A 57671-nucleotide genomic window follows, 5' to 3' on the forward strand; every position below is an offset into this window, starting at 1 on the left:
GCCTAAGATCAAGATCAAAAGCGACTCGCTTCGCATCGTGGATACGCGGTCTTGTAGGAGCCGGCTTGCCGGCGATTGCGGTGTGTCGGTGACGGGTGAGGTGTCTGACACGGCTCCATCGCCGGCAGCCGGCTCCTACAGGTGGGCATTTCAGGTTGGGGTTTGTGGGGCTAGGAGATGCTTGCTCGGGAAGGCCTTCGCGTAGGCGTGGCACACTCGCAACACCTGCTCGTCGGCAAATCGCGCGCCTACTACATGCAAGCCTACGGGTAAGCCATTTGCCGCCAACTCGCACGGCACCGATGCCGCCGGTTGCTGCGTCAGGTTGAAAGGGTAGGTAAATGGCGTCCACTGTGTCCATTCCTGCAAGCCGGAGCCGGGTGGTACGTCGTGTCCGGCCTCGAATGCCGTGATCGGCATCATCGGCGAAACCAGCACATCGTAATGCTCATGGAACGCCGCCATGCGTGCTACCAGGGCTGCGCGTGCCTCAAGGGCCGCGCTGAAGTCGTCCAGGCTCAAACGCTCGCCGCGTTGGGCGATGCGCAGCAGGCCGGGGTCCAGCAGTTGTTTTTGTGTCTCGCTCATGGCGCCGGTCAGGCGTGCCGCGCCGGCTGCCCACAAGGTGCTGAAGACTTCCAGTGGGTCACTGAAACCGGGGTCGATCTGCTCGACATGGGCGCCCAGTTGTTCCAGGCCTCGCACCGCGTCCGCGATCACCTTGGCCACTTGTGGGTCGACCTTCACGTAACCGAAGTTCGGACTGTAGGCCACGCGCAACCCTTTCAAATCCGTACCCGGCGTCAGCCATGGTGTGGTGCGTGGCGCACCGATCAAGCCATCCCGTGCGTCCGGCTGGGCGATGGTTTGCAGCATCAAGACGCTGTCTTCCACCGTACGGGTCATCGGCCCCAGGTGCGAGAGGATCGTCATGGAGCTGGCCGGCCATTGCGGCACATAACCGAAGGTCGGCTTGATCCCGAAAGTGCCGGTAAAGGCACAGGGGATCCGGATCGAACCGCCCGCATCGCTGCCTTGGTGCAGCACCCCCAGGTTCAGCGCTGCCGCTGCCCCCGCGCCGCCGGATGAACCGCCTGCCGTGGTGCGGGTATCCCAGGGGTTGCGGGTGATGCCATACAACGGGTTGTCGGTGACGCCTTTCCAGCCGAATTCCGGGGTGGTGGTTTTGCCCAGCAGCACCGCGCCGGCCTTGCGCATGAAGGCTGGGAAGGGCGCGTCGATGTCCCACGGCCCCTCTGCGGATGAAGTGCGCGAGCCCTTGCGGGTCGGCATGCCGATGGTCAGCGTCAGGTCCTTGATCGAAGAGGGTACGCCGTCCAACGGGCCGCAGGGCTGGCCGTTGAGCCAGCGTTGTTCCGAGGCGCGCGCGGCGTTCAGCGCGCCTTGCGGGTCCACGTGGCAATAGGCATTCACCACCGGATTGAAGCGTTCGATACGCAGCAGGGCATCCTCGGTGACTTCCACCGGCGACAAGGTCTTGTCGCGAAAATGCTGCAGCAGTTGCACCGCCGTCAGTTGGCCGATCTCACTCATGCGATTTCCCCCTGCGCCGCATTGACCATGGCGCGCAGCAATACCGCGCAGCCCGCCGCCAGGTCATCCGGCGCGGCGTTTTCGATTTCGTTATGGCTGATGCCGCCTTCGCACGGTACAAATATCATCCCGGCCGGGCCCAGTTCGGCGACGAAAATCGCGTCGTGGCCGGCACCGCTGACGATGTCCATATGGCTCAAGCCCAAGGCTTTGGCGCCCTCACGTACGGCGTTCACGCAGGCCGGGGCGAAGTCCAGCGGAGGGAAGTCGGCGGTCGGGGTCAGTTCATACGCCAACCCGTGCCTGGCGGCCGTGGCCTCGATCACGCTGCGCACTTCATCAACCATGGCTTGCAGCTTGTCCGCGTGCAGATGACGCAGGTCGAGGGTCATGTGTACCTGGCCGGGAATCACGTTGCGCGAACCGGGGTGCAGGCTCAGGCAGCCGACGGTGCCGCAGGCGTGGGGTTGCTGTTGATGGGCGATGCGGTTGACCGCGCTGACCACCTCGGCAGCGCCGACCAGGGCGTCCTTGCGCAGGTGCATCGGCGTCGGGCCGGCGTGGGCTTCGACGCCGGTGAAGGTCAGGTCGAACCACTTCTGGCCCAGGCAACCCATGACCACGCCGATGGTGGTAGCCCTGTCTTCCAGCACTGGACCTTGCTCGATGTGTGCCTCGAAATACGCACCCACTGGATGGCCGAGCACGGCGCGGGAGCCGGCGTATCCAATGCGCTGCAATTCGGCGCCGACTGACAGGCCCTGGTCATCGAGCTTGTCGAGGGTGTCCTGCAAATCGAACTTACCGGCAAACACCCCGGAACCCATCATGCACGGCGGAAAACGCGAGCCTTCTTCGTTGGTCCACACCACCACTTCGATCGGCGCTTCGGTTTCAATCTTCAAATCATTCAGGGTGCGGATGACTTCCAGTCCCGCCATTACCCCGTAGCACCCGTCGAACTTGCCGCCCGTGGGTTGGGTGTCGATATGGCTGCCGGTCATCACCGGGGGCAGGGCCGGATTGCGCCCGGCGCGGCGCGCAAAGATATTGCCGATAGCGTCGACCGTGACGCTGCACCCGGCGGCCTCGCACCATTGCACAAACAGGTCGCGGGCCTGGCGGTCCAGGTCGGTCAGCGCCAGGCGGCACACGCCACCTTTGACGGTGGCGCCGAGCTGGGCCAGGTCCATCAAGGATTGCCACAGGCGGTCGCGGTTGATCAGCGGGGCGTTGCTCTTGAGCGGTTGCGCAAAACTATTCATCAGCAGTCTCCGGTCAGGCACTCAGGGCCAGGTAACGGTTTTTGATGGTCGGGTCGGCGCGGAAGGCTTCGGCGCTGCCTTCGTAGACCACGCGGCCCTGTTCAAGCACGTAATGGCGGTCGGCGAGCTTGTCGCAGACCATCAGGTTCTGTTCCACCAGCAGCACCGGCAGGCCGTCGTCCTTGACCTTGCGCAGGATCTTCACCAACTCGTCGACGATCACCGGGGCCAGGCCTTCGGTGGGTTCATCGAGGATCAGTAGCTTGGGATCGTTGAGCAGGGCGCGGGCGATGGCGAGCATCTGTTGCTCGCCACCGGACAACGCGTGGCCAGCGTTTTTGCGGCGTTCCTTGAGGCGCGGGAACATGCCGTACACGTCTTCGAGCTGCCAGCGGCTGGTCTTGCGTGCGGCGATGCGCAGGTTTTCTTCGACGGTGAGCAGGCGGAAAATCCCGCGATTTTCCGGCACCAATGCCAGGCCCTGGCGGGCAATTTCGAAGATCTTCTGGCCCACCAATGCCTGGCCGTTGAAATGGATCTGGCCCTGGCGCGGGCAGATGATGCCGAGGATGCTGCGCAAGGTGGTGGTCTTGCCAGCGCCATTGCGCCCCAGCAGCGTCACCAATTCGCCAGGGTTGACGGTCAGCGACACGCCTTCCAGCACGTGGCTCTTGTCGTAGTAGGAATGGATATTCTCAACGATCAGCATCAGGCAGCCTCCCCAAGGTAAGCGGTGCGCACGCGTTCATCGGCGCGCACGAATTCCGGCGTGCCTTCCACCAGGATCTGCCCGTGGCTCATCACCGTGATGCGTTGGCTGATGGACATGACGATGCTCATGTTGTGTTCGATCAGCAGCACCGTGTGGTCGCGGCCGAGGTCGCTGATCAACTGGGTCATGATCGGGATGTCATCGATGCCCATGCCCGAGGTGGGCTCATCGAGCATCAGCAGTTTGGGCTTGGAGCAGATCGACATGCCCACCTCCAGCACCCGCTGCTGGCCGTGGGACAACTCGCCGGCCAGGGTGTCGGCGCGGGCGGTGAGTTGCAGGCGCTCCAGTACCTGGTCGGCCATTTCCAGGTGTTCGCGCTTGCTGTCGACGCGGCGCCAGAAATTCAACGCGCGTGCACCGTCGCGGCCCTGGGCGGCCAGGCGCAGGTTTTCGCGCACGCTGAGGTTCTGGAACAGGCTGGTGAGCTGGAACGAGCGCGCCATGCCCAGGCCAACGCGGCCGTGGGCGGGCTTGCGCATCAGGTTTTTGCCGTCGAAATGAATCGCCCCGGCGGTGGCCTGGCGTTCGCCGGTGAGGCAGTGGAACAGGCTGGTCTTGCCCGCGCCGTTGGGCCCGATGATGGTATGGATAGTGCCGGCCTCGACCTTGAGGTTCACGCCGTTCACCGCATGGAACGCGCCGTAGGCCAGTTCCAGGTCTTTGGTTTCCAGCAGGATGCTCATAGCCCTTCCTCCTTGGCGACAGCGGCCGTGTTGCGATGGCCGCGTACCTTTTCGAACAGCGACGCCAGGCCGCCCCACAAACCACCGCGCATGAAGATCACCACCAGGATCAGGATCACCCCCAGCAGCATCAGCCAGCGTGGCCACAGGTCGGAGAGAAAGTCCCCGAGCAGCACGATGGAACCGGCGCCGAGCAGCGAGCCGAACAACGAGCCGGTGCCGCCGACGATGGTCATGATCAGGATGTTCTCGGACATCGCCAGGTCGATATTCGACAGCGGCACAAAGTGCAGCAGCATGGCGTACAGCGCGCCGGCAATCCCGGTGACTGCGCCGGACAACACGAAGACCAGGATCTTGAAGTGCCGCGTGTCGTAGCCGATGGCCGAGGCGCGGGTTTCGTTTTCGCGGATCGCCATCAAGGTGCTACCGAACGGTGACGCGATCACCCGGCGGGCGCCGATGAAGATCAGCAGGAACAGCACTGCGACAAAACCGTAGAAGGCACGGGCGTCGGCCAGTGACAGCAGCACGGTTTCACCCACGCGGATCTCCGGGCGCGGCACGCTGAGCAGGCCGTTGTCGCCACCGGTCCAGTCGCTGAGGGTGTAGGCGACAAAGTAGGCCATCTGGCTGAACGCCAGGGTCAGCATCACGAAGTAGATGCCGGTGCGACGGATCGCCAGGGCACCCACCAGCAACGCCAGGAAGCCACCGGCCACGGCGGCGCCGAGCAACGCCGTGAACAGGCCCAGTTGCAGGTGGATCATCAGCAACGCCGCGCAATATGCGCCGGCCCCGAAGAAGATGCCTTGGCCGAACGACAGTAGGCCGGTGTAGCCCAGCAGCAGGTTGCAGGCCAGGGCCGCCATCGCAAAGATCAGGATCTCGGTGGCCAGGGTTGCCGAGGGCAATATCAACGGTAGGCCGATCAGCACCGCCAACACCCACACCAACATCGCGCGCGATTGCGTCTTGGCAAACGGCAGGGGATTTTTCTCGCTCATGTCAGGCTCTCCCAAACAGGCCGTAGGGACGGACCAGAATCACCACGGCCATGGCGCCGTAGATCATCAGGCTCGCGCCCTGGGGCCAGAGTGTGGTCATCAGGCTTTGCACCACGCCCACCAGCAAACCGCCGACCAGCGCACCGCTGAACGAGCCCATGCCGCCGATCACCACCACCACGAAGGCCACCCCGAGAATCTCCGGGCCGACAAAGGGCTGCGCGCCGCGCAACGGGGCGAACAGCACGCCCGCGACGCCGGCCAGGGCCACGCCGAGGGCGAAGGTCATGGAGAACAGGCGGAAAATATTGGTGCCCAGCAGCGATACGGTCTCGGTGCTTTCACTGCCGGCCCGCACCAGGGCGCCGAAGCGCGTGCGTTCCAGCAGCAGCCACAGGCCCAGGCCGACCAGCCCGGAAAACACGATGAGAAACAGGCGGTAGTAGGGGTAGACGAAGTCGCCTACCACCAGCACGCCGCGCAGCAGTTCCGGCACGGCGACGCTTTTGCCCACCGGGCCCCAGATCATCACGCTGGCCTCCTGGATGATCAGCGCGATCCCCAGGGTCACCAGAATCTGGAACATGTGTGGCAAGTGATAGATCCGCTGGATCAACAACCGCTCGATGGCCCAGGCCAATGCGGCCACCACCAGCGGCGCAATCAGCAGCGCCAGCCAGAAGTTGCCGGTGAGGCTCACGGCGGTGTAGCAGATGTAGGCACCCAGCAGGAAAAACGCGCCGTGGGCGAAGTTGACGAAGTTGAGCAGGCCGAAAATGATCGTCAGCCCGACCGCGATCAGGAAGTAGATCATTCCCAATCCGAGGCCGTTGAGGATCTGGAACAGGTAAAGATTAAGCATGCAGGAACCCTCTGCAGGAGGCCGCTTGCACGGCCCTGCGCTACCAAATTCAGGGGGATCAGCCGAGCGTGCAGCCCGTGGCTTCCACCGGCGGGAACGACTGGCCGGCGCTGAGCACTTTGGCCAGGTCATCCTTGTCGGCCATGTCGGCGGTGGCCTTGCCGATCAGCAGGTAGTAATCCTTGATCACCTGGTGGTCGCCGGCGCGGATCGACTCCTTGCCGGTGGGCCCTTCGTAGCTCAGGCCCTGCAGGGCCTTGGCCACGGTCGGCCCGTCGAAGCTGCCGGTAGAAATAATGGCTTCGAGCATGACCTTGGTGCTGATGTAGTCGGCGGCCAGCGGGTAGGTAGGGTTGATGCCGTATTTGGCCTGGGTGAGCTTGACCAGTTCACGGTTGAGCGGGGTGTCGACCTGGTGCCAGTACTGCGCGCCGAGGTACACGCCTTCCAGCACATCGCTGCCCAGCTCCTGGAATTGGTCGAGCCCGGCGGACCACACCAGCAGCACTTTCATGCGTTCCTTGATCCCGAAGTTCACCGCCTGGCGCAGGGTGTTGGACGACTGGCTGCCGAAGTTGAGCAGCACCAGCACATCGGGCTTGGCGGCGATGGCGTTGGTCAGGTAACCGGAAAATTCCTGCTCCTGCAACGAGTGGTAGCTGTTGCCGATGTGTTCCAGGCCGTTTTCCTTGAGCACATTCTTCGCACCTTCGAGCAGCGCTTCGCCGAACACGTATTGCGGGGTGATGGTGTACCAGCGCTTGGCGTCCGGCAGCAGCTTGATCAGCGGCCCCATGGTTTCGCGGATCGCGCCGTAGGTGGGCACCGACCAGCGGAAGGTTGCCTTGTTGCAGTCCTTGCCGGTGACTTCATCGGCGCCCACCGGGGTCATGAACACACCGCCGACCTTGTCCACCTCCTTGGCCACCGCCAGTGCCGACGACGACAGGGTGCAGCCCTGGAAGAACCGCGCGCCGTCCTGCTGAATGGCTTCCTGCACCTTGCGCACGGCTTTACCGGCGTTGCCTTCGGTGTCGATCACCTTGTAGTTCAGCGGGCGGCCGAGCAGCTCGGGGTGCTGTTCCACCGCCAGGCGTGAACCCATGTCGGCAAACTTGCCATAGCTGGCAAAGGCGCCAGACATGGACTTGAGGCCGTAAAAGGTAAAGGGCTCGGCGGCGAATGCAGACCGGATGCTCAGCGGGAGGCTGAGGGCGGCGGCTGCGGTAAGACTGGCTTTCAACAACGTACGACGCTGCATGGGGTGACTCCCTGGTTTAGTTATTGGCAGGAGTGGCAATGGCGATACGGAGGAGCAAGAGCCTGTGGGCAGGCCTGTTATTGGTTGGGGCAAACGCTATCTCTGTAGGAGCCGGCTTGCCGGCGATGCAGGCAACTCGGTGGGTCAGTTGAACTGAGTCGATGCCATCGCAGGCAAGCCAGCTCCTACATTGATTGGGGGTCCACAGTAGGTACCGTGGTGTGTCAGTGGTTGTGGTCGAACTCCAATAGGAAGTGCGGGCTGACTTGGCCTTCAAGGGCGGTCATGTGGTGTTCGGCATCGCACATGTGTTCATGCATCAAGCTGCGCACCGCGCTTTCATCCCCGGCACGAAAGGCGATCAGCAACTGCTTGTGATAGTCCAGGTTGGCGGCGTCGAACTGCTTGCGCTTGGGCTTGTAGGCTTTTTTCAGCACCACCAGGTCGCGCAGTAGATCGTTGAGGAACTGCGCCATGAAACTCAGCAACGGGTTGGGGCAGGCCTTGGCCAGCAGGTTGTGGAATTCCAGTTCCGCCAGGCGCTGTTCACGCTGGCCGGCTTCGCTGTCTTCGGGCGCGCTGCAAAAATCCACGTTGTCTTGCAGGGCCTGGTAGTCGTCTTCGCTCAAGCGCCCGAGCACCGATACCGCCAGTTCCACCTCGATGACTTTACGCAGTTGGTACACCTGTTCGCCGTCCAGGTGCTGGAAGTGCAGGTAGTTGCGCAACGCGCGGCTGGCCGGTTCGGTACCGGCCTGGTTCAGGTAGGCGCCTCCGCTGGGCCCGGTGCGAGTGCTCACCAGGCCTTCCACTTCCAGCGCCTTGAGCGCTTCGCGGGCCGAACCTTTAGAACACTGGAAGCTTTCCATCAGCTCGCGTTCGGTGGGCAGGCGGTCGCCGGGCTTCAAGGCGTCGGTGACGATGGAGCGCTTGACCGACTCGACAATCACATCGGACAGCTTCTGGCGTTTGCGTCGTAGCGGGCGGCTTAGCATAGGTTCGATTTATCGTATTAATGCGGATAAATAGCACTTAATAACGATCGGGCTGCAGCGTCAACGGCGAGTGTCGTTTTCGATGGCAACAGGTCGCAATCGGGTGGCTAGTCACCGTTGCCCGAATCCAGGCAACGCGTGGACCTCGGTGGCTGCTTGCCGAACACCAGAAAATCCCCCACCCAGCGATTGATGCAACTGTTGGTGTCTTGTTTGGCCGTATCTTTCAGGCGCAGTTGTTCAACGTGGGTCGCTGGCGATTCGAGCTGCTGCGCATTGACCAGTATCATGCGCGCCACCCGTTCGGGGAACAGGGCGGCGTAACGGCTGCCCAGGCGGGCGGCATCGGCATTGCCCAAGTAGAGCAGTTGGGCGTCGCCCAGTTGGGTGCGGACAAACTCCAGGTCCTGAGCGGACTGTTCGATTCCATTGTCGTTGCCGAGATCGCGAGGGCTGAGTTCGATCACGTCGTAGCGGTTGACCAGTGTGCGATATGCCGTGTTGGAGTAGGAGCCCCAGAGGCTGCTCAGCTGAATGACAAAGGTGCCGCCTCGATCGCGTTTAGGCGCGTCGCCGGGCAGGGCAAACACCACGCCTTCGCGGTTCAACGGGTCACGGGCGCCGACGCGGGTCAGGTAGAGGCGCAGGTTGCCTTGCCGGGGCGCAGCATAATTGCGCGGTACGCTCACGACCCCGCATTGGGTGCGTTCCAGCACTTCGGGGTCCAGGCGTTCAACTGTTGGGAAGGGGCAATCCAGCAGCCAGTCAATGGCGGTGGGGGGAATCAGTTCTTGGGCAGCGCTTGCCGTCACCCAGAGGCAGGCGCACGTCAGGTATTTTGCGACAATCATCAAGAGGTCCTGGGCAACCGTGTGAGTACGGTTTTTTTACCAAGGACCTTTGCTCGAAGAATGTAAGGCAATAAGACAGTTGGTGTACGAAAGCGGAGTTTTGTTTATCGGATCTGCGTCTGCCAGCCGCCACCCAGGGCTTTGTACAAGGCGATACTGGCCTGCAGGCGCGACAGTCGCAATTGCACGTTCTGGTCTTGGGCCGCGTACAGCGTGCGCTGGGTTTCCAGTACCGTGAGCAGGTCTTCGGCGCCTGCCTGGTAGCGGCTTTCAGCAATCTGGAAGGCGGTCTGTGCCTGTTGCAGTTCTTCGCTTTGCCATTCGCGCTGCTGGTCGAGACGGGTGATGCTGCTGAGGGATTTTTCCACGTCGGCAAAACCGTTGATGATTGCGCCGCGATAGGTTTGCAACAGCTCATCCTGGCGCGCGCGGGCCTTGTCGCGTTCAGCACTTAAACGGCCGTTGTTGAAGATCGGCGCCACCAGCCCAGCGGTCAGCGTGTAGTAAGGGCTGCGCAGGATATCCACGGCCTTGTAGGCGTCGGAACCCAGGGTCGCGCCGAGGGTGATGGCGGGCAGCATGGCCGCGCGGGCCACCGTGACGTCGGCTTGCGCCGCCGCCAGTTGCGCCTCGGCCTTGGCGATATCGGGACGGCGGCTGAGCAATTGACTGGGCATGCCAGCGCCGATGGCAGGCCAGATCAAGGCTTGAAACGGTTCGCTGCCAAGGTCCAGGGCTTGTACTGGTTGGCCGAGGAGGGCAGCCAGCGTGATCCGCGACTCTTCGGTCAACTGCTGGATCAGCGGCAGTTGGCGTTGCTGGCTGGCCACCAGGCTTTTTTGCTGGGCCAGTTCCAGGGCGGTGGCGGAGCCGGCGTCATAGCGGGTCTGCACCAGGTCGAGCACGTTACGCGCATTGGCCAGGTTCAGTTCTGCAATCTGCTGGCGCTGCTGCGCGGCAAGGGTCTGTGCGTAGCGGTCGGCCACGCTGCTGAGCAAGGTCAGCTCTACGGTGGCCTGGTCAAACTCGCTGGCGCGCAGCGTCTGCAGGGCGCTGTCGCGGGCGGCGGCGCGGCCGCCCCAGAAATCCACTTCGTAGCTGGCGGTGAGGTTGGCGCCAAAGTTGTCGACGGCGTCATTACTTTGTGACGCGTCAAGGTCCGGTCCACCCGGGCCCCGTAACAATTTCTGACGGCTGGTGGTGAGGTTGAGCTTCACTTCCGGCAACAGCGGCGCACCCGCGATCACTGCGCTGGCTTGGGCCTGACGCACGCGTGCGGTGGCGGCGGCGACGTCGAAACTGTCACGCCGTGCCTGGTCCACCAGGCGGTTGAGTTGCGGGCTGCCAAACTGTGTCCACCATTGCTGGTTGGTGGCTTGGGCAGCATCGCGTTCGGCAAATTGCCAGGCGGCAGGCGCTGCAATCCCGCTGTCGAGCGCGGGCGGGTTGCCGGTGCAGGCGCTGAGTAACACGCACAAGGCAGGCAGGTAGAAGGACTGTTTATTCACTGGTCAACGCCTTAACCGGATCGAGCCGGGCAGCTTTACGGGCCGGCATGAAGCCGAATACGACACCGGTGACGAGTGCGCAACCAAAGGCGCCAAACACCGCCAAAAGGGAGAACTGCACCGCCACCTTGGCCAGTACCAGCACGCCACCGACCAACAGCGCCAGGGCGATGCCGCACAGCCCGCCGACCACCGAGAGCATCACCGCTTCCGTGAGGAACTGACGCAGGATGTCGCGCTGGCGTGCGCCGGTGGCCATGCGGATGCCGATTTCACGGGTACGCTCGCGTACGGTCATCAGCATGATATTCATCACGCCGATCCCGCCCACCAGCAGGGAAATGGCCGCAATCGAACCGAGCATCAATGACAGCGTGTTCTGCGTGCGGGCCTCGGCCTGGATCATCGCCGCGTTATTGGTCAGCTCATAGTCGCGCTTGCCGTTGTGCAGCTTTTGCATCAATTGGTCGATGGCGACCTCGGCTTCGTGGACCTTGCGCGCATCCGCCGCCGCGATCACCACATACTCGGGGTTGTAGCTGCCGAACAGGCGCACGCTGGCGGCCGTGTATGGGATGGCGACGCGGTCGTCACTGTCCTTATTGCCGGACGCGGCGCCTTTTTCCGCCAGCACGCCGATCACTTGGAACGGTACGTTTTCAATCAGGATGTACTGGCCGAGTGGGTTGACCTCGCCCTTGAACAGCTTCTCGCGCACGCGATGACCGATCACCGCCACGGTGGCGGCGGCACGCTCGTCGGCGGCCGTGAAATAACTGCCCTCGACCACCGGCCAATTGAAGATCTCCGGGAAATTGGTGTCATTGCCGCCCACGTAGGCCATGTAGTCCACGTTGCCGTAACGCACCCCGACTTCGCTGCCGTTGACCGGCATGATGTGCTTCACCTGGGGCAGGGCCGCCAGCGCGTGGACGTCATTGAGGGTGACAATGCCCAGCGGTGTACGTGGGTTCGGCGACGAGCCACTGAGGTAAATGATGTTGGAGCCGAACGCGCCCATCTGTGCCATGACCTGGCGCTTGCTGCCTTCGCCCACCGCCAGCATCACCACCACCGACGCCACGCCGATGATGATCCCTAGCAGGGTCAGCGCGGTGCGGAAACGGTTGATCCACATCACCCGCCAGGCGGCTTGCACCGCGTCCACCAGTTCGGCTTTCCACGCGCCATTGTGTTCGGCACCGTCGGCCAGGCGTTGGCGCAGGTCCACGGCTTGCAGGGCGCCGTTCGCTAGTGCTGGTGCAACGTCGTTGCCGTCGGCCGAATCGCTGATGATCAAGCCATCGCGAATCTCGATGATGCGATTGGCCCGCGCCGCCACTTCGCGGTCGTGGGTAATCAGGATCACCACGTGGCCCTGGCTGGCGAGTTCATCGAGCAGGGTCATGACCTCGGCGCCGCTGTGGCTGTCGAGGGCGCCGGTGGGTTCGTCGGCGAGGATGATATGCCCGCCGTTCATCAACGCACGGGCAATGGACACCCGCTGTTGCTGGCCGCCGGAAAGCTGGTGCGGGCGATTGCCGGTGCGCTCGGCCAGGCCCAGGCGCGTGAGCAGAGCGTTGGCGCGGGCATGGCGCTCGGCGGCGCTGATACCGGCGTAGATCGCCGGCATCTCGACGTTTTCCTGGGCCGAGCCCGACGGGATCAGGTGGTAGCCCTGGAACACGAAGCCAAAGGCTTCGCGGCGCAGCCAGGCGAGTTCGTCGCTGTCCAGGTGGGCGACGTTTTCCCCGGCGAACAGGTAGTCGCCTGTGCTTGGACGGTCGAGGCAGCCGAGGATATTCATCAACGTGGATTTGCCGGAGCCCGAGGCACCGACGATGGCGACAAATTCCCCGGCATGGATCGACAGGTCGATGCCGCGCAACACGTCGACCTGCGGGCTGTCGCCGCCGCCGTAGGATTTGCGGATGTGCTTGAGTTCGATCAGGGGCGTGGTCAACTCAACCCCCGTTGCCGTCGGCCGGGCCGATCAGCAGGTGATCGCCTTCGCTCAAACCGTCCAGCACCTGAACGCGCAGGCGGTCGCTGATGCCCACCCGCACCTGGCGCTGCTCGATTCGGCCATTCTTGCCCACGACCTGGGCGATCTGCTCGTTGGGGTTCGCCGTGCCCGATAACGCGGCGACCGGCGCGGTGAGGGCGTCCTTGACCTGGCTGGCGACGAAGAATACCTGGGTGGTCATTTCGGCCATCAACGCGTTGTCGCTGTTGTCCACATCCAACAGCACGGTGTACAGCACCACGCGGCCGCTGCCGCTTTTGCTGGTGCTGTTGGGGCTGCCGCTGCCCTGGGTTTCATTCAATGGCTTGGGCGGGATCGGCAGGATTTGGCGCACGGTGCTGGTCCAGCGCCGGTTACCGCCGCTCAACGTAGTGAAATAGGCGGTCATGCCCGGTTTGACGTGGCCGATATCGGCTTCCGAGACCTCAGCCCACACCGTCATCGGTGACAATTTGGCGATGCGCAGGATCAGCGGCGTCTGCTGCTGGGCGTTGAGGGTCTGGCCGACCCGCGCGTCCACCGCGACCACGGTGCCGGTCATCGGCGCGTAGATGCGCGTGTAGCCCAATTCAGCTTCGTCACTGCGCAGGCTGGCCTGGGCTTGCTGGATTTGCGCCTGGAACATGTCGACCCGGGCCTGGGTGGCGCTCAGCTCGGCCTTGGCGGTTTGAACGTCTTCTTCACGGGTGGCGTTGCCGGCGGCCAGGCGTTGCTGGCGCTGGTACTTTTGGCGAGCCAGTTCGTGCTGGGCCTTTTGTTCCTGCAACTGGGCCTTGAGGTTTTCGATGGCGTAGCGGCTGGCGTCCAGCTTGGCTTTTTGCGTGGACGGGTCGATCTCCACCAGCAACTGACCTTCGTGGACCTGGTCGCCAGCCTCGACGTGGATCTTGCGGATTTGTCCGGAGGCCTGGGCGCCTACGTCCACATACCGGCGCGGCTGCAGGGTGCCGAGGGCGGTCACGCTGTTTTCGATACTGCCGCGGGTAACGGTGACGGTGGTGAGGGTGTCACGCCCCGGCGGCAGCACTTGCCAGGCCGCGATGGCGAAAATGGGGATCAGGCACGCGATAACAAGCAAGGCGCGTCGGGCAGGTCGAGGGCGTTTCATGCTTTGGTTCCAGCCAGGAAAGTTCGGACCGCAGTTGCGGGGAGCTGACAAGTAAACGAGAGAATTGCGCGGGGATTTAGGCGGTTACATAAGCAGTTACAGCTCCCTTGAAGAAAAAATATCATCCGTTGATGCAAGTCTGCTTTAAAAGTAGATGAGAATTACTATAAATTGCAGGCACTCAAACTGCCATCATCTGAAGGCTGTCTTTATTTGCACCCAGGGACCTAATGCCGCCACCCGGCGGTCGGGAGTCATGTTGGAAAACTACTATCGCGAGCTGGTGTGTTTCCTCAACGCCAAGCTGGGCAACCGTCAGGTGGCCGAGGATGTGGTGCATGACGCTTATGTCCGGGTGCTGGAGCGTTCCAGCGACACGCCCATCGAACAACCCCGTGCCTTTTTATACCGTACCGCGCTCAACCTGGTGATCGACGGCCATCGGCGCAATGCCTTGCGCCAAGTCGAACCCCTGGACGTGCTGGATGCCGAAGAACGCTTTGCCAGCAGTTCGCCACACACCAACCACGACCACGGCCAACGCCTGGAACTGCTCGAACGCGCCCTGGCCGAGCTGCCGGCGGCCTGTCGCGACAGCTTCCTGTTGCGCAAGCTCGAAGGCCTGACCCATCTGCAGATCGCTGAACGCCTGTGTATTTCCCGCGCCTTGGTGGAGAAACACATCGTCAACGCCATGAAGCACTGCCGGGTGCGGATGCGCGAGTGGGAAGCGCACTGATCAATGATCAGTTAAATTTTATTTCACTGTCCTCGTTTCCTATCAACACACGGCCTGTTGTTCAGGTCTTGAAGGTATTCCCGCCCCACCGCCAAGGGGCTTATCCAGAGGACACTGGAATGACACAGGCAATTGCTTCGCCCGCGGTTCACGACCTGATCGGTATCGGTTTCGGCCCTTCGAACCTGGCGCTGGCCATCGCCCTGCAGGAGCGCGAAAAGGCCCAGGGCAAACTGGACGTGCTGTTTCTCGACAAACAGGCTGACTACCGCTGGCACGGCAATACCCTGGTGACCCAGAGCGAACTGCAGATCTCGTTCCTCAAGGACCTGGTGACCCTGCGCAATCCCACCAGCCCGTATTCCTTCGTCAACTACCTGAAAGCCCACGACCGCCTGGTGGACTTCATCAACCTGGGCACCTTCTACCCGTGCCGCATGGAGTACAACGACTACCTGCGCTGGGTCGCCGGGCAGTTCCAGGCCCAGGCGCGCTATGGCGAGGAAGTGCTGGCCATCGAGCCGATCCTGCACCAGCAGCAGGTTGAAGCGCTGCGCGTGATTTCCCGCGATGCGCTGGGTGAGCAACATGTGCGCACCACCCGTTCGGTGGTGGTCAGCGCCGGCGGCACGCCGCGTATTCCTGAAGCGTTCAAGGCGCTCAAGGGCGACAGCCGGGTGTTCCATCATTCCCAGTACCTGGAGCGCATGGCCAGCCAGCCGTGTGTCGAGGGCAAGGCCATGCGCATCGCCATCATCGGCGGTGGCCAGAGCGCGGCGGAAGCCTTCATCGACCTGAACGACAGCTTCCCGTCGGTGCAGGTCGACATGATCCTGCGCGGTTCGGCGCTCAAGCCAGCGGATGACAGCCCGTTCGTCAACGAAGTGTTCTCGCCGGCCTTCACCGACCTGGTGTTCCAGCAAGAGGGCGCCGAGCGTGAGCGTTTGGTCGCCGAGTATCAGAACACCAACTATTCGGTGGTGGACCTGGACCTGATCGAGCGTATCTACGGCATCTTCTACCGCCAGAAAGTCTCCGGCATAGCACGCCAGGCGTTCCGCACCATGACCGTGGTCGAGAAAGCCACCCCAGGCCCGCTGGGCATTGAATTGGTGCTGCGCAACAACGCCAACGGCGACACCAGCATCAACCACTACGACGCGGTAATCCTGGCCACTGGCTATGAGCGCCAGACACACCGCGCCTTGCTCGCGCCGCTGGAAGACTACCTGGGTGACTTCGAAGTCGCGCGCGACTACCGCATCGTCACTGACGAGCGTTGCAACGCGGGCATCTACATCCAAGGCTTCAGTCAGGCCAGTCACGGCTTGAGCGATACCTTGCTGTCGGTGCTGCCGATTCGCGCGGATGAGATTGCCGCGTCGTTGTATGCGCTGGACCGTGGGCGCGGCAAGGGGCGTTCGGTGCAGGACCTGCTCCTGGCAACTGCCAGCTAATACTCACCCCCTCTGCAGCAGCGAGCTTGCTCGCGAAAAACGTCCAGACGACGCGTTCATTCTGAATGGCTGCGTTATCGTTGACGATCTTCGCGAGCAAGCTCGCTCCTACAGACGGCACTTGTGGCAAGGAGTGGCTATTGGTACTGTACAAAAAACCAGTATCGGTAACCCTCCATGCAGTTGATCGAAAAACTCAGCATTCTCGCCGACGCCGCCAAGTACGATGCGTCCTGCGCCAGCAGTGGCGCACCCAAGCGCAGCTCCGAAGGCAAGGCGGGGCTGGGGTCTACCGATGGCATGGGCATCTGCCACAGCTACACCCCTGACGGGCGCTGCGTGTCATTGCTCAAGGTGTTGCTCACCAACTTCTGTCTCTACGACTGCCAATACTGCGTCAACCGCCGCTCCAGCGACGTGCCCCGTGCGCGTTTCAGCCCGGAGGAGGTGGTCACCCTGACCCTGGATTTCTACCGGCGCAATTGCGTCAGCGGGCTGTTTCTCAGTTCCGGCATCATCCGTTCGTCCGACTACACCATGGAGCAGTTGGTGCGGGTCGCCAAACTGCTGCGTGAAGAACATGACTTTCGCGGCTATATCCACCTCAAGACCATTCCCGATGCCGACCCGGCGCTGATCGCCGAAGCCGGAAAGTATGCCGATCGCCTGAGCGTGAACATCGAACTGCCCACCGAGGCCAGCCTGCAGACCCTGGCGCCGGAAAAAAAGATCGTGTCGATCAAGCAGGCCATGCAGACCATCTATACCGGCGAGCAGACGGTCCGTAACGAACCGCGCGCGCCGCGTTTTGCCCCGGCCGGGCAGAGCACGCAACTGATCGTCGGCGCGGATGACACCGATGACAGCACCATCCTCCACGGTGCCGAGGCGTTGTACGGCAACTTCAAGCTGCGCCGCGTGTATTACTCGGCATTCAGCCCCATCCCCAACAGCCCGAAAAGCGTGCCCCTGGCCGCGCCTCCGTTAATGCGTGAACATCGCTTGTACCAGGCTGATTTCCTGCTGCGCAGCTACGGTTTCAACGCCAATGAACTGTTCAAAGGTCCCGGCCACCTGGCGCTGGATATCGACCCCAAGTTGGCCTGGGCCCTGGAAAACCGTGAGGTGTTCCCCCTGGACCTGAACCGGGCCGAACCGACCTTGATCGCGCGTATCCCAGGCATCGGCCTGCGCACCACCCAGCGCCTGGTGGACCTGCGCCGCGAGCGCAAGATTCGCTTCGAAGACCTGGCGCGCATGCGCTGCGTGCTGGCCAAGGCCAAGCCGTTTTTCATCACCAGTGACTACCACCCGCAACAGGCCGACAGCACCAGCGTGTTGCTGCGCGAACAACTGCGTGACCGTCCGCAGCCGCAGCAAATGGGGTTGTGGGGATGATCAGCCTGGAATGCAACAACCTGTTCAGCACCTGGCGCGAGCAGGCGCGCTGGCTGCTGAGCCATCAGGTCGACCCCAGCCAGGTTAGCTGGGGCGAGGCCGAGGTGGCCGACCTGTTTGCCACCGACGTAGCGATTCCGGAAGGCTCGGGGCCTTACCAGACGCGAGTGCCCAAGGCCCTGTTGGAGTTGCTGGAGTCGGCCGCCTGTTACCACGGCGAACAGCGCTGGAGCTTGTTGTATGAAGTGTTGTGGCGCGTCAGTCATGGTGACCGCACGGCAATGCTGGCGGGGGACAAGCTGGGCAGTGAGTTGCAGCGGCGGATCAAGCAGGTCAGCCGTGAGGCACACCATCTGCATGCGTTTGTGCGGTTTATCGCGTTACCCGTCGAGGCGGGGCCGGAATTGCCCGAGTACGTCGCCTGGCATGAGCCTGCCCACGACATCCTGAAATCGGCCAGCCAGCATTTCATCGGGCGCATGGGGCGCCATCGCTGGATGATCGCCACGCCGTTGGACGGGGTGTATTACGACGGTGAGCAGTTGATTCATCAGCGCGAGTGCCCCGAGGCGTGGCGGCAATTGGCGCAGAATGTCGAAGACCCCCACAGTGCGATGTGGCTGACCTACTACAGCCACATCTTCAATCCGGCGCGCTTGAACCCCAAGGTGATGGAAGGGCATCTGCCCAGCCGGTTCTGGAAGAATCTGCCAGAGGGCAAGTTGATACCGGGGTTGATCAGCGAGGCGCGTACCGGGAAGCAACGGGATGGACAGGCGAAGCTGATTGGCACCAAGCCTGGCAAACGCATCAACACCCCCCTGTAGGAGCCGGCTTGCCGGCGATGAGGCCTTTGAGATGGCTGCCGTATTCAAGGCCGCCATCGCCGGCAAGCCGGCTCCTACAAGGGGATGTAGTGTTGGGTGGACTGGGTTTCAGGCCAGTTCGGTAGCGGTGTTCTTCACCACCGCCAACTCCGGATGCGCCACCAACTTATCAATGTGCAACTCATCATTGTTCAACCAGGTCTCCGTCAGCACCCGGTAATGCTCCATGTCCCGGCAGCGCATGCGCAGGCTGTAGTCAAACGGGCCGCTGATCAACTGGCATTCGAACACCTGCGGGCAAGCCTTCACACACGCTTCGAAAGCCTTCTGCGCCGAGCGCCCGCTCTGGTTCGACAAGGCCACCAGCACCAGCAACGACAGGCCTGGCGAGACCATCTGCACATCGATGATCGCCCCATACCCACGGATCACCCCGCGTCGTTCCAGTTTGCGCACCCGTTCCAGGCAGGGCCTGGGCGTGAGGTGCACCAGCGACGAGAGCTTTTCGTAGGTGATACGCCCCTGGTGGCGTAGGACTTCGATGATGGCTTCATCGATGCGGTCCAGCGCGGGGGAAGAATGGGGTCCGTTGGCCTTGGTATCCATGGGTTTCACTTCAAACGGTTGGAAAGAAATTGCTGCAAGCGTTCGCTGGTGGGGTGGTCGAGGATCCTGGCGTCGCCGTGTTCCTCAACCCGGCCCTGGTGCAAGAACAGCACTTGGCTGGACACCTGGCGGGCAAAGCCCATTTCGTGGGTGACCATCAGCATGGTACGACCTTCCTCGGCCAACGTCTGTATGACTTTGAGGACTTCTCCTACAAGTTCTGGGTCGAGTGCAGACGTCGGTTCATCGAACAGTATGATCTCCGGCTCCATCGCCAGCGCCCGCGCGATGGCCACGCGCTGTTGTTGGCCACCGGAGAGGAACGCCGGGTATTGATCCGCCACGCGGCCCGGCAGGCCGACCTTGTCCAAATACATCCGTGCGCGTTTTTCCGCTTCGGCGGCGCTCACGCCCAGCACCCGGCGCGGGGCCATGGTGATGTTTTCCAGCACGGTCATGTGGCTCCACAGGTTGAAGTGCTGGAACACCATGGCCAGGCGCGTGCGCAGGTTCTGCAATTGATCTTGATGCGGCGCACGGGTGCCGGCGCGGCCCTGGCGCATTTCGATGCTGATGCCGTCCAGGGTGATCACCCCGGCGTCCGGCTGTTCGAGGAAATTGATGCAGCGCAGCATCGTGCTTTTGCCCGAGCCGCTGGCGCCGATCAGGCTGATCACGTCGCCATGGCGCGCATTCAGGGAAACGCCCTTGAGCACTTCGTGTTCGCCGTAGCGTTTGTGGATGCCTTCGACTTGCAGCTTGATGGCGGCGGTGGCGGGTTTGGCCACGGGTTCATCAACGGGATAAGCGGCCAGGGCCTGCGCGGACTGATTCATGGGTTAGCCTCGGGTAGGAACAAGAAAACGCATCCAGCGACGTTCGGCCAGTCGGAACAGGCCCACCAGTGCAAAGGACAGCAGCATGTAGAGCAGGGCAGCGATGCCGAACGCCTGGAACGTCAGGAAGGTTTCGGCATTGGCGTCGCGGGCCACCTTGAGGATGTCAGCCACGGTGGCGGTAAACGCCAGGGACGTGGCGTGCAGCATCAGGATCATTTCGTTGCTGTAGGCCGGCAATGCGCGGCGCAGTGCGGCGGGCACCACCACGAACAGGTTGAGACGCCAGCCGTGCAGGCCGTACGCGCGGGCCGCTTCGATTTCGCCATGGGGAATATTGCGGATCGCCCCGGCGAAGATTTCCACGGTGTAGGCGCAGGTGTTGAGCACAAAGGCCAGCAGCGTGCAGTTCAGCGCATTGCGGAAAAACTGGTTGAGCAGGGCGTTGTCCTGCACCACTTCGAGGCTGTACAGCCCGGTGTAGCAAATCAGCAACTGGATATACAACGGCGTGCCGCGAAACAGGTAGGTGTAGACCTCCACCGGCCAGCGCACCCAGAAGTGCTCGGAAACCCGCGCAAGCGCCAACGGGATCGACAGGAAAAAACCGAACACGACAGAGATGATGAACAGCCACAACGTCATCGCTACGCCGGACAACCCCGCGCCATCGCTGAACAGATAGGCCAGGCCGTATTGCTGGAACAGTTCGATCATCGCGCCATCCCCTTGATGCCGAGGTTGTAGCGCCGTTCGAGGCGCTTGAAGATGCGGTTGGACAGGGTGGTGATCACCAGGTACACCAGGCCGGCGAGGATCAGAAAGTACAGCGGCTCGTTGGTGGTCTTGCCGGCATTTTGTGCGGCCTTGACCAGGTCCGACAGGCCGATGATCGACACCAGCGCGGTGGACTTGAGCAGCACCAGCCAGTTATTGCCCAGGCCCGGCAGGGCAAAGCGCATCAGTTGCGGGAACAGCACCAGGTGAAAGCGCTGCCAGCGGCTCAGGCCATAGGCGGTTGCCGCTTCCAGTTGGCCGGCCGGCACGCTGAGGATCGCGCCCCGGAAGTTCTCGGTGAAATACGCGCCGTAGATAAAACCCAGGGTGACGACGCCCGCGGTAAACGGGTCGATTTCAAAGTAATCCCAGCCGAACACTTCGCTCAGGTCGTTGAGCCACAGTTGCAGGCTGTAGAAAATCAGCAGGATCAGCACCAGGTCCGGCACGCTGCGGATCAGCGTGGTGTAGAGCGTGGCCGGTACGCGCAGCCATTTGGCGCTGGAGAGCTTGGCGCCGGCGGCGATCAGGCCCAGGGCTAGGCTCAAGGCTAGGGCCAGGAATGACAGCTTGAGCGTCATCCAGGCGCCTTGGGCCAGCATCGGGCCGTAGCCCTGCAGGTTGAGGAGTTCATTCATGGGGAGGAAGATCTCTTTTATGTAGGAGCGAGCTTGCTCGCGAAAAACTCAAGGGCGCCGCGTTTATGTTGGTTGCACGCGTTATCGTTGGCGATTTTCGCGAGCAAGCTCGCTCCTACAGGGGGCTTTTGCGTGGCACGGACGTTATTCGTTGTAGATGTCCTGATCGCCGAAGTACTTCTTTTGGATCTGTGCGTAGGTGCCATCGGCCTGGACGGCGGCGATGCCCTTGTTGATCAGCGCGCGCAGCTCCTGGTCGTTCTTGCGCAGGCCCATGGCGATGTCCAGCGGCAGGGTCGGGTCCTTGAAGGCCGGGCCGGTCTTGAAGTCGGCGCCTTCGGGCTTGGACAGGAAGTTGAGCTGGGCTTCGAGCTTGTCGGTCAGGGTCGCGTCGAGTCGGCCGTTCTGCAGGTCGGCGTAGTTCTGGTCTTGGGACTGATACGCCTTGATCTGCGCGCCGAGTTTTGCCAGGTGCGCACGGGCATAGGCCTCTTGCAGCGAGCCCTGTAACACGCCGACTTGCTTGCCCTTCAGGGATTCCGGCGTGTCGCCGAAGTCGGCGCTTTTGCGCGTGATCACCGAAGTGGGGCTGAGGAACAGACGATCACTGAAGTCGATGATTTTTTCGCGGGCCGGGGTCACGGCCATGGAGGACATGATCGCGTCGAACTTGCGTGCGCGCAGGGCCGGGATCATGCCGTCGAATTCGTTGTGCACCCAGGTGCATTTCACTTCCAGCTTGGCGCAGATGGCGTTGCCCAACTCGATATCGAAGCCTTGCAGGCTGCCATCGGCGGCGACGGATTCGAAGGGGGGATACTCGGGGAATACGCCGAAGCGGATTTCTTTCCAGTCCTGGGCGTGGGCGGCGGTGGCGCAGAGTGGCAACAGCAACGCGGCGAAGAGTGATCGCAGTGGAGTCATGTGAAGTCCCTATATTTTGTAATTGATGTCAGGGCAGTAATCGAATTGAAACAAATCGTTCTTATTGGGGGGAGAGGATGCTCCATGGTGGTGCGTTTTTTGTGTCGTTTACCCCTCGCATAAAGCGCGAATTGCGCTGTTAATCCGTGTAATGCAGCGGAATCGGCTGAGACGCCCGCTGAATCGGCTTTTTATGACGGTGAATCTGGCCCGCCCTCGGCTCAAAGCGGCAGGCCAGAGCGTTTTCAGGCGCGCTTTTTCTGCTGTACGCGTGGCTGCTGGGCCAGGCGTGCGAACAGGTCTTTCGGGTCGGCCAGGTCTGGCACCAGTTCAAGGGTGCTGCCCACGTCCAAGGCTTTGGCCACATCCAGCACGTAGCGCAGCGCCGAGTAGTCTTCGATGGCAAAACCCACCGAGTCGAACAGGGTGACCTGGCGCGCATTCTCGCGGCCAGGCCGCTGGCCGTTGATCACTTGCCACAGTTCGGTGACCGGCGAATCTTCCGGCATGTGCTGGATTTCACCTTCGATGCGGCTTTGCGGTTCGTACTCGACGATCACCCGCGCGCGCTCGACGATACGTCGGTCCAGCTCGGTCTTGCCGGGGCAGTCGCCGCCGACGGCGTTAAGGTGCATGCCGGGCTCGATCATCTCGTCCGTCAGGATGGTGGCGTAGGCCTTGTCGGCGGTGACGGTGGTGACGATGTCCGCGCCTTTCACCGCTTCGGCGACGCTGCCGGCCAGGATTACCTTGATTGCCGGGAAGGCTTTGAGGTTGGCTGCCAGCTTGGCGGTGGCTTTGGCGTCAATGTCGAAGAGGCGGATTTCATTGATGCCGAGCATGGCGTGGAAGGCCAGGGCCTGGAATTCGCTCTGGGAGCCGTTGCCGATCAGCGCCATGCTGCGGCTGTTGTCGCGGGCCAGGTAGCGGGCGACCAACGCCGAGGTGGCGGCGGTGCGGATCGCGGTGGTCAAGGTCATTTCCGCCAGCAGCACCGGCAAGCCAGTGTCCACATCGCCCAAGGCACCGAAGGCCATCACGGTGAGCATGCCGGCCAGGGTGTTTTTCGGGTGGCCGTTGACGTATTTGAACGCGTACAGCGACGCGTCGGACACCGGCATCAACTCGATCACGCCGTCCGGTGAGTGGTTGGCCAGGCGCGCGCATTTTTCGAAATCCTGCCAGCGCAGGTAGTCGGCGCGAATGTATTCGGCCATCTCGGTGATGCAGGTTTGCAGGCCTTTTTGCGAGACCAGGTAGCAGAGATCGTTGACGTCGATATAGCGGGTCATGGCAAGACTCCTTGAGTTATTGGACGGTGGCGCGGGCGGGCAGATGCACTTCCGCCAGCATGCAGCGGGCGCTGCCGCCGCCGATGCGTTCGATGTTGTCGATGTTCACCACCACCGGTCGCGTATGGCGTTCCACGTGCTGGCGCTGGGCGGGTTGCAGGGCGCTCCAGGCGCTGGCCGACATCACCAGCAGCGGCTGGCCGTCGCGGTCATGCACTTCAAGCATGTTGCCGGCGAAGGCTTCCAATTGGTCGAAGTCGAGGGCGAGGATGTCTTTGCCGGTGTCGCGCAGGGAGCTTTCCAAGGCCTGGCGTTCGCTGGCGTCGGGCAGGGCTTGCAGGCACACCACCGAGAGGTCGCGACCGACGCTCATCATCACGTTGCTGTGGTAGATCGGCGCGTGATGGCGGTCGACGGCGTGGAACACGCAGAGCTGGTAGTCGAGGCGTTCGGCGAACTGGCGCAGGGCGTCGTGGTGGGTGCGCCCGGAGTGGCAGGCGTAGCTGATGCGGTGCTGGCGGTCGAGCACCATGCTGCCGGTGCCTTCGAGAAAGATGTTCTGTTGTTCCAGGTGGCTGAGATCGATGGTGTCCTTGACGGTAAATCGCTGTTCCAACACTTGCAGCACGCCTTTGTTGCGCTCCAGTCGTCGGTTCCGGCCTTCCATCGGGTACAGCACCAGGCTGCCGTCGGCGTGGCTGCTCCACCAGTTGTTGGGGAAAATCGAGTCGGGGGTGTGGGGTTGTGGGGTGTCCTGCACCACCAGCACTTCCACGCCGTGGTTGCGCAGGGTGTCGACATAGCTGTCGAACTCTTCCAGCGCTTTCTGCTGTGCGCTGAGCGGATCAAGGGGCAGGCGTTGGAAGCGGTTGTTGATCGCGGTGTCCGGGTTGAAGGCAAAGCGCGCCGGGCGAATCATCAAGACGGTATTGGTGGTTTGCATGGGTGCACGAATCCATGGGGTTGAGCTGTGGGGCTATTGTGCGGGTTGTGCGGGGTGAATCCCGGCTGAAACCGGAGGGCGGTTCAGCGGGGAAAGCTGAAGAGTGGGGTGAGGCAGCCGAATCGGCTGTAGGAACCAAAGCCTTACAAAGCAAACGGAATCGTAAGCTTGGCCCACACCATATCCCCCTCCGGCCGATTCTCCACATCAAACTCCTTGGCCCATCGCACCTCCGCACTGGCATATTTCAAAAACGTAAAGTACACCGCCGGCCCAATCGCAAATACCTGGCCCCGCACTCCATCATCCACCGGTTCACCAAAAACGTTCACCACCGTACGCCCATACTGCTTATCGTCGGTCGTCTGTTTCAGGTAATAGCCATTCACACCAAGGCTGAGGTTATCGGTCACCTTATAACTGGCCGAATAGTCGAAGTGGAAAATCTGCCCGGAGCGGTAGTCGGTATCGTGGTTTTCCTTGTTGAAACTGTAGGTCGTCTTGATCGACAACTCAGTGCGGTCATTCGGCATCCAGGTCGCCGAAACCAGCGGTTTATAGGTGTAGAAATTGTTGCTGGTATTGGCCAGTCGCGACGCATCGTATTCGCCGGTAGGCAAGGTGATTTCCACTGCCGCACCCAGGGTCAGGCTGGGCCCCAAGTCCCACAGGATGATCGGCGCCACGGTGGTGTCGCCCATGCTTTCCCGAGTGTCCGACATACCAAACAGCGCCACCTGCTGCTTCAGATAAGGCTGTGCGACATAGCCCCCCAGGCGCCCACCGAAAATGCGCACCGGGCTCAGGTAGTCGAGCCGCGGGATGATCGCGTCGGACTTGATGCGCACCTCGGAAACCTTGCCGCCCAAGGAACTGATGTCCAGCTTCCTGGCCTCGTAGTGGTTGTAGTAGAGGTTGAAGGCGAACATATGGTCCGGCAGGTTGTTCACATCCAGTGGCAGGATGTAGAAGCCATCGGTGCCGGGGCCGATGTTGTCGACGCCGCCTTCGGTGGCCAGGGCCGGCAGGCTGATCAGGCTCAACAGCGCGAGTTGCAGCGGGTGAAGCGCACGGGTGGGGTTCATGTCTGGCCTCGTTATTATTGTTAGGGCACTGCTGGCCATAGAAATAAGCCCTGTATGCCCGGCCGGGCAGGGTTTTGGCGGCCAGATAGGGGGACTTTGCCGGACAGGTTTCACTCAGGGTGCAGCAGATCTTGCAAGCGCCTATGATTGTCAGGATGTTTCTAAAACAAGAACTGAAGTACTCAGTCAGGAACCCGTGATCCATGCAAAGGAAAGCCGTAGACCCGCACTTCGAGTTGGCGCTTGTGTCGCCGTTCCTCCTGCAGACCTTGGGGCAGGTGGTGGCGCAAAAGGGCGCCAGTGCCGAGGCTCTGTGCCGCGGCCTGGGTTTCACCCTGGCTGATCTGGATGACCCGGCCCAGCGCATCTCCTATCGCCAGGCCGTGGCGATGATCCAGCGCGCGCTCAAGGTGTTGCCCGATCAGGGACTGGGCCTGTGGGTTGGCAACCAGAACGTGCTGGGCACCCTGGGCTTGCTCGGCCATGTGATTTCCCTGTGCAAGACCTTGCGCGACGCCTTTGCGATTGGCGAGCGCCATCAGCACACCTCCGGCGGCATCGCCACCACCCGAACCCACGAAGGCGTCGATGAGGTGTTTGTCGACGTTGAATGCCTGTTGCCCTACGCCGAGGTGCAGGTGTTTGCCGCCGAAGAGTTCTTTGCCAGCCTCATGGTGTACGGCCGGGCGTTGGTGGGGCAGGCGTTCATGCCGTTGCGCATGGAGTTTGTGCATGCACCTCCACCCTACATGGCCGAGTACCAGCGCCTGTTTGGTGACGACGTACGCTTCGGCTGCCTGCGCAACCGCATGGTGCTGGCGCCGCATTGGATGAACGAGCGGCTGCCTAACCATCATGCCCTGGCGCTGCGCCAGGCCGTGGAGTTGCTGGAGCTGGAAAGCGCCCAGTTGCACCAGAAGATGGACCTGATCCAGGCGGTTGAACGCGCCATTTCCCGCGACTTGCAGGGCAGTCAGCTGGAAAAGGTCGCCAGTGACTTGAACATGAGTGGTCGCACCCTGCGTCGCCGCCTGACTGAACATGGATTGACCTTCGAGGCCTTGCTGGAGCAAGTGCGGCGTGCGCGGACCATGGGGTTGTTGGGCAATCCAGGGCTATCGATCGAGCGGATCACCGAGGAAGTCGGCTACAGCGATGTGCGCAGTTTCCGGCGGGCGTTCAAGCGGTGGACGGGGTTGAGTCCCAGTGCATTTCGCGGCGAGGGAGGAGGGGTGGCGTAGTCCTTAGGGTGGTCCCGTTCAGGACGCCGGTGTAGAGCGGTTTCAGCTTGCGGAGGAGCTTTGCGGTCGAGCGCGCAAAGGTTTGCTTTTTGGCGAATCAAAAAGCGCGCCGATCGCCTGGCGCGCACGGGACAGCCGGCTCATGATGGTGCCGATCGGCAGGTCGAGCATTTCGGCGGCTTCCTTGTAGCTGAAGCGTTCCACGCCTACCAGCAGCATCACTTCGCGCTGGCCATCGGGGAGTTTTTCCACGGCTTCGATGATCTGCCGGTGCATCAGGTCGGACTCCGGGTTGGGCGCCTCGGGGTCGCTGACGGTTTCGAGAAATTCGTCGTTCCAGTCCATGCGCGAACGGCTGCGCACTTTGCGTGAGCGCAGTTCGTTGATCCAGGTGGAGTGCACGATGGAAAACATCCAGCTCAGTACCGAGGTGTCGGGCTGCAGCTGATGGGCCCGTTCCAGTGCGCGGACACAGGCGAGCTGCACCAGGTCCTCGGCATCATGCTTGTCGCCGGAAATGCGCAACGCAAAGGCCCACAGGCGTGGCAACAGTTCGGGGAGCAGTGCGGGTAAATCAGCACCGGTGATCGACATATTTCCTCTTATTATTTCTTGATGCCTAAAATGGAGCGGTCAGGCTACGAGGTCGATACCGTAGCGGATGCCTGTGTCGCGGCGTCCTTTTTGCGGTGCTGAGGGTCCTGGGTGTCGAAGAATTGTATCAAGATGCTGACAAAGTGTACCGATTTGGATCGTCATTGAAAGGTTAATGACAGCTTATGCAGGTTACAGGCCAATGATTCTGGCAGCCGTGTCAGGAAAAATACCCTGACACGGAGTGAAACATATAAGATTTATCAGGCCCTGGGAATATTTTCGATTCCCGGGTGTTCTCTTAAAGTATTTGTGCGTGTCACCGAGTATTCGCCGCTTGCTTTAAAGTTTTTTGACTTGTTGCAACCGTGAAGCTGATATCAATATGATGGCTTGTCGCTACCCGCTGGCTCGCCGCTTTGGCCCACAAGGCTGAGAATCACCCTGCAGAAACTGATGAATACAAACGGAGAGAAAAACCCATGGTAGCGGATGATGCCTTGCTAATGGCCTATGTTGACGGCGAGCTTTCGTCGCAACAGAACCAGGAGCTAGAGCGGCTCATAGACGCTTCGCCGGACCTGGCTGAACGAGTCTCCCGGTTGATGGCCTCGTGCCTGCCTTATGAGGAAGCCTTTGCCCGGCAGAACCTGCCGCCGGTGCCCGAAAGTCTCAAGCTCAGTATTGCGGCGTTGGCGGCTCAGCATACGGCTGAACCTGCCCCCTCTCGTAGCGCTGAAGTTTCCGACGAAAAGACAGACAGCGTTTTCTCCCGCCTGTTCGCATTCTTCCAACCTAAATTTGCATGGCCGGCCCTGACGTTCGTTGCGGGTGCAGCCTGCTATGCCCTGGTGCTTCAAGTTGGTGCATTCAGTGGTGCGCTGAAGCCGGGTATCGAGACCACCGCGCCGGCCGTTGCCCAGGCCTCGCCATGGGTGCAACAGGCGGCTGCCTACCAGCATCTGTACACCCGTGAGACCGTGGCCTACGGCGCGCAGCCGACGGATGCCATCACCAAGACCCTCGCGGATATCCGGGATATCGACGGCCTGGCCTTGCGCGTTCCCGACCTCAGTTCCGCCGGCCTGACATTCAAGCGTGTGCAGCGCCTGCGCTTCAACAACAAGGCGCTGATCCAGCTGGTGTACCTGCCGGCCAGTGGTGCGCCGGTCGCGCTGTGCGTGATGAAAGAGCCCAAGCCTGATCAGTCGATCACCCAGCAAAGCGTCGCGCAAATGAACGTAGTAACGTGGCGCCAGTCTGAACTGGGCTACGCCCTGATCGGCGAGCCCGAAGGTGTGGACCTCAACGCCGTTGCCCGACTTGTCGCCGACCGAAGTGCCGCCCAGTTGTTTGCCGGGGCGCCGTCACCGATGTGGATCGCCGCGCTCCAGAAATAACCATGCTGGGGTCGGGCATTGGTTCCCGATGCCGTGATCCCAGATAGCGTGATGAAAAGAACCTTTCCGCTGCAAAAACACCTCCGTTTGTCCTTAGCCCTGGCTGCCGCAGTGATTGCTGGCACGTGCGTATGGCTGCTGTATTCGCCGTCACCCTCTGCCGTACAGATCGTCGATGAGATGGAAGCGGTCGCGGGCGGTGCTCATCCCGGGTTTCGGCGTAACCATGCCAAGGGCCTGTGCATCAGCGGCCACTTTGAAAGTAATGGCAATGCGACAGAGGTTTCCCACGCCGGCGTATTGCAACGCGGCACGGTGCCGTTGATTGGTCGCCTGTCCGCTGCCGGGGGTGATCCGGCCCAGGCGGACGCGCACGGCATGATCCGCAGTATGGCGTTGCGCCTGGCGGGCGCTGCGGGCGACGCCTGGTACATGGCGATGAATTCCGTGCCGGTGTTCCCGGTCAACACGCCCGAAGGTCTTTACCAGCAGTTGCGCGCCTCGATGCCCACCTATGGCGATAATGTTCCTGACCCGGAAAAGATGCAGGCCTTCAAGCGCGCCCATCCGGAAATGCGCCCATTCGAACAATGGCTTGCGGTCCATCCAGGCTCTTCCGGTTTTGATAACACAACGTACTACAGCGTCAACGCCTTTCGCATGATCAACGCTCAGGGCCAGGAGCGTTTCGTGCGTTGGAGCATGGTGCCCGAGATACCCTACAAGGCGATGACCGCCGCGCAGCACGGTGATCCCGACTTTCTCGCCTTTGGCCTTGCCACGCAACTGGAGCAGGGGCCGGTGCGCTGGCACCTGATCATCACCCTGGCCGATCCTGGCGATGTCACCACCGATGCCACCGTGCGTTGGCCCGAGGGGCGTCGGCAGATCGATGCCGGTGTGTTGGTGATCGACGACCAGAAATCCCAGGTCGACGGTGCGTGCCGCGACATCGACTTCAACCCGCTGGAATTGCCCTCAGGCATCCAGCCTTCGGATGATCCGTTGTTGCTGGCACGCCAGGCGGCGTATGCCGAGTCCCATCGCCGGCGCATCGAAGAAGAAAGCGCGCATTAAGAATTTTTCCAGACCCTCGGAATAAATCATTTCCCTCGCTTGTTCTATTCCCAGAACAACTTGAACGAGGGAACTGCGATGGGCCTGCCCACCGACGCTCAACCACTGGATTTCACCGCGCTTGCCTTGCCTCTCGGCGAAGCCGACGGCGGTGGCCTGAATGTCGAATACGATCCCGAATTCCTTGAGCTGGAAGAGGAAGCCTTGGGCAAGCCCGAGGTGCAATACGGCGACACCATCACCCAAGCCATCGAACCGAACTGGAAGCGCGTGATGGTGCTGGCCTTGCCGCTGCTGGAACGCAGCCGCGACCTGCGTCTGGCCATCTGGCTGACCCGCGCGCAGCTCAACCTGCACGGTATTCCCGGCCTGGTTGCGGGCCTGCGGTTGATCCATGGGTTGCTGGAACAGTGCTGGGAAGGCCTGCACCCCCAACTCGATCCCGATGACGATCACGACCCGCTGCTGCGCATCAATATCCTGGCGTTTCTCTGTGAGCCGTCCGGGCTGTTGCGCGACCTGCTGGGCACGCCGCTGATCAGTGCGCGCAGTGTGGGCATCTTGAGCCTGCGCCAGATCGACTTGGCCACCACCGAGCCAACCGGTGACCTCTGCCTGGCGGTGATCGAGGGCGCGTTGGCCGAGGCTGACCCGCTGGCGCTGGACGCCACCGAAACCGCATTGGCCCAAGCCCTGGCGCTGAGCGTGCAGATCGAGCAGTTGCTCACCGAGAAAGTCGGTGTTGGCCGCGCTATCGATCTGAGCAGCCTGGCCACACTGTTGCGGCGTGCCGGTGAAGTGATCCGCCGTCCGCGACTGGATGTGCCGGCACCGGTTGTTACGGCCGATGCCCCGGCCCTCCAGCCGCTACCCAGCCGTGGCGAGATCAACAGCCGCGAAGACGCGCGCCAGACGCTCGATCGCCTGTGCACCTATTTCCAGACCCACGAACCGGCCAGTCCCGTGCCGTTCTTGCTGCAACGGGCGAAGAAACTGATCGACAAGAATTTCATGGAATTGCTGCAAGACCTGGCTCCCGACGGTCTTGCGCAACTGGCGCTGGTCAGCGGTATTCGCAACAGCGACAACTGACCCTTTTGTATCAATCCCACTCACCGGAGCTTGTCCTGTGGCCAAAGAAAGCAGTCAGAAGTTTATCGCTCGCAACCGGGCGCCACGTGTGCAGATCGAATACGACGTGGAGATCTACGGCTCGGAAAAAACCTTGCAGTTGCCCTTCGTGATGGGGGTGTTTTCCGACCTCTCCGGCAAACCCGCCGAGCCGTTGCCGCCGGTGGCCGAGCGCAAGTTCCTGGAAGTCGACATCGACAACTTCGACGAGCGCCTCAAGTCGATGAAACCGCGCGTGGCGTTCCAGGTGCCCAACACCCTGAGCGGCGAGGGCAACCTGCCGGTGGAGATCACCTTCGAAACCATGGACGACTTCAGCCCGGCGGCCATTGCCCGCAAGGTGCCGAGCCTCAACCAACTGCTCACCGCGCGCAGCCAATTGTCCAACCTGCTGACCTACATGGACGGCAAGGTCGGCGCCGAGGATCTGCTGGCCAAACTGCTCGCCGACCCGAGCGTGATGCAGGCCTTGAGCACTGCGCCAAAACCAAGCGAATAACTGAATAACCGCTGACTCTGCCGGTGCCTCGCTTGCCCCGGTACGGGGATGCTTTGCCCAAAATTCGAGGAAACCGTCATGTCCACTCCGCAATCGGAACAGGCCGGACAGCCGCTGGTCACCACTGAGTTCGAAGCTGGCGACTTTGCCAGCCTGCTGCAAAAAGAGTTCAAGCCCAAGACCGACAAGGCCAAGGAAGCGGTGGAAACCGCGGTGCGCACCCTGGCCGAGCAAGCGTTGCAAGGCACTCAACTGATGCCCCACGACGTGCTGGGCACCATCGAAGGCCTGATCGCCGCCCTCGACCAGAAGCTCACCGAGCAGGTCAACCACATCCTGCACCACGAGGAATTCCAGGGTGTGGAAAGCGCCTGGCGCGGCCTGCATTACCTGGTCAACAACACCGAGACCGACGAGTCGCTGAAGATCCGGGTCATGAACATTTCCAAGAACGAAGTGCACAAGACGTTGCGCAAGTTCAAGGGTGTGGCCTGGGACCAGAGCCCGATCTTCAAGAAACTCTATGAAGAGGAATACGGCCAGTTCGGCGGCGAGCCCTATGGTGCGTTCGTGGCCGATTACTACTTCAACAACAGCGCGCCGGACGTGGAGCTGCTGACCCAGATGGCCCGCGTCAGCGCGGCGGCGCACTGCCCGTTGATCACTGCTGCCGACCCCAGCGTGATGCTGATGGAGTCATGGCAGGAACTGGCCAACCCGCGCGACCTGACCAAGATCTTCCAGACCCCGGAACACGCGGCTTGGCGCAGCTTCCGCGCCAGTGAGGATTCGCGTTACGTGGGCCTGGCAATGCCGCGCTTCCTGTCCCGTGCGCCTTATGGTGCCAAGACCAACCCGGTGGAAGCATTCGACTTTGAAGAAACCACCGACGCTGCTGGCGCCAAGGACTTCACCTGGGCTAACGCCGCCTATGCCATGGCGGTGAACATCAACCGCTCGTTCAAACACTACGGCTGGTGCTCGCAGATTCGCGGCATCGAATCCGGCGGCGTGGTGGAAGGGCTGCCGGTGCATACCTTCCCGACCGATGACGGCGGTGTCGACATGACCTGCCCGACCGAAATCGCCATCAGCGACCGCCGCGAAGCGGAACTGGCCAAGAACGGTTTCATGCCCCTGGTGCACAAGAAGAACAGCGACCTGGCGGCCTTCATCGGCGCGCAGTCGATGCACAAGCCCGCCGAGTACGAAGACCCGGACGCCACCGCCAACGCCAACCTGGCCGCGCGCCTGCCGTACCTGTTCGCCACCTGCCGGTTCGCCCACTACTTGAAGTGCATAGTGCGCGACAAGATCGGTTCGTTCAAAGAGCGTGACGACATGCAGATCTGGCTCAACAACTGGATCGGCCGCTACGTGGAACACAACCCGGCCACCGCCACCGATGCCGACAAAGCGCGCAAGCCACTGGCCGGCGCTGAAGTGGTGGTGGAAGAAATCGAAGGCAACCCCGGCTACTACGGCGCCAAGTTTTTCCTGCGCCCGCACTACCAGCTCGAAGGCCTGACTGTGTCCCTGCGCCTGGTCTCCAAGCTGCCGTCCACCAAATCCAACTGATCAACCCTGAAAGGTAACCACCATGATTTTGCTGAACTTCAAAGGCACCCAGATCAAAGGCACCTCCACCGTCGACGGGCACAAGGACTGGATCACCATCGATGCGATCCAGATGGGTGTTGGCCGGGCGATCTCCACCAGTGGCGGCGGCGCCGACCGCGACACCAGCAACCCATCGTTCTCGGAAATCTCCATGACCAAGGTCACCGACCTGGCCTCCGCCGACCTGTTCATGCAGGCCGTGTGCGGCAAGAGCCTGGGTGATGCCGAGATCCATTTCATCCAGACCGGCGGCCCGGACAAGAAACAACAGGTATTCCTCAAGTTGATCCTTGGCAGCGCGATCATCAGCTCCTACTCCGCCAGCAGCAACGGCGAGCGCCCGAGCGAAACCATCTCGATCAACTTCACCACCATCAGCTACGAGTTCGACTCCTTCACCGGCGACACCGTGATCACCGGCACGCCGAAGAAGTGGGACCTGGAAAAGAACCAGAAAATCTGATTCGGCAGTCTTCGGTGTGGTTATAGAGCCTGTTGTGTTTGTGCTGAGCGGGCTTCTTGTGGCGAGCCCGCTCGCCACAACCGCAGCCACAACCGCCTGATCCACAACGTTTAGAGGGAGACCCACCCCCATGGCTGAACTCACCAGTCGCGAACGCCTGCAACCGTCCTTGCTCGACCGCCTGAGCGATGACGACACCGAGCAGGCCGTGGAGCCACGGGACAAGCGTGTGCTGTCCATGCGCGGCTTGCGCCAGGCGGTGTTGCGTGACCTGGGTTGGCTGCTCAACAGCACCAGCCTGGGCAGTTTTCGCGACCTGAGCGCACATCCACTGGCGATGCAGTCGGTGGTCAATTTTGGTCTGCCGGACCTTGCCGGCAAGACCGCCGCCGGTTTGGACCGGGAAGAGCTGGGGCGGCGCATCCGCCAGGCGATCTGGGATTTCGAACCGCGGATTTTACGCAACAGCGTGCGGGTGGTGCCGGTGGCGCCCTCGGGGGCCACGGCCAGTCCTAACCAGATGGCCTTTGAAATTCATGGCGAACTCTGGGGCCAACCGTTGCCCGAGCGCCTGTACCTGAAGACCGAACTCGACCTGGAAGCAGGCGAGGCCAGGCTTTTCGATATCGAGACAAGGGACGTGCGGTGAGCGCCAAACTGCTGCGCTATTACGAACGTGAACTGGCTCACCTGCGGGAAGTCGGCGGTGAATTCGCCCGTGACTACCCAAAGGTCGCCGGACGCCTGGGGCTGGAAACCTATGCCTGTGCCGACCCGTATGTGGAGCGGTTGCTGGAGGGGTTCAGCTTTCTGGCGGCGCGGGTGCAGTTGAAGATCGACGCCGAGTTCCCACGGTTTACCAACCACTTGCTGGAGCTGGTGTACCCGCAATACCTGGCGCCCACGCCGTCGATGGCGGTGGTGCAATTGCAGCCGGACATGGGCGAGGGCAGTCTGGCCTCTGGGTTCAAGGTGCCACGCGATACCGCGTTGCACAGCCAGTTGGGCAAGGGCGACCAGACCGCCTGCGAATTTCGCACCGCTCACGATGTGACCCTGTGGCCCGTCGAGCTGGTCGAGGCGCGCTACTTTGCCTGCGGCGCGCAAGTGGCCGGCGTCGATCTGTCGCGCCTGGGCGGCGTCAAGGCAGCCCTGCGCCTGCGCCTCAGGGTCGGTGCCGGCCTCACCTTCAGCGACCTGTCCCTCGATAACCTGCCGCTGCACATCCGTGGCGGCGAAGCCATGCCGTCGCGCATCCTTGAACACCTGCTGGCCCAGGCCGCCGGCGTGCTGGTGATGCCGGTGCAGGAGCATGTCGACTGGCACCAATTCCTGCCCAAGAGCGCGATTCGCAGCCTGGGTTACAGCCAAAGCGAAGCTTTGCTGCCTACCGGCCCGCGTCAGTTCCAGGGCTACCGGCTGCTGCAGGAGTACTTCGCCATGCCGCAGCGCTTCATGTTCGCCGACGTGGTTGGACTGGCCAACAGCGTCAGCCGCTGCAGCGCTGAACAGTTGGACGTGATCGTGCTGTTCAAGAAGCTCGACCCGGTGTTGGAGCAAAGCCTCAGCGCTGCGAACTTCGGCCTGTATTGCACCCCGGCGATCAACCTGTTTCCGATGCGCGCCGAGCGTGTGCACCTGTCCGACCAGCAGTCTGAATACCACGTGATTGCGGACCGCACGCGGCCGATGGATTACGAGATCTACCAGATCGAAGGCGTGACCGGCTATGGCAGTGGCGCCGAGGCCAGCCAGACCTTCGAATCGTTCTACCGCGCCAATGACCTGCACGCACGCAAACCGCCGAACGCGTTCTACCAGGTGCGCCGCGATGCGCGGGTATTGTCCGAGCAACAGCGCCGCCAGGGCCCGCGCTCCAGCTACATCGGCAGCGAGTTGTTCCTGTCTCTGGTGGACGCCCAGGAAGCCCCGCACCGCAGCGACCTGCGCCAATTGGGCATCGACGTCCTGTGCAGCAACCGTGACCTGGTGTTGAGCATGCCGGTAGGCAGTGGCCGCACCGACTTCAGCGTCGAGTCCGGCGCGCCGGTGCAGGCCGTGCGTTGTTTGGTCGGGCCAACCGTGCCGGCGCCATCCTTTGCCGAGGGCGAAACGGCGTGGCGCCTGGTCAGCCATTTGTCCCTCAATTACCTGTCGTTGCTGGACCAGGACAAAGAGCAGGGCGCCAATGCCTTGCGTGATCTGCTTCGCCTGTATTGCCGTATCGAAGACGAAGCCGCCCACAAGCAGATCGAAGGCCTGCGCTCGGTGACTGCCGAAAGCATCGTGCGACGCCTGCCTTTGCCGGGGCCGATCACCTATGGGCGGGGCTTGCAGGTCAGCGTGACCCTGGATGAAGCAGCGTTTGAAGGCGCCGGCGTCTTTGTATTGGGCTCGGTGCTGGAGCAGTTTTTTGCCAAGTACGTATCGCTCAATTCATTCACCGAAACGCTGATCAAGAGCACGACGCGTGGCGTGATCATGCACTGGCCGGCGCGGGTGGGCAGATGCGAGATCCTCTGACCCTGCTCGGCGCCCTGGAGGCGCACCCGGCGCGCTTCGATTTCTACGGCGCGCTGCGTCAGCTGGAGTGCGCGTTCCCGCACTTGCCGCGTATCGGCCAGGCCGCGCGCCCGGCGGATGAGGCCGTGCGGTTCGGGCAGCGGCCGTCGCTGGCGTTCGAACCGGCGATGATCGCTGCGCTTACGCCGGGTGCAGCACCCAAGTTGTTGTTGAATTTTTTTGGCCTGATGGGCGCCAACGGCCCGCTGCCGATTCACCTCACCGAATACATCCGCGACCGCCAACGCAACCGCAACGACCCCACACTTGCGGCGTTCTGCGACGTGTTCCACCACCGCATGATCAGCCTGTTCTACCGCGCCTGGGCCAGCGCTCAACCGGCGGTGAGCCTGGACCGGCCGGGAGCGGACCGTTTTGCGCAGTACCTGGGCTCCCTGATCGGCATCGGCCAGGCGTCATTGCTGGACCGCAACACGGTGCCCGACGTGGCCAAGCTGCACTTCGCCGGACGCCTGGGCCCGCAGACGCGCAATGCCGAGGGCTTGGCCGCCCTATTGACCGACTACCTCGGCGTGCCGGTGCGGGTCGAGCAGTTTGTCGGCCACTGGATGAAGTTACCCGTTGACGGCCTGTGCGCCCTGCGCAGCGGCCCCGATGCCGCCGTACTCGGCCAGACCACCGTGATGGGCAAGAAAGTCTGGAACACCCAGCACAAGTTCCGCCTGTTGATCGGCCCCCTCGATCTGGCGCAAACCCGGCGCCTGTTGCCCGGTGGCGACAGCCTGCAGCGCGTGCAGGACTGGGTGCGTCAATACGTCGGCCTGGCGCTGGACTGGGACGTCAACCTGATCGTCAAGAAAGAACAACTGCCTGGCTTGCGCCTCGGTTCCGCGCCTCTGGGCTGGACCAGTTGGCTGAGCAGCAAGGCCCCCGAGCAGGACGATCGGCAGTTGCTGATCAACCCGCGCATTTCTATTACTACACAAGGACCTGCCCATGGCTGATATCAGTCGCGTCGCGCTTTTCGGCAAACTCAACAGCCTGTGCTACCGGGCGATTGAAAGCAGCACCGTGTTCTGCAAGATGCGTGGCAATCCTTATGTGGAGCTGGTGCATTGGTTGCAGCAGATCCTGCAACTGACCGACTCGGACCTGCTGCGGTTGATCCGTCATTACGACATCGACCCGGCCGTATTGGCCCGTGACCTGACCGCCGCCCTCGACCGCTTGCCCCGTGGCTCGACATCGGTCACCGACTTGTCATCGCAAGTAGAAGAAGCCGTCGAACGTGCTTGGGTCTACGCCACGTTGATGCTCGGCGAATCCCAGGTGCGTTCCGGCCATTTGCTGTTGGCACTGCTGAAAACCCCCAGCTTGCGCAACGGCTTGTACGGGGTCTCCCGTGAGTTCAATAAAGTCGGTATCGATGACTTGAGCGAACGATTTGCAGACGTGCTCAAGGGCTCCCCCGAAGCACTGATGACCGCCAGCGATGGCTACCAAACACCCGGTGAAGACCTTGGCGCACTGGCCCCGACCAAACCGCAGGAAGCCCTGAAGCGCTTCACCGTCGACCTCACCGAGCAAGCGCGTACGAGCAAGATGGACCCCATCGTCGGTCGCGATGAAGAGATTCGCCAGGTGATCGACATCCTGATGCGTCGCCGCCAGAACAACCCGATCCTGGTGGGCGAGGCGGGCGTCGGCAAGACCGCCGTGGTCGAGGGGTTTGCCCAGCGCATCGCCCGTGGTGACGTGCCGCCCAGCCTCAAGGACGTGCAACTGCTGGCCCTCGACGTCGGCCTATTGCAGGCCGGCGCGAGCATGAAAGGCGAGTTCGAACAGCGCCTGCGCTCGGTGATCGACGAGGTGCAGGCCAGCGTCAAGCCGGTGGTGTTGTTCATCGACGAGACCCACACCCTGGTCGGCGCGGGCGGTGCTGCCGGGACCGGCGATGCGGCCAACCTGCTCAAGCCTGCGTTGGCCCGAGGCACCCTGCGCACGGTGGGCGCGACGACCTTTGCCGAATACAAGAAGCACATCGAGAAAGACCCGGCGCTGACCCGGCGTTTCCAGACCGTGCAGGTGGACGAACCGGATGAAGCCCGCGCGCTCTTGATGCTGCGCGGCATTGCCGAAACCATGCAGAACCATCATCAGGTGCACATCCTCGATTCGGCGCTGGAAGCGGCGGTGCGTTTGTCGAACCGTTACATCCCGGCGCGGCAGCTGCCAGACAAGGCCGTCAGCCTGATCGACACGGCCTGTGCTCGCGTCGCCATCAGCTTGCACGCGACCCCGGCCGAGGTGGATGACAGTCGGCGCCGTATCGAATCCCTGGAAACCGAGCTGGCAATCATCGAGCGCGAGACCGCCATTGGCGTGGACACCGTCAGCCGTCGCGCCTCGGTCGAAGCCTTGCTGGCCAGTGAACGCGAACGCCTGGACGAAGTGGAAGGGCGCTGGGATAACGAGCTGGCGCTGGTGGAACAGATCCAGCGCCTGCGCAGCCAATTGGCCGAGTCCGATGACCGCGAAGTCGGCCTGGCCGAGTTGCGCCAACTGCAGGACGAACTGATCGCGCAGCAGGGCGAACATCCGCTGGTACTGATCAGCGTCGACGAACAGGCCGTGGCCTCGGTGGTGCAGGATTGGACCGGCATTCCCGTGGGCCGCATGGTCAAGAACGAGATCGAAAACGTACTGCGCCTGGCCGAGCGCCTGGGCCAGCGCATCATCGGCCAGGACCATGCGCTGGAGATGATCGCGCGGCGCATCCAGACCTCCCGCGCCGGCCTCGACAATCCCGGCAAACCGGTGGGCGTGTTCATGCTCGCCGGCACTTCCGGGGTGGGCAAGACCGAAACCGCGCTGGCCCTGGCTGAGTCGCTGTATGGCGGCGAGCAGAACGTCATCACCATCAACATGAGTGAGTACCAGGAGGCGCACACCGTCTCCACCCTCAAGGGCGCGCCGCCCGGTTACGTGGGCTACGGCGAAGGTGGCGTGCTGACCGAAGCGGTGCGACGCAAGCCTTACAGCGTGGTGCTGCTGGACGAGGTGGAGAAGGCCCATCCGGACGTGCACGAGCTGTTTTTCCAGGTGTTCGACAAGGGGTGGATGGAGGACGGTGAAGGCCGGATCATCGACTTCAAGAACACCCTGATCCTGCTCACCACCAATGCCGGTACCGCATTGATCAGCCGCCTGTGCCGCCATCCGCAAACCAGCATGCCCGCGCCGGACACCATCGCCAAGGCGCTGCGCGAGCCTTTGCTCGAAGTGTTTCCGCCGGCCCTGCTCGGGCGCCTGGTGGTCATCCCGTATTACCCGCTGAGCGACGCCATGCTTGGCAGCATCATCCGCCTGCAACTGGGGCGTATCCAGAAGCGCATCGCCGAGGGCCACAAGATTCCGTTCACCTTCAGCGACGACGTCGTTGAGTTGATCGCCAGCCGCTGCACCGAGCTGGAAAGCGGTGGGCGGATGATCGACGCGATTCTCACCAACTCGATGTTGCCGGCGATCAGCACCGAGTTCCTCAACCGCCTGCTGCAGGGCACGCCCGCGACGCAGGTTCAGGTCCGCGTGGAAGACGGTGAGTTTGCCTATGCCTTTTGCGAGGCCGACCGGTAACCGACTATGGCGACCTTACAGATTCACCGTGAAATACAGCTCACCAGCGTATTGGGCACCGACGTCCTGCTGTTTCGACGCATGCAGGCGCAGGAAGGCCTGTCCCAGCTCAGCGAGTACCGGCTGGAGTTGTACAGCGAGCGCGCCGACTTGAATATCGACGACCTGCTGGCCACCCAGATGACCATCGCAGTGGACCTGCCCAAAGGCGGCAGCCGCTACTTCAACGGGCACGTCAGTCACTTTGCGTTCACCGGTCGCCAGGGGCGTTACGCCACATATACGGCGGTGCTGCGGCCGTGGCTGTGGTTCCTGACGTTGGCCAGCGACTGCCGGATTTTCCAGGAACTGAGTGTGCCGGACATTCTCAAGCAGGTGTTCGCGCCCTACAGCATTGCGGATGTCGACACCTCGGGCCTGAGCGCCAGCTACAAGGCGCTGACCTACTGTGTGCAGTACCGCGAAAGCGATTTCAATTTTGTCAGCCGCCTGATGGAGCAGGAGGGCATCTACTACTTCTTCAAGAGCGCGGCCGGGCGTCACACGTTGGTACTGGCTGATTCTTACGGTGCCCATTCGCCCGCGCCGGGGTACGCTCAGGTGCGTTTCATGCCCGCCGAAGACCACGCCATGCGCGAAAGCGAAGTGATCTACGACTGGCGCATGAGCGGCGAGGTGGAGCCGGGCGGCTACACCCTGCAGGACTTCGACTTCGAAAAGCCCAGCGCCAACCTGCTGGCCAAGTCGACGCTGGCCGGCAGCTACCCGCAATCGCGTCATGAGCGTTACGACTACCCCGGTAAATACACCGAACGCAAACAGGGCGAAACCTTTGCGCGCACGCTGATCGAGTCGCTGCACACCGGCACCCAGCGCGTCAGCGGCGCCACCCGCGCGCGCGGCCTGTTTCCGGGCGCGCTGATGACCTTGACCGAACACCCGCGCAGCGAGCAGAACGCGCAGTTCCTGTTGCTGGAGGCGCGTTACCGGTTGTCGTCGGACACCTATGAGCCGACGCCGCCGGACCATCCAGAGCCGGTGCTCACCTGCGAGTTTGTCGCCCTGTCGCGCCAGCAGCCATTCCGGGCGCCGTGCGTGTCGCGCAAACCGCTGATGCACGGCCCGCAGACCGCCATGGTGGTTGGCAAGCAGGGCGAAGAAATCTGGACCGATAAATACGGGCGCATCAAGGTGCAGTTCCACTGGGACCGCGAAGGCCAGCGCGATGAAAACAGTTCGTGCTGGATTCGCGTCGCCCAGGGCTGGGCCGGCAAACGCTGGGGCGCGCTGTACACGCCGCGTATCGGCCAGGAGGTGGTGGTGAGTTTTCTGGAAGGCGACCCCGACCAACCGCTGGTGACCGGCAGTGTCTACAACGCCGACACCCTGCCACCCTATGCGCTGCCGGAAAATGCCACGCGTTCGACGATCAAAAGCAACTCATCCAAGGGCGGCGGTGGTTACAACGAGCTGCGTTTCGAAGACAAGAAAGGCGCGGAACAGGTGTTCCTGCACGCCCAGAAGAACCTCGACCAGCGTGTACTCAAGGACTCCCTGGACTGGGTCGGCGGTGATCGCCATTCCAAGGTGGATAACGACCTGCGCGAGAAAGTCGGTGGTGACCGGCATTCCTCGGTGGGCGGCAATCGCAACGAAAAAGCCACAGGCGCTGTGTCGATGACCGCCGGCACCAACATGATCATCGACGGCAAGTTGAAGACCGGTGTTACTGCCGGCCTCGACGTGCACATCAAGGGCGGCATGAACGTGGTGATCGAAGCCGGGGCGACCATCACCCTGAAAGTCGGCACGACCTTTCTCACCCTCACCCCGGCGATGATTCTCGCCTCGACCATTCCCATCCCCTTGCCCCAGGCCGGCACCGCCGCGACCGCGCTGGCGCTGTCGGCCGCCACGGGGCCTGCCGGCGTGCCGTTGCCGCCCAAGGAGGCCGACGATGGCAAATAACCCTTACAGGAGCCCGCTATGAACCTGATCCTGCTGGTCAAAAGCTACCGCGACCAACCGATGCCCGGTGACGTGATCTGCCGGTTTACCGAGGTCGGTGGCTCCATCGGCCGAGGGCCGGACAATGACCTGACCCTGGATGATCCGGGCAAGTACATCTCGCGGGTGCATGCGCGCATCGAACGACGTGACGACGGGTTTTACCTGACCGACACCGGCAGCAACCCCAGCCTGGTCAATGAACGACCGCTGGGTAATGGGCGCGAACGGGTACTAGAGGAGGGCGATCGCCTGGTGATCGGTGATTACGCCCTGGAAGTGCGCCTGGCGCAGCCAGCCGCCGTCGAACCCGAAGACGACGCCCTGGCCACGCGGATCCTGCCGCCATTGTTCGTGCCGCCCCCGCCGCCCGTGGCCGCGCCGCTGCCACCGCTGGAAGTCCCGCGGCCGTTGGTACGCGACCCGGAAGTGGTGGTGCCGGTGCTGCTGCATGATGACTTGGCCGGTGCGCGCATCTTGGAGGGCGGCTCGTTGTTTGACGGGGCGATGCCGTTGTCGGATCCGTTGGGACTGAATCCATCGCTGACGCCAACGTTTCGCGGCACCGAGAGTGATCACGTGGCGCCGCAGTTGCAGGCGTTCAGCGCGCCGTTGTGGCAAGCAGAGCCGCAGGTAATTCCGGAGGATTACGACCCATTGCTCGGGCTGCCCACGCTCCCTGTAGGAGCCGGCTTGCCGGCGATGGACGTCAACGATAACGCCGTTCTACCTGAAGTCCACAGCGCCCATGCGCCTATCGCCGGCAAGCCGGCTCCTACAGAGGGGGATGCTGTGCTCCAGGCCTTGCTTCAAGGCCTCGGCCTTGCGGACCTGCACACTTCCCGCCCGCCCACCGAACTCGCCCAGCTCATCGGCGAAATGCTCCGCGCCACCACTACCGGAACCATGGACGTCCTCCTGGCCCGCGCGCTGACCAAGCGCGAAAGCCATATCGACATGACCATGATCGGCGCCTATTCCAACAACCCGCTCAAATTCTTCCCCGACGCCGACAGCGCCCTGACTCAAATGCTCGGTGGCGACTCGCCGGCCTATATGCGTCCGGTCAAGGCGATGAACGCCTCGTTCGAAGACCTCAAGGCCCACGAACTGGCGGTGATCGCCGGCATGCGCGCGGCCCTTGGCGCGGTGGTGCAACGCTTTGATCCGGCACGGGTCGAGCAACGTCGCACCACCCATGGCGCGCTGGACAAGTGGATGCCGGCGCGGCGCAAGGCGCGATTGTGGGACCGTTTGGTGGAGCGCTACGAAGACCTGGCACGGGATGCCGATGAGGATTTGCAGCGGCTGTTTGGTGAGCTGTTTTCCAAGGCTTATGAGGAACAGGTCGCGCGGATGCGCTCCTGACTCCAGCCCTTTTATTGAGAAGAATTCATGTCCTGGAATAACAAAGTCGTCTGGTCCGAAGGCATGCTGTTGCAGCCTCAGCACCTGCAACAACATGACCGTTTCCTGCAGACCCAATTGGAAGCCCGCGTCAGTGCCTTGCGTGCTTACGGGTGGGGCTTTGCCAAGCTGGAAATCGACCCGCAGCAGTTGGTCATGGGCAAGTTGTCCTTGCTGTCCTTCAGCGGCGTGTTGCCTGACGGCACGCCGGTAGGGCTGCCCTTTGGCGATGAAATGCCGTTGCCCCTGGAGATCCCCGCCGACGCCCGTGACCTGAAAGTGGTGCTCGCGCTGCCCAGCCTGCGCCCCGGTGTATCGGAGGTGGACGACAACCCCAGCTTTGAAAACTTCGCCCGTCACCGCAGCAGCGAATACGAAGCCTGGGACAGTAACGGCCTGGACAGCAGCGCGTTGATGAGCATCGGCAAACTGCGCCTGCGTCTGGCGTTCGAAGGCGATGTGGCGGATGCCTACACCACCCTGGGCATCGCCCATGTGGTGGAAAAGCGTGCCGACAAAAGCGTGGTGCTTGACCGCGAATACTGCCCGCCATGCCTGGATATGCGCGCCGCCGACCGCCTGGGAGCGTTTGTCGATGAGCTGCTGGGCCTGGTGCAGCAACGGGTCGAGGCGCTGGCGTCGCGCCTGACCCAACCCGACGGCAGCGGCGCAGCAGAAATCGCCGACTTCCTGTTGTTACAGGTGCTCAATCGCAGCCTGCCGTTGGTGCGCCACTTGGCCGCGATGACCGGTCTGCATCCCGAGCAGTTGTACCGCGACCTCGCGAGCCTGGCCGGTGAATTGGCGACTTTTACCCGCGAGGATAAGCGCGCCGCTGCCTACCCGGCGTACCGCCATGCGGCCCTGGCGGAAACCTTCGCCCCGGTAATGCGCGACCTGCGCCGCGCGCTGTCGACGGTGATGGATGCACGCGCCATCGCCATCCCTCTGGAAGAGCGCCAGTACGGCATTCGCGTGGCAGTGCTGCCTGACCAGGACCTGCTGCGTTCGGCCACCTTCATCCTCGCGGTGCAGGCACAGATGTCCGCCGAGAGCGTGCGCAACGGCTTCCCGCCGCAGGTCAAGATCGGCTCGGTGGAAAAGATCCGCGACCTGGTCAACCTGCAACTGCCGGGCATCGGTCTGCGCCCCTTGCCGGTGGCGCCACGGCAGTTGCCGTTCCACGCCGGCTTTACCTATTTCGAACTCGATCGCAGCAGCGAATATTGGCAATTGCTGAGCCAGTCGGCCGGCTTTGCCCTGCATATCGCCGGGGTGTTCCCAGGGCTGGACATGCAGTTCTGGGCGATCCGCAACTAAGGTGACTGACGTGAACGACACTTTTGAAGGCGATCCGGATCGCACCCTGCTGATTCCCACGCCAGGGGGACGCAGGGCAGTGCCGCCTGTGACACCGCTACAGCGCGAAGCCGTGGTGTTGCAGGGCCAGGGGCTCAACCCGCTGGTGCGTGCCGCCAACCCGCTGCTGGACCTGGTGGTGCCGTTGCGCAGCCTCACGGCCATGCCGGACATGGAAGGCCTGCGCCAGCGCCTGATCCAGGCGGTGCAGGCCTTTGAAACTCAGGCCCGCGCCAGCCAAGTGGACGTGGAAACCGTGGCGGCTGCGCGCTACGCGCTGTGCACCCTGGTCGACGAAACCATCGCCAGCACGCCGTGGGGCGCCGGTGTGTGGGGCAGCCGCAGCCTGTTGGTGACCTTCCACAACGAGGCGTGGGGCGGCGAGAAGTTCTTCATGATCCTGCAGCGCCTGAGCCAGGACCTGCGTACCCATATCGACGTGCTGGAGTTGATGTACCTGTGCATGGCGCTGGGCCTGGAAGGACGTTATCGCGTGTTGGATCGCGGCCTGGATCAGTTGGGGTTGTTGCGTGAACGCCTGCTGCAATTGATCAACCAGCAACGTGGCAATCAGGAACAAGACTTGTCACCGCGTTGGCGCGGTGCCGAAGCACCGCAGGCCTCGATGCTGCGGCGGGTGCCGTTGTGGGTGTTGGCGTCGGTGGCGGCGGTGCTGCTGTTGAGTGTGCAATTGACCTACAGCTGGCTGCTCAACCGTGCGTCCGATCCTGTGTTCGCCCAGATCGGTTCGATCCGTGTGGCCTCGCCGCTCAAAGTGGCGGTGCCCACGACACCTGCGCCCGTGCGCCTGGCCGGGTTCCTCGCGCCGGAAGTGGCCCAGGGGCTGGTGGCGGTGAAAGACAGCGCCGATCGCTCGGTGATCACCCTGCGCGGCGATGGGGTGTTCGCTTCCGGCAGTGCCGAAGTGTCGGGCAACTTCGACGGCTTGCTCGCACGCATCGGCGATGCCCTGGCCACGGTGCCGGGGGATGTGGTGGTGGTCGGGCATACCGACAATGTGCGGCCCTCGGCGACCTCACGGCTTGGCTCCAACTTTGACCTGTCCCAGGCGCGGGCCAAGACCGTCGCACGCTTGCTGGCGCAACGGGCCGGGCCGGTGGAGCGTTATCGCAGTGACGGCCGTGGCGAAACCGAACCGCTGGTGCCCAACGATTCAGCGGCGAATCGCGCGCGTAACCGCCGCGTTGATATCACCGTTTTGATCCCTTCCCAGGCGCAATAGCCATGAATTTCTCGACGCTGTTTTCGTTGTTATGGTCCCCGGTGGAGCGCTTCATTCTGTGGCTGCTCAAGCCCTGGTTGCTGTCGTTGATCGGTGTGGCTTTGCTGTCGTTGCTGGTGTGGTATGAGGGCCCGCTACTCGCCTTCAATGGCAGCGAACCGTTGGCGCCGGAGTCGCGGCGCTGGGGTTTGATCGCGGTGTTTGTATTGATCTGGGCAGGTTATTTTGCCTGGCGTCTATGGCGAGCCTGGCGCGCCAATCGCGGCTTGATGGCGGGCGTGGCTGACGCGCCAACGGTGGCGCCCGGCGTGCGTGAGTCTCAGGCTGAAGTGGCCGAGCTGGGCGAGCGCATGCGTTCGGCCATGGCGGTGTTGCGCAAGGCCAATCCTGGCTGGAAGATGAGCGGGCAGTACCTGTATCAATTGCCGTGGTACATGTTCGTCGGCGCGCCAGGCAGCGGCAAGACCACGGCGCTGACCCATTCCGGGCTGCAGTTTCCCCTGCGCGAGGCCATGGGCAGCGGTGCCATCGGCGGTGTCGGCGGCACGCGGCATTGCGATTGGTGGTTCACCGATGAAGCGGTGCTGCTCGACACTGCCGGGCGCTACACCACCCAGGACAGCTACACCGAAGTGGACAAGGCCGCGTGGGGTGGTTTCCTCGACCTGCTGAAAAAGTACCGTCGCCAACGCCCGGTCAACGGTGTGATCGTGGCCTTGAGCGTCAGCGACCTGCTGCAACAGACCGACGCTCAGCGTCAGGCCCAGGCCGTGGCGATCCGTGCGCGCATCAATGAGCTGTACGAGCGCCTGGGCCTGCGCTTCCCGGTGTATGTGATCATCACCAAGTGCGACTTGCTCGCGGGCTTTTCGGAGTTCTTCGAAACCTTCGGCCGCGACGAACGCGCGCAGGTGTGGGGCGTGACCTTCCCGTTGGCCCAGCCACCCCAGGCGGATACGGGCCTGGCGTCGTTCCCGGGCGAGTTCGATGCCCTGGAGCGCCAGTTGCAACGGCGTGTGCTGGAGCGTTTGCAGCAGGAGCGCGATTTGTCACGACGCGCGTTGCTCTACAGCTTCCCGCAACAGTTCGCCAGCCTGGGCGACGGCCTCACGCGTTTTCTCAATACGGTCTTCGAAGTCAACCGCTACCAGGAGCCGGCGCTGCTGCGTGGTGTGTATTTTACCAGCGGCACCCAGGAAGGCAGTCCGATTGATCGGGTGCTGACCTCGCTGGCAGCCTCCTTCGGCCTGGGTCGAAAGGTGTTGGCAGCGAATGTCGCCAGCGGGCGCAGCTACTTCATCACTCGCCTGTTGCGCGAAGTGATCTTCAAGGAAACCGGCTTGGCCGGGGTCAATCACCAGGAACAACGGCGCCGTCATCTGCTGGGTCGCGCGGGGCGCATGGCGGCGGGTGTGGCGTTCGTCCTGCTGCTGGCCGGCATGACCATCAGCTACACCCGCAACCTGCAACTGATCGCCGATGCGTCCAGTGCTGCCACCAACGTCGCGCAATTGGCCAAGGCACTGCCGGCCGAAGGTGATGTGTTGGTGACCCTGCCGCTGCTGAATGCCGCGCGCGCGTTGCCCAGCGGCTACAGCGACGGCGACCGCAGTGTGCCGCTGCTTAGCCGTATGGGCCTTTACCAGGGCAACAAGCTCGGCGCTGGCGCAGTCACGCTGTATCGCCGCTTGCTGCGCAGCACCTTGTTGCCGCATATCGTCGCCAACATGGAAAACGCCTTGCGCCGTGGCGACGCGAGCAATCAGGAGTTTCTCTACGAAACCTTGCGCGCTTACCTGATGCTGGGTGAACGGCAGTTCTTCGACGCGCCGTCGGTGCAAGCCTGGGTCGATGTGGACTGGCGTCGCGAACTGCCCCAGGCCACGCCTGCGCAGTTGCAGCAGCTATCGGATCATGTCGCGGCGCTGCTGGAGGCCGACGACGAGGCCGAGCCGGTGCAACTGGACAGCGCGTTGGTGGCCAAGGTGCGCCTGGCGCTGGCGAGCATGCCGTTGTCCCAGCGCATCTATAACCGGGTGAAACGCCAGGTCGACCAGCAGCACCTGCCCGAGCTGAGTGTAAACAGCGCAGTGGGGCGCGATGTCTCGTCACTGTTTACCCGCGCCAGTGGCGAGCCGCTGTCGCGGGGCGTAAGTGGGGTTTACAGCATCGCGGGTTACCGTGAACTGACCCACAAGACCCCGCAGGCCGTGGCCGAGATGGCCAAGGACAGCTGGGTGCTGGACCGCCAGGAGTCGGCGCAGATTGCCGGCGCCGACTCTGCCATGCAGGCGGCGGTGCTGGAGTTGTACTACGCCGACTACATCCGTCAATGGGACACCTTCCTCGCGGACGTGCACCTGGCGCCATTGACCAGCCTCAGCCAGGCCTCATTGGTGACCAATGTGCTTGCCGCCAGTGATTCACCGTTGCGCGCGTTGTTGGTGGCTGTATCGAAGGAAACGACCCTGGAGGGCGCGCTGAATTCGACCACCAACAAAGACACCGATCAGCGCGTGCGCGACAAGATCGCTGCGGCCACGCAAAAGTTGCAATCGGCTCTGGGGGGCGACAGCCCGGCACCGGTGGCAGATGCGTCGGCCAATCCGGTGGATCAGCATTTCGCTGCGCTGCATCGCTTGGTGGGCAACGGCACCGGCCCGCAGCCGGTGGATGAGGTGTTGGCGTCGCTGAAGGACGCCGGGCAATTCTTCGACAGCGCTGACGCCGCGCGCCGCAGTGCTGCGCCAGCACCTTCCAACGAGGTGTTGGGGCGCTTGAAACGCTCGGGTGACACGCAGCCTGCGCCGTTGTCAGCGCTGCTGCGCGATGTGGAGTCGGGTGGCACGGCGCTGACCCTCGGCAATGAAAAAGCCCGGTTGAATGCGTTATGGGAAACGACGGGTGCACCATTCTGTCGAGCGGCCATTGATGGGCGTTATCCGCTGGTGCGCAGCTCTGCCCGCGATGCCACCGCCGATGACTTCGGCAAGTTTTTCGGCCCGGGTGGGTTGATGGATGATTTTTTCAGCAAGAACCTCGCGGCGTATGTCGACATGAGTGGCAGCCAGTGGCGCTGGCGATCAACTGGTGTGACGCCACTGAACATCTCCCAGGATGTGCTTAATCAGTTCCAGCGTGGTGCCAGGCTGCGCGACATGTTCTTCGTGGCCGGTGCGCGCCAGCCATCCATGCGCTTCGACTTGAAAACCCTGGGGGCAGACCCGGCACTGAGCAAGGTCACGTTGGATATCGATGGTCAGCCGGTGGTGTTTGACGCCGGTACTGTGCCCGACTTTGCCAGTCTCTCGCTGCCCAGCGGCAAGTCCGGCGGCCTTGTGCGCCTGGACGCTACGCCAGGGCTGGCCAGCCCACTGCGCAGCGACGGCCCCTGGGGTTGGCTGCGCATGATGGACAAGGCGGTGGTGAACACCCAGGGCGAACAGCTGCAACTGACCTTCAACCTGGAAGGCCATCGGGTGGCGTATCTGTTACGAGCCAGCAGTGTGATCAACCCGTTCCGCCGCGACAGCATCGAGCAGTTCCATTGCCCGGGCAGCTTTTAGGAAACAGCCATGAATGGATTTTTTGGCAAGGTCCCCAGTTTGGGAGACTTTGTCAGTCGTCGTTTGCCAGCGGAATTCTTGCACCCGTGGGACGCTTGGTTACAGGCCGGCTTGCAGTGCAGTCGTGAGCGGTTGGTCGAGCAATGGCTGGAGGTGTACCTGTGCAGCCCGATCTGGCACTTTGCGTTGACGGCGGGTGTGTGTGGTGAACAGGGCTGGGCCGGGGTGATGATTCCCAGTGTGGATCGGGTGGGGCGCTATTTTCCACTGACCGTTGCTGCGGCAGTTGGAGACGGGCTGCTGTTGGATGCGACCTGGCATGGTGAGGTGGAGCGCTTGGCGTTGTCAGCCTTGAGCGAGGCGTTTTCCCTCGAAGTATTTGATGAGTCGGTACAGGCGTTGCCATTGCCCACGCTTATCGAACGAGCAGATCCCGCCATGCGGGTATTGTTCTGGAGCGAGGGTTCCCCCCACGTTGCGCCGACGCGTTGGGAAGGGGAGGGATTGCCCGATGCCGAGACCTTTGCCGACATGCTCGGCGGCCCATAGCACTGAATGCAAAAGCCCCGAACCTGTCGGGGCTTTGCTGATCAACCCAATGCAGCGAGTTGCGCCACGGTTTCCGGGAAACGCGCCACCAGGCGAATCAGGGTGGCAGCCTGGGCATTTGGCTTGGCCCGGCCTTGCTCCCAGTTTTCCAGGGTGCGGGTGTTGGTGCGCAGGTACATGGCGAACACCGACCGGGAGAGGTTGAGTTGTTGGCGCACCGCGACCACTTCCTCGGCGGTGAGTGGCGCCAGGTTTTTGAGGTAAACCTTGTGGGTTCGCAGGGTGACTTTGCCTTGGCGTTCGTCTGCCAGGGCGTCGAAGCCTTCGACCAGTTCGGAAAAGATTTCACGTTTCATGATGTGTTCTCGCTTTGATTTCCCTGTCCAGCATGTGTTTTAAGGCTTTTTTGTGCTGTGGTGTCAGGTCATCCTGTTCGTGCTTGCCGTACAGGGTGAACAGCCAGAATTGCGTGCCGCCCGACCACCAGCAGTAAATGACCCGCAGGCCACCGCGCTTGCCTTTATTGCGTCGCTCATCGACGAAGCGAACCTTGCGCAGTCCGCCTGTTCCCTCGATCACGTCTCCCGCTTCCGGGTTCTTCATCAACTCTTGTTGAAAACCCTGGAAAAGCTCGTCACTCAGATAGTCCTTGCGATGCCGCTCGAGGGCCGGCAGTTCGATAAATAGAGCATCCATGTTCTGTACGTAGCTTGCGTATAGCTTGGTGGCCCACTCGCGATGGGTCAAGTGACCCTGCTGTGGGAACTTTCCTAAAACGCAGACACCATACGGAGGCATTCATCGGGTAGATGCCGGATGGGGAGGCAGATGGGCGGGGAAATTTCTGTGATTAGGAGCGTCGAACAGCACCGGTGCAGAACGGAGCAGTTTTGTTGGAACTTTGTAAGCAGCCTGCTTAAAAAGTCACGAAACCAAATAGGCTAATTCGTCTTTTCAAATTGGCTCGTATTACGAATGTCAAAAGCTCCACGGTTAACCCTCCTGACAACGCTGGCGGTTATGCTTCCGCTCGCCATTTTGTATTTGTTCGTTTATGTGGACGAGCAACCTGCTGGCGTGCGTTGGCAGCCTTGCGTGAACAGCGAGTTCGCGACCTGGTTCGACGATCAGCCGCCACAAGGGATGCTATGTGGTTACGTTGAAGCACCGTTGATTTACTCGTCAGCCGCGCAAGCAGGCAACGTTCGACTGGCCTTGACCCGGCTTCCCGCCAAAGGCGTCAGGAAAGGCAGTGTAGTAGTTGTTAGCGGAGGGCCAGGGCTTCCGGGGATCAACCCTTATCTGTCCGGCGACAGTACGGTGGACAGGTTGAAGCAGTCCTACGACATCATTGGTTATGACCCCCGGGGCGTAGGTCGGTCCACACCGACTATCTCATGTGAGCGCTCTGATCGTGATGAAGACGTTACGTTGGAAGGCAGCGATATGGCTGAATCTGAGTTTCAATTACGTCGGACTATTGCCGAGTGCATCAAACAGACTGGTGCGCTGGTTTTGCAACATATTGGTACCAATGAAGCAGTCAACGATCTCAATGTCATTCGTGCTGCGTTGGGTGAGCCTAAGTTGACTGCCGTAGCTTACTCCTACGGCACTAAAGTCGCAGCGCTGTTCGCTGAACGCTTTCCCGAACAGACGCGTGCCATGGTGTTGGATGGCGTGGTGGACCTTTCGGAGGACGAATACACCCAGCAATTGAATCAGGCGCGCAGTTATCGGCAGACTTTCCAGCGGTTCTTGGCGTACTGTGCCCGAACACGTTATTGCCCTTTGCCGGATGATGAGCGTGGCGCGGTCGAGGCATTTCAAACAATATTGCGCGACGTCGACGAGTCGCCGTTACCCTTGAAGGACGGCAATGAAATGACCGCCGAAGACCTGGTCTCCACGGTTCAATCATTGCTGCTGTGGTATGAGTTTTGGCCTGATCTGATTGCGCTATTGCGTCAAACCCAGACAAAGAGTGCTGACGAACAGCTGGCTCAGTTGGTTACGGACAATGCGGGACGTGAGACCAATGAGGCGTTAGGCGTCATTACCTGTGCGGACAGCGCCGTTCCAGGGAGCGATATCCAGGAAATACGCAAGCAACGGCAGACGATTGTCGCGGCATGGCCCCTCTTCAACTATCTCGGAAAACAGAATCTACCCTTGAGTATGTGCGATCTGTGGCCGTTCCAGGGTAAGGTCCAGGCACATATTCCAGTGGTCTCGCTAACCTTGCCGCCGTTGCTGTTTGTCGGTCAACGTTATGACGCAACGACGCCCTATGCGAATGCCAGGCAGATGGCAAAATGGTTCAGAAGCCCACTCGTCACCCGAGAAGGTGACGGGCATACGTTGGCACTCACTGGAATCGACGGCTGTGTGGATGAGGCGGTAGTGGACTACTTATTAACGCCCAATGCGGGTGTTCTTGATAAAACCTGCCCTTGATGAGGCCGGTTTCGCAGAGCCCGATGCTTCATAGTCTTTGAGCTGACCAGCTGCGTACTCATCGCTCCAATAACGCAAAACGGCGCCCGAAGGCGCCGTCTTGTTTACTGCATCCTGCTAAGCGATCAAACGCCCAGCACCGCGTGCTGCACCAGAGTGAGCAACGGTTGTGGGTACACGCCCAGGAAGAACGCGAGCAGGGCGATGGCCAGCAGCATCACGCCGCCTGCCTTCTGTTCCCAATGCAGCTCAGCATCCACACGGCGCAGGTTTGGCTCGATCAGGTACAGGGTGACCATCACGCGCAGGTAGTAGAACACGCCGATGGCGCTGCCCAGTACCAGGGAGGCAACCAACCACCATTCGTGGGCTTCAACACCGGTCGCAACGATGTAGAACTTGCCGATGAAGCCCGCCGTCAGCGGGATACCAGCCAGCGACAGCATCATCACGGTGAGCACGGCGGTCAGGTACGGACGGCGCCAGAACAGGCCGCGGTATTCGTACAGGGCGTCGGCGTCACGGCCTTTGAATGGCGAGGACATCAGCGTGATCACGCCAAATGCACCCAGGCTGGTGATCACGTAGGTGACCAGGTACACGCCCATGGCTTCCACGGCCAGGCCTTTGCTCGCCACCAGGGCGATCAGCAGGTAGCCGAAGTGAGCGATGGAGGAGTAACCCAGCAGACGCTTGAGGTTGTTCTGGGTCAGGGCCAGCAGGTTGCCGAACAGGATCGACGCGATGGCGATCACGGTCAGCACGGTGCTCAGTACACCGGTGTTGGCAGCAGGCGAGATCTGGAACAGACGCACCATCACCGCAAACACAGCAACCTTCGACGCGGTGGCCAGGAACGCCGCCACCGGCGCCGGGGCGCCTTCGTACACGTCCGGGGTCCACAGGTGGAACGGCACCAACGACAGCTTGAACGCCAGGCCGATCAACATCATCGCCAGGCCCAGTTGGGCGATTGGCGCAGGCATGTTGGTGGTGGCCAGGGCGTGACCGATACCGGTGAAGCTCAGGCTGCCGGCTTCGGCGTAGAGCAGGGCCATACCAAACAACAGGAACGCGGAACCCGCCGCCGACAGCACCATGTACTTGATGCCGGCTTCCAGGGAGCGCTTGTTGAAGAAGGCGTAGGCCACCAGGCCGTAGGTCGGGATCGACAGCAGTTCCAGGCCGATGAACAGGCCGGCCAGGTGCTGTGCGCTGACCAGCACGATACCGCCGGCCGCCGCCAGCAGGATCAGCAGGTACAGTTCTTCCTTGTTGCCTGGGTAACCGGTACCGCCTTCGCCCATGTAGGCGTGGGCGAGGGTGACGCACGCCAGGGTCGCGACCAGGATCAGCGCGATATACAGCAGGGCGAAGTCATCCACCATCATCAACGGCGTGACCGCCAATGGCGCGACCTTGAGGGCCGGGATGATCGACAGCAGGGCCAGGTTGAGGCCGGCACAGGACAGCAGGAACGTTTGCGAGTGATTGCGGCGCCAGGCGATTGCCAGCATCACCACCACGATGGTGAGGCTGGTAATCAGCAGCGGCGCAAGCGCGATAAAGTGTTGGATCGTGAATTCCATAGCGCTCTTACCGGGCCGAAGCGAGTTGAGAGAAGGCGGTGCCGAACCACTGCTGCACGCCATGCATCGTCGCGGCAGAAGTGTCCAGGAACGGTTGCGGGTACACGCCGATGTAGATCAGCAGCACCGCAAGGCCGAGCACCATGATCAGTTCGCGAGCATCCATCCCTTGCAGGACAGTGTCGGACTTGGCCGGGCCGAAGTAGGCGCGGTGGATCATGATCAGCGAGTAAACCGAACCAAACACCAGGCCGGAGGTAGCAATCGCACTGATCCACGGTGTTTGCACGAAGGCACCCATCAGGATCAGGAACTCGCCGATGAAGTTGCCGGTGCCCGGCAAGCCCAGGGACGCGGCGGCGAAGAACAGGCTGATCGCCGGCAGGTACGCGATGCGCGACCACACGCCACCCATTTCACGCATGTCACGGGTGTGCAGGCGCTCGTACAACTGGCCACTCAGGATAAAGAGGGCAGCGGCCGAGACACCGTGGGCCAACATCTGGATGACTGCGCCTTGCAGCGCCAGTTGGCTGCCGGAGTAGATGCCGATCAGTACGAAGCCCATGTGGGACACGGACGAGAAGGCAATCAGACGCTTGATGTCGGTTTGTGCGAAGGCCAGGAACGCACCGTAGAAGATCCCGATCAGACCCAGGGTCATGGCGATCGGCGCGAACTCCGCCGAGGCATTCGGGAACAGCGGCAGTGCGAAGCGCAGCAGGCCGTAGGCCGCAGTCTTCAACAGGATACCGGCCAAGTCCACGGAACCGGCAGTCGGCGCCTGTGCGTGAGCGTCAGGCAGCCAGGAGTGGAACGGCACCACCGGCAGCTTCACCGCGAACGCGATGAAGAAGCCCAGCATCAGGATGTACTCGGTGGTCAGGGACATCTTGGTTTTCAACAGGTCGGCGTAGTTGAAGGTAATCACGCCGGTGTTGTTGAAGTTGACCAGTACCAGGCCCAGGATCGCCACCAACATGATCAGGCCGGAAGCCTGGGTGAAGATGAAGAACTTGGTCGCCGCGTAGATCCGGGTTTTCTTGCCGTCCGAAGAACTGTGACCCCAGAGCGCGATGAGGAAGTACATCGGCACCAGCATCATTTCCCAGAAGAAGAAGAACATGAACAGGTCGAGGGCGAGGAACACGCCGACCACACCGCCCAGGATCCACATCAGGTTCAGGTGGAAGAAGCCCACGTGACGCTGGATCTCTTTCCAGGAGCAGAGTACCGAGAGGATACCCAGCAGGCCGGTCAGCAGGATCATCAACAGCGACAGGCCATCGAGGGCCAGGTGCACGTTGATGCCGAAGCGCTGGATCCACACGTGCTTGAATTCAAGCGCGAAAGTCGGATCGACACCCGGTGCCGGAGCAAATGAATAGTCGCCATGGGCCCACAGCCAGAGGCCGAGAGCAAGTTCCAGGGACATGGTCAGCAACGCAATCCAGCGGGGGAGGGTGGCGCCGAAGCGTTCACCCATCCAGCAGAGCAGGCCGCCGATAAAGGGGATCAGGATTAGCCAGGGCAGAATCATGACAGGCTCGTTTCCTTTCGCAAGTTCGCAAAGTTGGCAATGTTCATAATCAGACCGCTACCACGACGATGGCGCCGATGACCAGTACGGCACCGGCGGCCATGGAAGCGGCATACCAACGCAGTTGACCGGTCTCGCTGCGGCTCAGAGCGGTGTGACCGGCCTTGGCGGCACGCGGGATCAAACCGATGGTCTGGTCGAGCGGGTCTTTGCGCAGTACATGGCTGATGGCCAGGTAAGGCTTGACGAACAGTTTGTCGTAGATCCAGTCGAAGCCCCAGGCAGCGAACCACCAGGCCGAGAGGAAGCGGCCAATGCCACTGTTGGCCACGGCGGTCACGAAACGGCGCTTGCCGAGGAACAGCAGGGCGGCCAACAGGATACCGGCAATGGCGATGGCACCCGAGGCGATTTCCAGGCTGTGCTGGGCTTCGCCGCCGGCATGGCCGACGCTTTGCGGCAGTACACCGTGCAGCGGCGGGGTGATCATGGCGCCGACGAAGGTCGACAGCACGATCAGCACCGACAATGGCAACCAGTGCGAAATGCCGTGGCCTGCGTGCGCTTCGGTCTTGGCTTCACCGTGGAAGGTGATGAAGATCAGGCGGAAGGTGTACAGCGAGGTCATGAACGCACCCACCAGGCCTGCGTACAGCAGGTTCTGGTTACCGCTGGCAAAGGCTTCCCAGAGGATTTCGTCCTTCGAGTAGAAACCGGCGGTCACCAACGGCAGGGCGGCCAGGGCGGCACCACCAACGATGAAGCTGGCGTAGGCCAGTGGCAGTTTCTTCCACAGGCCGCCCATCTTGAAGATGTTCTGCTCGTGGTGGCAGGCAACGATCACCGCACCGGACGCCAGGAACAGCAGGGCCTTGAAGAAGGCGTGGGTCATCAGGTGGAAGATCGCCGCGTCCCAGGCGCCAACGCCCAGGGCCAGAAACATGTAGCCGATCTGGCTCATGGTCGAGTAGGCGAGGATGCGCTTGATGTCGGTCTGCACCAGCGCGGCGAAGCCGGCCAGGACCAGGGTCACGCCACCCACGATGCCCACCAGGTGCAGGATGTCCGGCGCCAGAGTGAACAGGCCGTGGGTACGGGCGATCAGGTAGACACCGGCGGTGACCATGGTTGCCGCGTGGATCAGTGCGGAAACAGGGGTAGGACCGGCCATCGCATCCGCCAGCCAGGTTTGCAGCGGCAGTTGTGCGGATTTACCGACAGCGCCACCCAGCAGCATCAAGGTAGCCAGAGTGATCCAGAAGTCGCCAACCTGGAACTTCTGCGGTGCCAGCACCAGCAGTTCCTGGATATTCAGCGTGCCCACCTGTTGGAACAGGATGAACAGGCCGATGGCCATGAACACGTCACCGATGCGGGTCACGATGAAGGCTTTAAGGGCTGCGTTACCGTTGTTGCGGTTGCTGTAGTAGAAACCGATCAACAGGTACGAGCACAGGCCCACGCCTTCCCAACCGAAGTACAGGAACAACAGGTTATCGCCGAGCACCAGGAACAGCATGCTGGCGATAAACAGGTTGGTGTACGAGAAGAAGCGCGAGTAACCGGCTTCACCGCGCATGTACCAGGACGCGAACAAGTGGATCAGGAAGCCTACACCCACCACCACGCCGAGCATGGTGATCGACAGGCCGTCGACATAGAGAGCGAAGTTAGGCTTGAAGCCTTCCACCGACATCCACTGCCACAGCACCAGGGTGTAGTGACCGCCTTCCGGCGGCGCCACGTTGAATTGCCAGATGACGTAGGCGGCCACAATCGCCGACAAGCCAATGGAACCCACGCCCACCAGGGCAGACAGGTTTTCCGACCAGCGCCCGCGAGAGAACGACAGCAGCAGGAAACCGATCAGGGGGAATACGAAAGTCAGAAAGATCATGTTCATCCGCGCATCTCACTGGCAGCGTCGATATCAAGCGTGTGGAAGCGACGATACAGTTGCAGCAGGATCGCCAGGCCGATACTGGCCTCGGCGGCTGCCAGGCTGATCACCAGGATGAACATGACTTGTCCATCCGGCTGGCCCCAACGTGCACCCGCTACGATGAAGGCCAGTGCAGCGGCGTTCATCATGATTTCCAGGCTCATCAACACGAACAGAATGTTACGGCGAACCATCAGGCCGACCAGGCCAAGGCAGAACAGGATGCCGGCGACCGCCAGACCATGCTCCAAAGGGATAGCAGGCATCGTCATTGCTCCTTGGCTTCGTTGCGGCCCAAGTGGAAGGCGGTGATGGCTGCGGCGAGCAGCAGCATCGAAGCCAGTTCGACCACCAGCAGGTACGGGCCGAACAGGCTGATGCCCACGGCTTTCGCGTCTACGGTGGTGTGGC

Annotated in this window: 50 protein-coding genes (1 of these 50 cut by a window edge); 22 read left to right on the forward strand and 28 right to left on the reverse strand. The window is 62.1% G+C overall.

Annotated features, from left to right (window positions below; translation table 11 throughout):
- Positions 1–150: 150 nt before the first annotated feature.
- The 12 genes from HX868_RS04865 to HX868_RS04920 all read right to left on the reverse strand — a co-directional run bounded on the left by HX868_RS04865 (position 151) and on the right by HX868_RS04920 (position 13895).
- A complete protein-coding gene (locus HX868_RS04865) occupies positions 151–1554 on the reverse strand; it encodes an amidase (RefSeq protein ID WP_177002105.1) in 1404 nt (467 codons plus the stop codon).
- Entirely contained in the window at positions 1551–2819 is a 1269-nt protein-coding gene (locus HX868_RS04870; protein ID WP_177002106.1) for a Zn-dependent hydrolase, read from the reverse strand. The genes HX868_RS04865 and HX868_RS04870 overlap by 4 nt, the downstream gene beginning before the upstream one ends.
- Positions 2820–2832: 13 nt before the next feature.
- Positions 2833–3528, reverse strand: a complete 696-nt coding sequence (locus HX868_RS04875) for an ABC transporter ATP-binding protein (RefSeq protein ID WP_016974863.1) — start codon at positions 3526–3528, stop codon at positions 2833–2835.
- Positions 3528–4277 carry an ABC transporter ATP-binding protein gene (locus tag HX868_RS04880; RefSeq protein WP_010209301.1) on the reverse strand — a complete coding sequence of 250 codons (750 nt, stop codon included), beginning with the start codon at positions 4275–4277 and terminating at the stop codon, positions 3528–3530. Before HX868_RS04880 ends, HX868_RS04875 begins: the two co-directional genes overlap by 1 nt.
- On the reverse strand, positions 4274–5284 hold the full coding sequence (locus tag HX868_RS04885) for a branched-chain amino acid ABC transporter permease (RefSeq protein ID WP_177002107.1): 1011 nt from the start codon (positions 5282–5284) through the stop codon (positions 4274–4276). Before HX868_RS04885 ends, HX868_RS04880 begins: the two co-directional genes overlap by 4 nt.
- Position 5285: 1 nt before the next feature.
- Positions 5286–6146: a branched-chain amino acid ABC transporter permease gene (locus HX868_RS04890; RefSeq protein WP_016974865.1), complete on the reverse strand. Its 861-nt coding sequence runs from the start codon at positions 6144–6146 to the stop codon at positions 5286–5288.
- 58 nt (positions 6147–6204) lie between these two features.
- Positions 6205–7407 (reverse strand): ABC transporter substrate-binding protein, encoded by a 1203-nt coding sequence (locus tag HX868_RS04895; protein ID WP_177002108.1) that lies wholly within the window; start codon positions 7405–7407, stop codon positions 6205–6207.
- A 224-nt stretch (positions 7408–7631) separates the two neighbouring features.
- Entirely contained in the window at positions 7632–8402 is a 771-nt protein-coding gene (locus HX868_RS04900; protein ID WP_177002109.1) for a FadR/GntR family transcriptional regulator, read from the reverse strand.
- A 107-nt stretch (positions 8403–8509) separates the two neighbouring features.
- Positions 8510–9253, reverse strand: coding sequence for an alpha/beta fold hydrolase (locus HX868_RS04905; protein ID WP_177002110.1), 744 nt, complete (start codon positions 9251–9253; stop codon positions 8510–8512).
- A gap of 104 nt (positions 9254–9357) precedes the next feature.
- A complete protein-coding gene (locus tag HX868_RS04910) occupies positions 9358–10761 on the reverse strand; it encodes an efflux transporter outer membrane subunit (RefSeq protein ID WP_177002111.1) in 1404 nt (467 codons plus the stop codon).
- Positions 10754–12724: a MacB family efflux pump subunit gene (locus HX868_RS04915; RefSeq protein ID WP_016974870.1), complete on the reverse strand. Its 1971-nt coding sequence runs from the start codon at positions 12722–12724 to the stop codon at positions 10754–10756. Before HX868_RS04915 ends, HX868_RS04910 begins: the two co-directional genes overlap by 8 nt.
- 1 nt (position 12725) lies before the next feature.
- Entirely contained in the window at positions 12726–13895 is a 1170-nt protein-coding gene (locus HX868_RS04920) for an efflux RND transporter periplasmic adaptor subunit (protein ID WP_177002112.1), read from the reverse strand.
- A gap of 256 nt (positions 13896–14151) precedes the next feature.
- Here HX868_RS04920 and HX868_RS04925 point away from each other — a divergent pair, with 256 nt between their 5' ends.
- The 4 genes from HX868_RS04925 to HX868_RS04940 all read left to right on the forward strand — a co-directional run bounded on the left by HX868_RS04925 (position 14152) and on the right by HX868_RS04940 (position 18316).
- Entirely contained in the window at positions 14152–14634 is a 483-nt protein-coding gene (locus tag HX868_RS04925) for a sigma-70 family RNA polymerase sigma factor (protein ID WP_016974871.1), read from the forward strand.
- Between the two features lie 119 nt (positions 14635–14753).
- Positions 14754–16091 (forward strand): lysine N(6)-hydroxylase/L-ornithine N(5)-oxygenase family protein, encoded by a 1338-nt coding sequence (locus tag HX868_RS04930; protein WP_016974872.1) that lies wholly within the window; start codon positions 14754–14756, stop codon positions 16089–16091.
- 177 nt (positions 16092–16268) lie between these two features.
- Positions 16269–17489 carry a putative DNA modification/repair radical SAM protein gene (locus HX868_RS04935; RefSeq protein WP_016974873.1) on the forward strand — a complete coding sequence of 407 codons (1221 nt, stop codon included), beginning with the start codon at positions 16269–16271 and terminating at the stop codon, positions 17487–17489.
- Positions 17486–18316: a TIGR03915 family putative DNA repair protein gene (locus tag HX868_RS04940; RefSeq protein ID WP_177002113.1), complete on the forward strand. Its 831-nt coding sequence runs from the start codon at positions 17486–17488 to the stop codon at positions 18314–18316. The genes HX868_RS04935 and HX868_RS04940 overlap by 4 nt, the downstream gene beginning before the upstream one ends.
- 108 nt (positions 18317–18424) lie before the next feature.
- Here the strand turns inward: HX868_RS04940 and HX868_RS04945 are convergent, their stop codons facing one another.
- The 8 genes from HX868_RS04945 to HX868_RS04980 form a co-directional block, all read right to left on the reverse strand.
- Positions 18425–18922 carry an Lrp/AsnC family transcriptional regulator gene (locus HX868_RS04945; RefSeq protein ID WP_016974875.1) on the reverse strand — a complete coding sequence of 166 codons (498 nt, stop codon included), beginning with the start codon at positions 18920–18922 and terminating at the stop codon, positions 18425–18427.
- Between the two features lie 5 nt (positions 18923–18927).
- Complete coding sequence (locus HX868_RS04950) at positions 18928–19758, reverse strand: ABC transporter ATP-binding protein (protein WP_218168558.1); 831 nt, start codon at positions 19756–19758, stop codon at positions 18928–18930.
- Positions 19759–19761: 3 nt separating this feature from the next.
- Positions 19762–20475 (reverse strand): ABC transporter permease, encoded by a 714-nt coding sequence (locus tag HX868_RS04955; RefSeq protein ID WP_177002114.1) that lies wholly within the window; start codon positions 20473–20475, stop codon positions 19762–19764.
- A complete protein-coding gene (locus HX868_RS04960; protein WP_177002115.1) occupies positions 20472–21173 on the reverse strand; it encodes an ABC transporter permease in 702 nt (233 codons plus the stop codon). The genes HX868_RS04955 and HX868_RS04960 overlap by 4 nt, the downstream gene beginning before the upstream one ends.
- Positions 21174–21317: 144 nt before the next feature.
- The gene (locus HX868_RS04965) at positions 21318–22097 is read right to left on the reverse strand and encodes an ABC transporter substrate-binding protein (protein ID WP_028616986.1); all 780 of its coding nucleotides are present in this window, start codon (positions 22095–22097) and stop codon (positions 21318–21320) included.
- A gap of 245 nt (positions 22098–22342) precedes the next feature.
- Complete coding sequence (locus HX868_RS04970; protein WP_016979447.1) at positions 22343–23389, reverse strand: ornithine cyclodeaminase; 1047 nt, start codon at positions 23387–23389, stop codon at positions 22343–22345.
- Positions 23390–23405: 16 nt separating this feature from the next.
- Positions 23406–24332 (reverse strand): citrulline utilization hydrolase CtlX, encoded by a 927-nt coding sequence (gene ctlX / locus HX868_RS04975; RefSeq protein WP_177002116.1) that lies wholly within the window; start codon positions 24330–24332, stop codon positions 23406–23408.
- Between the two features lie 143 nt (positions 24333–24475).
- Positions 24476–25417: a SphA family protein gene (locus HX868_RS04980; RefSeq protein ID WP_177002117.1), complete on the reverse strand. Its 942-nt coding sequence runs from the start codon at positions 25415–25417 to the stop codon at positions 24476–24478.
- A gap of 203 nt (positions 25418–25620) precedes the next feature.
- Here HX868_RS04980 and HX868_RS04985 point away from each other — a divergent pair, with 203 nt between their 5' ends.
- On the forward strand, positions 25621–26658 hold the full coding sequence (locus tag HX868_RS04985) for an AraC family transcriptional regulator (RefSeq protein ID WP_177002118.1): 1038 nt from the start codon (positions 25621–25623) through the stop codon (positions 26656–26658).
- A 42-nt stretch (positions 26659–26700) separates the two neighbouring features.
- Here HX868_RS04985 and HX868_RS04990 read toward each other — a convergent pair whose 3' ends face one another.
- Positions 26701–27252 (reverse strand): RNA polymerase sigma factor, encoded by a 552-nt coding sequence (locus tag HX868_RS04990; RefSeq protein ID WP_095015596.1) that lies wholly within the window; start codon positions 27250–27252, stop codon positions 26701–26703.
- A gap of 482 nt (positions 27253–27734) precedes the next feature.
- Here HX868_RS04990 and HX868_RS04995 point away from each other — a divergent pair, with 482 nt between their 5' ends.
- The 16 genes from HX868_RS04995 to tagF all read left to right on the forward strand — a co-directional run bounded on the left by HX868_RS04995 (position 27735) and on the right by tagF (position 49732).
- Positions 27735–28652, forward strand: coding sequence for an anti-sigma factor family protein (locus HX868_RS04995; protein WP_025999988.1), 918 nt, complete (start codon positions 27735–27737; stop codon positions 28650–28652).
- Between the two features lie 51 nt (positions 28653–28703).
- Positions 28704–29729, forward strand: coding sequence for a catalase family peroxidase (locus HX868_RS05000; protein WP_177002119.1), 1026 nt, complete (start codon positions 28704–28706; stop codon positions 29727–29729).
- 78 nt (positions 29730–29807) lie between these two features.
- The gene (tssA, locus tag HX868_RS05005) at positions 29808–30821 is read left to right on the forward strand and encodes a type VI secretion system protein TssA (protein ID WP_177002120.1); all 1014 of its coding nucleotides are present in this window, start codon (positions 29808–29810) and stop codon (positions 30819–30821) included.
- A 37-nt stretch (positions 30822–30858) separates the two neighbouring features.
- Positions 30859–31359: a type VI secretion system contractile sheath small subunit gene (gene tssB / locus HX868_RS05010; protein WP_177002121.1), complete on the forward strand. Its 501-nt coding sequence runs from the start codon at positions 30859–30861 to the stop codon at positions 31357–31359.
- A 78-nt stretch (positions 31360–31437) separates the two neighbouring features.
- A complete protein-coding gene (tssC, locus tag HX868_RS05015) occupies positions 31438–32937 on the forward strand; it encodes a type VI secretion system contractile sheath large subunit (RefSeq protein ID WP_177002122.1) in 1500 nt (499 codons plus the stop codon).
- A gap of 22 nt (positions 32938–32959) precedes the next feature.
- Complete coding sequence (locus tag HX868_RS05020) at positions 32960–33442, forward strand: Hcp family type VI secretion system effector (RefSeq protein ID WP_016978511.1); 483 nt, start codon at positions 32960–32962, stop codon at positions 33440–33442.
- 130 nt (positions 33443–33572) lie between these two features.
- Positions 33573–34091, forward strand: a complete 519-nt coding sequence (gene tssE, locus HX868_RS05025; protein ID WP_016977616.1) for a type VI secretion system baseplate subunit TssE — start codon at positions 33573–33575, stop codon at positions 34089–34091.
- Complete coding sequence (tssF, locus tag HX868_RS05030) at positions 34088–35965, forward strand: type VI secretion system baseplate subunit TssF (protein ID WP_177002123.1); 1878 nt, start codon at positions 34088–34090, stop codon at positions 35963–35965. The genes tssE and tssF overlap by 4 nt, the downstream gene beginning before the upstream one ends.
- Positions 35950–36969 carry a type VI secretion system baseplate subunit TssG gene (gene tssG, locus HX868_RS05035; RefSeq protein ID WP_246355480.1) on the forward strand — a complete coding sequence of 340 codons (1020 nt, stop codon included), beginning with the start codon at positions 35950–35952 and terminating at the stop codon, positions 36967–36969. The genes tssF and tssG overlap by 16 nt, the downstream gene beginning before the upstream one ends.
- Positions 36962–39601, forward strand: a complete 2640-nt coding sequence (tssH, locus tag HX868_RS05040; protein WP_177002124.1) for a type VI secretion system ATPase TssH — start codon at positions 36962–36964, stop codon at positions 39599–39601. The genes tssG and tssH overlap by 8 nt, the downstream gene beginning before the upstream one ends.
- A 6-nt stretch (positions 39602–39607) precedes the next feature.
- Positions 39608–41569 (forward strand): type VI secretion system Vgr family protein, encoded by a 1962-nt coding sequence (locus HX868_RS05045; protein ID WP_177002125.1) that lies wholly within the window; start codon positions 39608–39610, stop codon positions 41567–41569.
- Positions 41570–41587: 18 nt separating this feature from the next.
- Positions 41588–42976, forward strand: coding sequence for a type VI secretion system-associated FHA domain protein TagH (gene tagH / locus HX868_RS05050; RefSeq protein WP_177002126.1), 1389 nt, complete (start codon positions 41588–41590; stop codon positions 42974–42976).
- Between the two features lie 27 nt (positions 42977–43003).
- A complete protein-coding gene (gene tssK / locus HX868_RS05055) occupies positions 43004–44335 on the forward strand; it encodes a type VI secretion system baseplate subunit TssK (protein WP_177002127.1) in 1332 nt (443 codons plus the stop codon).
- Between the two features lie 10 nt (positions 44336–44345).
- Positions 44346–45617: a type IVB secretion system protein IcmH/DotU gene (gene icmH, locus HX868_RS05060; RefSeq protein ID WP_177002128.1), complete on the forward strand. Its 1272-nt coding sequence runs from the start codon at positions 44346–44348 to the stop codon at positions 45615–45617.
- Between the two features lie 2 nt (positions 45618–45619).
- Positions 45620–49183 carry a type VI secretion system membrane subunit TssM gene (gene tssM / locus HX868_RS05065; protein WP_177002129.1) on the forward strand — a complete coding sequence of 1188 codons (3564 nt, stop codon included), beginning with the start codon at positions 45620–45622 and terminating at the stop codon, positions 49181–49183.
- Between the two features lie 9 nt (positions 49184–49192).
- Positions 49193–49732, forward strand: a complete 540-nt coding sequence (tagF, locus tag HX868_RS05070; RefSeq protein ID WP_177002130.1) for a type VI secretion system-associated protein TagF — start codon at positions 49193–49195, stop codon at positions 49730–49732.
- A gap of 41 nt (positions 49733–49773) precedes the next feature.
- Here the strand turns inward: tagF and HX868_RS05075 are convergent, their stop codons facing one another.
- Complete coding sequence (locus tag HX868_RS05075) at positions 49774–50088, reverse strand: helix-turn-helix domain-containing protein (RefSeq protein ID WP_095015609.1); 315 nt, start codon at positions 50086–50088, stop codon at positions 49774–49776.
- Positions 50078–50428, reverse strand: coding sequence for a type II toxin-antitoxin system RelE/ParE family toxin (locus HX868_RS05080; RefSeq protein WP_177002251.1), 351 nt, complete (start codon positions 50426–50428; stop codon positions 50078–50080). Before HX868_RS05080 ends, HX868_RS05075 begins: the two co-directional genes overlap by 11 nt.
- Positions 50429–50752: 324 nt before the next feature.
- On the opposite strand from HX868_RS05080, the gene HX868_RS05085 reads away from it, so the two are divergent.
- Complete coding sequence (locus HX868_RS05085) at positions 50753–52189, forward strand: alpha/beta hydrolase (RefSeq protein WP_246355481.1); 1437 nt, start codon at positions 50753–50755, stop codon at positions 52187–52189.
- Positions 52190–52314: 125 nt separating this feature from the next.
- Here the strand turns inward: HX868_RS05085 and nuoN are convergent, their stop codons facing one another.
- The 5 genes in view from nuoN to nuoJ are tightly spaced (at most 49 nt apart) and all read right to left on the reverse strand, a layout consistent with a single transcriptional unit that may run on beyond the window.
- Positions 52315–53778 carry an NADH-quinone oxidoreductase subunit NuoN gene (gene nuoN, locus HX868_RS05090; RefSeq protein ID WP_028616809.1) on the reverse strand — a complete coding sequence of 488 codons (1464 nt, stop codon included), beginning with the start codon at positions 53776–53778 and terminating at the stop codon, positions 52315–52317.
- A gap of 7 nt (positions 53779–53785) precedes the next feature.
- On the reverse strand, positions 53786–55318 hold the full coding sequence (nuoM, locus tag HX868_RS05095; protein ID WP_010209575.1) for an NADH-quinone oxidoreductase subunit M: 1533 nt from the start codon (positions 55316–55318) through the stop codon (positions 53786–53788).
- A 49-nt stretch (positions 55319–55367) separates the two neighbouring features.
- Positions 55368–57221 carry an NADH-quinone oxidoreductase subunit L gene (gene nuoL, locus HX868_RS05100; protein WP_095015610.1) on the reverse strand — a complete coding sequence of 618 codons (1854 nt, stop codon included), beginning with the start codon at positions 57219–57221 and terminating at the stop codon, positions 55368–55370.
- Complete coding sequence (gene nuoK / locus HX868_RS05105) at positions 57218–57526, reverse strand: NADH-quinone oxidoreductase subunit NuoK (protein ID WP_003174727.1); 309 nt, start codon at positions 57524–57526, stop codon at positions 57218–57220. Before nuoK ends, nuoL begins: the two co-directional genes overlap by 4 nt.
- Before the next feature lie 2 nt (positions 57527–57528).
- A protein-coding gene (gene nuoJ / locus HX868_RS05110) for an NADH-quinone oxidoreductase subunit J (RefSeq protein WP_016974946.1) crosses the window boundary here: on the reverse strand, positions 57529–57671 show its end. Its footprint extends 361 nt past the window's final position; 143 of the gene's 504 nt are visible here — the last part of the coding sequence; its start codon lies off the right edge, out of view; its stop codon occupies positions 57529–57531.

It is taken from the genome of Pseudomonas reactans (assembly GCF_013385825.1).
In the GTDB taxonomy this organism is placed as follows: Bacteria; Pseudomonadota; Gammaproteobacteria; order Pseudomonadales; family Pseudomonadaceae; genus Aquipseudomonas; species Aquipseudomonas reactans.

Excerpts from the sequence above, each read along its gene's own strand:
- tssG (WP_246355480.1), top strand. The coding sequence starts at position 35,950 with ATGCGAGATCCTCTGACCCTGCTCGGCGCCCTGGAGGCGCACCCGGCG.
- HX868_RS04955 (WP_177002114.1), bottom strand. The coding sequence starts at position 20,475 with ATGATCGAACTGTTCCAGCAATACGGCCTGGCCTATCTGTTCAGCGAT.
- HX868_RS04885 (WP_177002107.1), bottom strand. The coding sequence starts at position 5,284 with ATGAGCGAGAAAAATCCCCTGCCGTTTGCCAAGACGCAATCGCGCGCG.
- HX868_RS04865 (WP_177002105.1), bottom strand. The coding sequence starts at position 1,554 with ATGAGTGAGATCGGCCAACTGACGGCGGTGCAACTGCTGCAGCATTTT.
- ctlX (WP_177002116.1), bottom strand. The coding sequence starts at position 24,332 with ATGCAAACCACCAATACCGTCTTGATGATTCGCCCGGCGCGCTTTGCC.
- HX868_RS04935 (WP_016974873.1), top strand. The coding sequence starts at position 16,269 with ATGCAGTTGATCGAAAAACTCAGCATTCTCGCCGACGCCGCCAAGTAC.
- HX868_RS04945 (WP_016974875.1), bottom strand. The coding sequence starts at position 18,922 with ATGGATACCAAGGCCAACGGACCCCATTCTTCCCCCGCGCTGGACCGC.
- HX868_RS04925 (WP_016974871.1), top strand. The coding sequence starts at position 14,152 with ATGTTGGAAAACTACTATCGCGAGCTGGTGTGTTTCCTCAACGCCAAG.
- HX868_RS05080 (WP_177002251.1), bottom strand. The coding sequence starts at position 50,428 with ATGGATGCTCTATTTATCGAACTGCCGGCCCTCGAGCGGCATCGCAAG.
- HX868_RS04980 (WP_177002117.1), bottom strand. The coding sequence starts at position 25,417 with ATGAACCCCACCCGTGCGCTTCACCCGCTGCAACTCGCGCTGTTGAGC.
- HX868_RS05000 (WP_177002119.1), top strand. The coding sequence starts at position 28,704 with ATGAAAAGAACCTTTCCGCTGCAAAAACACCTCCGTTTGTCCTTAGCC.
- tssE (WP_016977616.1), top strand. The coding sequence starts at position 33,573 with ATGGCTGAACTCACCAGTCGCGAACGCCTGCAACCGTCCTTGCTCGAC.
- HX868_RS04965 (WP_028616986.1), bottom strand. The coding sequence starts at position 22,097 with ATGACTCCACTGCGATCACTCTTCGCCGCGTTGCTGTTGCCACTCTGC.
- tagH (WP_177002126.1), top strand. The coding sequence starts at position 41,588 with ATGAACCTGATCCTGCTGGTCAAAAGCTACCGCGACCAACCGATGCCC.
- HX868_RS04970 (WP_016979447.1), bottom strand. The coding sequence starts at position 23,389 with ATGACCCGCTATATCGACGTCAACGATCTCTGCTACCTGGTCTCGCAA.
- HX868_RS04985 (WP_177002118.1), top strand. The coding sequence starts at position 25,621 with ATGCAAAGGAAAGCCGTAGACCCGCACTTCGAGTTGGCGCTTGTGTCG.
- tssH (WP_177002124.1), top strand. The coding sequence starts at position 36,962 with ATGGCTGATATCAGTCGCGTCGCGCTTTTCGGCAAACTCAACAGCCTG.
- HX868_RS04895 (WP_177002108.1), bottom strand. The coding sequence starts at position 7,407 with ATGCAGCGTCGTACGTTGTTGAAAGCCAGTCTTACCGCAGCCGCCGCC.
- HX868_RS04920 (WP_177002112.1), bottom strand. The coding sequence starts at position 13,895 with ATGAAACGCCCTCGACCTGCCCGACGCGCCTTGCTTGTTATCGCGTGC.
- tssK (WP_177002127.1), top strand. The coding sequence starts at position 43,004 with ATGTCCTGGAATAACAAAGTCGTCTGGTCCGAAGGCATGCTGTTGCAG.
- tagF (WP_177002130.1), top strand. The coding sequence starts at position 49,193 with ATGAATGGATTTTTTGGCAAGGTCCCCAGTTTGGGAGACTTTGTCAGT.
- HX868_RS04880 (WP_010209301.1), bottom strand. The coding sequence starts at position 4,277 with ATGAGCATCCTGCTGGAAACCAAAGACCTGGAACTGGCCTACGGCGCG.
- HX868_RS04870 (WP_177002106.1), bottom strand. The coding sequence starts at position 2,819 with ATGAATAGTTTTGCGCAACCGCTCAAGAGCAACGCCCCGCTGATCAAC.
- HX868_RS05045 (WP_177002125.1), top strand. The coding sequence starts at position 39,608 with ATGGCGACCTTACAGATTCACCGTGAAATACAGCTCACCAGCGTATTG.
- HX868_RS04995 (WP_025999988.1), top strand. The coding sequence starts at position 27,735 with ATGGTAGCGGATGATGCCTTGCTAATGGCCTATGTTGACGGCGAGCTT.
- HX868_RS04950 (WP_218168558.1), bottom strand. The coding sequence starts at position 19,758 with ATGAATCAGTCCGCGCAGGCCCTGGCCGCTTATCCCGTTGATGAACCC.
- tssM (WP_177002129.1), top strand. The coding sequence starts at position 45,620 with ATGAATTTCTCGACGCTGTTTTCGTTGTTATGGTCCCCGGTGGAGCGC.
- HX868_RS04940 (WP_177002113.1), top strand. The coding sequence starts at position 17,486 with ATGATCAGCCTGGAATGCAACAACCTGTTCAGCACCTGGCGCGAGCAG.
- tssA (WP_177002120.1), top strand. The coding sequence starts at position 29,808 with ATGGGCCTGCCCACCGACGCTCAACCACTGGATTTCACCGCGCTTGCC.
- nuoK (WP_003174727.1), bottom strand. The coding sequence starts at position 57,526 with ATGCCTGCTATCCCTTTGGAGCATGGTCTGGCGGTCGCCGGCATCCTG.
- HX868_RS04890 (WP_016974865.1), bottom strand. The coding sequence starts at position 6,146 with ATGCTTAATCTTTACCTGTTCCAGATCCTCAACGGCCTCGGATTGGGA.
- HX868_RS04930 (WP_016974872.1), top strand. The coding sequence starts at position 14,754 with ATGACACAGGCAATTGCTTCGCCCGCGGTTCACGACCTGATCGGTATC.
- HX868_RS05020 (WP_016978511.1), top strand. The coding sequence starts at position 32,960 with ATGATTTTGCTGAACTTCAAAGGCACCCAGATCAAAGGCACCTCCACC.
- HX868_RS04900 (WP_177002109.1), bottom strand. The coding sequence starts at position 8,402 with ATGCTAAGCCGCCCGCTACGACGCAAACGCCAGAAGCTGTCCGATGTG.
- HX868_RS05085 (WP_246355481.1), top strand. The coding sequence starts at position 50,753 with ATGCTTCCGCTCGCCATTTTGTATTTGTTCGTTTATGTGGACGAGCAA.
- nuoL (WP_095015610.1), bottom strand. The coding sequence starts at position 57,221 with ATGAACATGATCTTTCTGACTTTCGTATTCCCCCTGATCGGTTTCCTG.
- HX868_RS04905 (WP_177002110.1), bottom strand. The coding sequence starts at position 9,253 with ATGATTGTCGCAAAATACCTGACGTGCGCCTGCCTCTGGGTGACGGCA.
- HX868_RS04990 (WP_095015596.1), bottom strand. The coding sequence starts at position 27,252 with ATGTCGATCACCGGTGCTGATTTACCCGCACTGCTCCCCGAACTGTTG.
- HX868_RS05075 (WP_095015609.1), bottom strand. The coding sequence starts at position 50,088 with ATGAAACGTGAAATCTTTTCCGAACTGGTCGAAGGCTTCGACGCCCTG.
- nuoN (WP_028616809.1), bottom strand. The coding sequence starts at position 53,778 with ATGGAATTCACGATCCAACACTTTATCGCGCTTGCGCCGCTGCTGATT.
- HX868_RS04875 (WP_016974863.1), bottom strand. The coding sequence starts at position 3,528 with ATGCTGATCGTTGAGAATATCCATTCCTACTACGACAAGAGCCACGTG.
- nuoM (WP_010209575.1), bottom strand. The coding sequence starts at position 55,318 with ATGATTCTGCCCTGGCTAATCCTGATCCCCTTTATCGGCGGCCTGCTC.
- tssC (WP_177002122.1), top strand. The coding sequence starts at position 31,438 with ATGTCCACTCCGCAATCGGAACAGGCCGGACAGCCGCTGGTCACCACT.
- HX868_RS04960 (WP_177002115.1), bottom strand. The coding sequence starts at position 21,173 with ATGAATGAACTCCTCAACCTGCAGGGCTACGGCCCGATGCTGGCCCAA.